This window comes from Actinomadura sp. RB99 (genome assembly GCF_014706005.1).
In the GTDB taxonomy this organism is placed as follows: domain Bacteria; phylum Actinomycetota; class Actinomycetes; order Streptosporangiales; family Streptosporangiaceae; genus Spirillospora.
In genome coordinates this window covers 1-52,155 of sequence record NZ_JABMCA010000067.1, presented here as the reverse complement: position 1 = coordinate 52,155, position 52,155 = coordinate 1, and the positions used below count along the sequence as shown (strand labels likewise).

Genomic DNA, 52,155 nt, shown 5'->3' with positions numbered 1-52,155 from the left:
CGCCGCTCGCAGCAGACGGCGTCCGGCGGGTGCAGGCGACACCGCGGCGGGCGCGGGCGGCTGGACCGGCCCGGGCGTGGCCGCGGGGACGCCGCCGGACGCCGTCTGCTGCGAGCGGCGGACGAGGCGGTCCAGCACGTTCTGCGCGGTCGGGCGCCGCGCCGGGTCCTTGGCGAGGCACTCGGCGAGCAGCCCCCGCAGCGGTTCCTCCACGCCGTCGAGCCGCGGCGGCTCGTGCGCGATCCGGTTCATCACGATCGGGATGGACTCGTTCCCGAACGGCGGGCGGCCCGTCGCGGCGAACACCATCGTCGACGCCCACGCGAACACGTCCACCGCGGGACCCAGCTCGCCCGGCTGGAGCTGCTCGGGCGCCATGTACGCGGGGGTCCCGACGGCGCGGCTCACCACGGTCTGCGCGCCCGACAGCGCCCGCGAGATCCCGAAGTCGATGACCCGGGGGCCGTCCGCGCCGAGCAGCACGTTGTGCGGCTTGAAGTCGCGGTGCACCACCCCGGCGTCGTGCAGCGCGACCAGCGCCGTCGCCGTCGCGATCGCCAGCCGGTCCAGGGCGCTGCCCGACCGCGGGCCGCCCTCCCGGACGACCGCGCTCAGCGGCGGCCCGTCGACGTACTCGCTGACGATGAAGCGGCGGCTGCCGAACGCGCCGGAGTCCAGCACCTGGGCGGTGCAGAACCGCGCGACCTGCTTGGCGGCCTCCAGCTCGCGGGCGAACGTGTCCTGCGCGCCCGGATCGCCCGTCAGCTGCGCGTGGAACAGCTTGATCGCGACCCGGTCGCCGCCGCCGTCGGGGACTGCGGCGTAGACGACGCCCTGCCCGCCCTCCCCGATCCGCCCGGTGATCCGGTAGCCGCCGAGCCGCCGCGGGTCGGTGGGTTCGAGGGGAGGGAGGTCCGGCACACCGGCACTATAACGACGGCGGCGCCGGGTTTTCCGGAGGTCAGTGGTCGCGGTGCGTGAGCAGGTGCGCCACCGACCGCAGCTCCGCGGCCGCCGCCGGGACGGGGGCCGCGGCGTCCAGCTCGGTGAGGGCGCTCGCGACCAGCGCGTCCGCCTCCGCCGCCGCCCACGCGCGGCCGCCCGCCGCCTCGATCAGCGCGGCGGCGCGGGCCGGCTCGTCGCCCGCGAGCGCCCCCCGCCGCAGGTACAGCGCCGCCAGCTCCTCCCCCGCCGGCGTCCCCGACGTCAGCGCCGCCACCACCGGCAGCGACTTCTTCCGGTTGCGCAGGTCGGAGTGGACGGGCTTGCCGGTGACCTCCGGGTCGCCCCAGATGCCGAGCAGGTCGTCGACCAGCTGGAACGCCAGCCCGAGCCGCTCGCCGAACGTCCGGTACCGGGACGCGCGCCCGGCGCCGCCCCCGTACAGGGCGCCGAGCGCGCACGCGCCGCCGAGCAGCGCGCCGGTCTTCCCGCCCGCCATCGCCAGGCACTCGGCCAGCGTGACGTCGGCGCGGTCCTCGAACGCGGTGTCGGCGCTCTGCCCCTCCACCAGTTCGAGGACCGCGCGGCTGAGCGTCCGGACCGCGGCCGCCGGGTCCGGGGACGGCGCGTCCGCGAGCGCCTCGTAGGCGCCCGCGAGCAGCCCGTCCCCGGCGAGGATGGCGGCGCTGACCCCGAACACCGTCCACGCGGTGGGCCGGTGCCGGCGGGTGCGGTCGCCGTCCATGACGTCGTCGTGCAGCAGCGAGAAGTTGTGCGTCAGCTCGACCGCGACGGCGGCCGGGACGGCGGCGGCCGCCGTCCCGCCGGCCGCCTCGGCCGCCAGCAGCGTCAGCGCCGGGCGGACGGACTTGCCGCTCGCCCCCGCCGCGGGGCGGCCCGCCTCGTCCCGCCAGCCGAAGTGGAACTCGGCGATGCCGCGCATCGAGCCGGGCATCGCCTCGATCACGGACCGCAGCGCGGGCTCCACCAGGCCCCGGCTCCACGCCAGGACCTCGGCGGCGGATCGGGCGGGGGTCTCCACCGACATGTCCCGTCCTCCCGTCAGCGGCCGATCTCGACGTTCTCCAGCACGCCGAGCGCGTCGGGCACCAGCACGGCGGCCGAGTAGTAGGCGCTGACCAGGTACGACAGGATCGCCCTGTCGTCGATGCCGGTGAAGCGGACCGACAGGCCGGGCTGCACCTCGTCGGGGATGCCGGTGCGGTGCAGGCCGATGACGCCCTGGTCGTCCTCGCCCGTCCGCATCGCGATGATCGACGTGGTGCCGGTCGAGGTGATCGGGATCTTGTCGCACGGGTAGATCGGGACGCCGCGCCACGCCTGGACGCGCCGCCCGCCGTCGACCTCGGCGGTCCCCGGGTACACGCCGCGGCGGGTGCACTCGCGGCCGAACGCGGCGATCGCCTTCGGGTGGGCGAGGTAGAAGCGGGTCTTGCGGCGGCGGGCGAGCAGCTCGTCCATGTCGTCGGGGGTGGGCGGGCCGCCGCGGGTCTGGATGCGGTGCCGCAGGTCGGCGTTGTGCAGCAGGCCGAAGTCGCGGTTGTTGACCAGCTCGTGCTCCTGCCGCTCCCGGATCTCCTCGATGGTGAGGCGGAGCTGCTGCTCGATCTGGTTCATCGGCTTGTTGTAGATGTCGGCGACGCGGGTGTGGACGCGCAGCAGCGTCTGCGTCACGGCCATCTCGTACTCGCGGGGCGAGGTCTCGTAGTCGACGAACGTGCCGGGCAGCACGGGCTCGCCGTCGTGCCCGGACGACAGGTCGATGGCGGCCTCGCCGTGCCGGGTCTGGGGCGGCTTCGGGGTGTTGCGGTACTCCTCCAGGCGCGCGCGCAGCGTCTCCGACCGTTCGGTGAGCTCGACGATCGCGGTCGGGGACAGGGTCAGCACGATGGCCGGGGTGAGGGCCCGGAACGTGTGCGGCCATTCGCCCGCGTCGCCGAGGAGGGCCTCGTCGCCGAAGAAGTCGCCGCCGTCGCGGATCGCGATCTGCGTCTCGCCGCCGTACTCGCCGGTCCCGACCTCGGCGACCTTGCCGTGCGCGATCAGGTGGACGCGGTCGCGCGGGTCGCCGGCCGCCGCGATCGTGTCGCCGGGCTGGTACTCGGTCTGCGTGAACCTCCCGGCCACCGCGTCCAGGACCATCGCGTCGAGCCCGCTGAGCTGCGGCAGCTCCGCGAGCTCGCCGGGGATGACGCGGACGTGGGCGCCGTCGTTGACGAACGTCACCCGCCCGTCGCCGAGCTCGTAGGTGAGCCGCCGGTTCACCCGGTAGGTGCCGGCGTCCGCCCGCACCCACGGCAGCAGCGACAGCAGCCACCGGGGGGTGATGCCCTGCATCTGCGGCACGGACTTGGTGGTGGTCGCGAGATTGCGCGCTGCCCGCGTGCTCAGGGCCAGCTGCGGGTCGGTCATGTGCCGCTACCTCCGGGGGATCGCTGGTTGGGTCTCGCTGGGCCGCACCGGTGCGGGACGCGCCGGGCGGAACGGTGTGCGGGCCGCCGAGGTGCCGAGCCCGGACGGCCCGGACGGCACGCGGAGCCGCGCACCCCCGGTCGGCGGGGCGGCGGGCGGCGCGGTGTCGCGGACGGGCGGCGCGGTGCCGCGGACGGGCGGCGCGGTGCCGCGGACGGGCGGCGCGTACCGGCCGGTCGTCGTGGACCAGCGCAGGTCGCCGGCCGTCCAGCGGCGCATCGCCCGGACATGGCGGGCGAGGCCGTCGCGGGCGGCGGCGTCCAGGCCGGACTCGGCGGCGAGGATCGGCAGCTCGGCCGCGGCGGTCCGCTCGAACTGCCGGACGCGCGCCTCGACCAGGTCGGCGACGATGTCGGCGGCGCGCTGCGTCCCGCAGCCGAGGAACCGCTCGACGGCCGCGACCGCGTTGTTGAGCCCGTCCTCCCCGACCTCCTTGGGGTAGGAGAGCAGGTCGTTGCGGAGCCCGGCGACGTCGGCGAACGTGTCGTGCAGCGCCTGCATCGGGGTGGACGCGAGGACGTCCGGCGGCAGCCCGCCGGCGTGGGCGTGCCGCAGCAGCGCGGCGGTGAACGCGGCGCCGCTCGTCCGGCGGCGCATCTCGATGTAGTCGACGGGGTCGGGGACGCGGTTGTGGACGAGCCCCGCCAGCTCCCACAGCCAGCTGTCGGCGAGCTGCCGCAGCGCCTCGTCGAGCCCGGCGCGCTCGTCGTCGGACATGGCGGCGGCGGTGCGGGCCCGCAGGTCCGCGAGCCCCCGCTCCACCGGATCAGGCGATGCGCCCGAACCCGACGGCAAGCACGAGCCGGACGGCACGCCCGGACCGGACGGCACGCATGGGCCGGGCGGCGCGCACGGCTCCGGATCGGCCGCCGCGCTCGGGGCGGGCGGCGCGAGCAGGCGCGCCATGTACGCCTTGGCGCCGAGCAGGTCGCGGGGCCGCTTGAAGCGCTCGGCGAAGAGGTCGTCGAAGAAGAACCGCCACAGGTGCCAGTCGGCGATGAGCTCCAGCTCGGGGCCGGGCGCGTCGGGATGGGTGAGCGCCGCGAACATCGCGTAGTCGGCCGCGTCGAACGCCTCGGGCGTCCAGGTGCCGGGCACGCCGGCGTCCAGCATGCCCATGTCCCGCGCCCACTCCGCCGTGTGCGCGCGGAGCCCGGCGATCCGGGGGTTGACCAGCGGCTCGTACGGGAGGGAGAACTCGGGCATCCGGAACCCCGCGCCGCCGTCCGGTGCGCCCGGGGGCGGGCCCGGCGGGCCGGCCAGCGACCGGATCCGCACCGCCGACGTCCCGAGCCCGAGCAGCCGGGCGATCTCCGGCAGCCCAGGCGGCCCGGACGGCCCGCCCCCCCGCACCGCGCCCTCGTTCATGTAGCGGCTGGACCGCAGGTGCCACTCGTGCCCGCCGGACTGCCAGTCCTGCAGGCCCCGCGCGTAGCGCAGCACGTCGCGGCGCTCCGCCGGGCTCAGCCCGTGCTCCTCGAACAGGACCGGCAGCTCGGTGACGGCGGTGTGCTCGAACTGCTGCATCCGGGACGTGAGCAGGTCGTTGGTGATCTCGGCGGCGCGCTGCGGCCCGGTCCCGAAGAACCGCTCCATCACCAGGACGCCGTTGTTGACCTCGCCCTCGCTCTCGGTCTCCCGCTGGTAGGAGAAGATGTCGTTGCGCAGGTGGACGGCGTCGGAGAACGCGTCCTTCAGCACCCGGAGCGGGCGCGTCCCGGCGACCCGGGCGGGCACCTCCGCGCCCGCCGCGACCTCGACCAGGTCCGCCGACCAGGGCGCGCCGCCGACCTTGCGGCGCATCTGGACGTAGTCGATCGGGTTCGGGACGCGGGACTCGTCGATGTTCGCCAGCTCCCACGCCGACTCCTGCAGCAGGTTGCGGGTGCTCTCGGCGAACCGGGCCCGCCAGTCCTCCGACATGAGCGGGACGGTCCGCTCCCACAGGTCGGCGAGCCCCCGCTCGACCGGGTTCGCCGGCTCGGGGGGCGGCGGACCCCCCGCCTTCACCGGCATGAAGGCGGGGAGCCGCGCGAGGTACTCCTTGGCGCCCGCGAGGTCGCGGGGCCGCTTGTACCGTTCGAGGAAGTGGTCGTCGAAGTAGAACACCCACACGTACCAGTCGTTCACCAGGTCCAGGACGGGACCGGGCGCGTCCGGGTGCGTGTACGCGGTCAGGAGCGCGTAGTCGTGCGCGTCGTACTCGGCCTCGTCCCAGACCTCGGGCCCGGTCGCGTCGGGCCCGAGGATCCCCATCTCGTACGCCCAGCGGCGGGAGTGCTCGCGGGCCGCGTCGACCCGGGGGTTCAGCCGCGCGGGATGCGGCACGTAGAACTCGGGGAGTTCGAACGGCTGCACTACGCCGCACCGCCGTGCGCGACCTCGACGGACTCCAGCATGCCGAGCGCGTCCGGGACCAGGACGGCCGCCGAGTAGTAGCAGCTGACCAGGTAGTTGATGAGCGCCTTGTCGTCGATGCCCATGTACCGGACGGACAGGCCCGGCTGGTACTCGTCCGGCAGCCCGGTCTGGTGCAGGCCGATGACGCCCTGCGTCGCCTCGCCGGTGCGCATCAGCAGGACCGAGCTGGTCCCGGTCGTGCTGACCGGGATCTTGTTGCAGGGGAAGATCGGGACGCCGCGCCAGCCGGGCACCTTGTGGCCGCCGACGTCGACGCTGTCGGGGTAGACGCCGCGGGCGTTGCACTCGCGGCCGAACGCCGCGATCGCCTTCGGGTGGGCGAGGAAGAACGCGGGGTCCTTCCAGACGAGCGTGAGCAGCTCGTCCATGTCGTCGGGGGTGGGCGGCCCGGACCGGGTGTGGACCCGCTGCGTGAGGTCGGTGTTGTGCAGCAGGCCGAAGTCCCGGTTGTTGACCAGTTCGTGCTCCTGCCGCTCGCGCAGCGCCTCGATGGTCAGCCGGAGCTGCTGCTCGACCTGGTCCATCGGCTCGTTGTAGAGGTCGGCGACGCGGGTGTGGACGCGCAGGACCGTCTGCGCAACGCTCAGCTCGTACTCGCGCGGGGAGCCCTCGTAGTCGACGAACGTGCCGGGCAGCACCGGCTCGCCCTCGTGCCCGGACGCCAGGTCGATGGCGGCCTCGCCGTGCTCGTTGCTCGCCCGCTCCGGACTCTCCCGGTAGGCGTCCAGGTGCTCGCGCAGCGACGCGGACTGGCCGAGCGTCTCCTGGAAGTCGGACTCGCTCATGCTGAGGACCGTCACCGCGGTGAGCGCCTTGACGGTGTGCTCCCAGGTCGCCGGCTCCGCCCCCTCGTCGGAGCCGACGAGCGCCCGCTCGCCGAAGAAGTCGCCGTCGGCGAGGGTCCCGTGCACGGCCTCCGCGCCGTACTCGCCCGTCCCGACCTTGCTGAGCTTGCCGTGCACGACCAGGACGACCCGGTCGATCGGGCGGCCCTGCTCGACGATGACGTCGCCCGGCTCGTACTCCTGCTGGGTGAACCGGCCGGCCAGCGCGTCCAGGGCCAGGTCGTCCTCGTAGCCGCGCAGCGGGGGCAGCTCCCCCAGCTCGCGGGGGATGACCCGGACGTCCGCGCCGGTCGTCACGAACGTCACCCGCCCGTCGCCGACCGTGTAGGTGAGCCGCCGGTTGACGCGGTAGGCGCCACCCGACGCCTCCACCCACGGCAGCAGCTTCAGCAGCCACCGGGAGGTGATCCCCTGCATCTGGGGGACGGACTTGGTCGTGGTCGCCAGGTTCCGTGCCGCAGAGGTACTGAGGCTCAACTGCTCTTCCGTCACGTCCGCACCGCCGATTCGTCGAGGGTCTGCCATGGGTGAACCAACGGAGACGCTACCGACGGTAATCGGACGGGCGCAACGAGCTATATGTTCCCCTTCGCGCCACAGAAGTGACACCGTCCGGCGATAGCCGGGCGCGCATCACATCGTCGGGCGGCGGGGGTCAGTGCCGCGCCCCGGAGCCCACCGGTTCCGGGGCGTTCGCCATCCCGACCCGCTCGATCGGCACGTTCGCCGTCTCCTTGATCATCAGGATCGGGACCAGCGCCACCGCCGCCGCGAGCATGATGTAGTACGCCGGGATGTAATTGCTGCCGGTCACGTCGATCAGCGAGCCGACGAGCACCGCGGCGGTGCCGCCGAACAGCGACGTCGAGATGTTGTAGCCGATCGCGAACGCCCCGTACCGCACCTTCGTCGGGAACATCGCCGGGAACGTCGCGCCGATCACCGCGAGCATCAGCACCAGCAGCCCGCCGATGATCGCGTACCCCAGCACGATGCCGAACCAGTTGTTGGTCTGCATCAGCGCGAACGCCGGCCAGCTCAGCAGGAGGAACCCGACCGCCGCCATCAGCAGCACCGGCTTGCGGCCGATCCGGTCCGACAGGTGGCCGGTCGGCAGGATCACCGCCATCATCGCGGCCTCCACCCCGATCGTGACCAGCTGCGACTTCACGCTGCCCATGTGCAGGAAGTCGACCAGGTACGACGGCATGAAGGTGAGCAGCGTGTAGTCCGCGACGTTCAGCAGGAAGACGATCCCGATCAGCATCAGGATGACCTTCCAGTAGTGCGCGAAGGTCTCCTTCAGCGGCGAGCGCGCCTTCTTGCCGGACTCCTCCATCCGCTGGAAGGTCGGGGTGTCCTCGATCCGGGTGCGCACGTAGAGCCCGACGACCCCGAGCGGCAGCGCGAGCAGGAACGGGATCCGCCAGCCCCAGGCGTGCATGGCCGCGTCCCCGACCGCCACGTTCACCAGCAGGACGAGCCCGGCGCCCAGGATGTAGCCGGTCAGCGTGCCGAACTCCAGGAAGCTGCCGAAGTAGCCGCGGCGGTTCGTCGGCGCGTACTCGGCGATCATCGTGGCGGCGCCGCCGTACTCGCCGCCCGTGGAGAACCCCTGCGTGAGGCGCACCGCCAGCAGCAGCAGCGGCGCCGCGATCCCGATGGCGCCGTACCCGGGCAGGATGCCGATCACGAAGGTGGAGCCCGACATCAGGATGATCGTGGTGGCGAGCACCCGCTTGCGGCCGAGCTTGTCGCCCATCGGGCCGAAGAACAGCCCGCCGAACGGGCGGGCCAGGAAGGCCGCGGCGATCAGCGCGAACGAGCGCAGCGTCGCGCTGCCGGAGATGTGCTCGGGGAAGAACTTGGTGCCGATGATCGAGGTCATCACCCCGGCGCTGAAGACGCCGAAGTCGAACCACTCGATGCAGTTGCCCATCGCGGACGCTATGACGGCCTTGTGCACCGCGCCGAGGTCCACGTCCTCGGTCGCGACGTGGTCGCCACCGTCGGCCGTCCCCGTTCCCCGCGTGGCCGCGGGATCCGGACCGGACTCTGCGTTCATCCGCACCTCCCGGCAGTCCCCTGCCCGAAGATCGGCGGAGTTAACGCACGGTCTTGGCGGTCCGATGACTCGGCGGGAGGCGCGCGCTCACGCCCTCCGGACGTTCTTGGCGGTGTCCTCTTCGTCCTCTTCATCCCCGGCGGGTTCATCCCCGGCGGGCTCCCCCGCGCCGGCTTCGGCCGGAGGAACGTCGGACGGAGGAACGTCGACCGGGGGGACTTCGGCCGTGGCCTCGGCACCGCTCACGGCGCCGTCGCCGAGGGTGTCGCCCGGGTCGCCGCCGAGCAGCTCGTCGGTCAGCTCCGGGAGCGCCGCGGTGCGGGTCGGGTCGTCCTCGACGAGGTCCTCGTCGTCCTCCGGGATGGCCACCAGCGCCTGCGTCTCCTGCGCGCCCCGGGTGATCACGCCGCTGGCGAGGATCGTGTTGCGGTGCCGCAGCGCGCCGTTCTCGCGGAGCAGGTCGTCGACCTCCGCGCGGGCCCGCGCGATCCGCCGGCTCAGCCGCACGTGCACGAGGAACCCGCCGACGGCGAGCCCGATGACGAAGCCGGCGACGGGAAGCCCGACCAGCGGCGGCGCGAGCGTGGCGACCACGGCCACGACGATCAGCGCGACGACCACCGCAAGTGCGCCAAAGTGCTGCTCCATCCAGTCCAGGACGGCGTTGACGCGCTTGGGAATCCTCACTCGGCTTCTCCTCCACTCGGCTCGGGACGGGTCGCCGCACCCGGGGACAGGGGCATCTGAGGGCAACGATCGGCCGGTGCCGCCGTGTTCCAGCGGTCCGTGTCCCAGCGGTCCGCGCCACCGGCCCGCGGGGGCTGCCCCGGAGATGCGGCGGCGGGGCCTCCGGCGGCTCGGGCCTCCGGCCGGTGCGGGGCCCGCCCGGAGTGCCGGGTCCATCGCGCGAGCGCGGCGTCCGACCGGGAGGCGGTGCCGGAGGCGGGCCTCCCGGGGAGGCCCGTGGAGCGAGCGCGCACTCGCCCGAGCACGGTCAGGGGCCGAGCCGCCGGGCGAGGTCCCCGGGCCGTGATCGCAACGCACAAAGCCTAACAGCATGTGACGACGGAGCCGTAACGGAGCCCGTTCGTCACGCCGCGTGATCGATTTCGGACGGCGGCGCGCATGCCGGTGCGACCTGCGCCGCAGCGGCGCCGTCCGGGATGCGAGCACTGCCCCGCGCCGAATATCGTCAATGAATATGAGCGAACACTTTGACGTCGTGGTCCTGGGCGCGGGCCCGGGTGGATATGTCGCCGCGATCCGGTCGGCACAGCTCGGGCTGAAGACCGCGATCATCGAGGAGAAGTACTGGGGCGGCGTGTGCCTCAACGTCGGCTGCATCCCCTCGAAGGCGCTGCTGCGCAACGCCGAGCTGGCGCACATCTTCACCCAGGAGCAGAAGACCTACGGGATCAACGTCGAGGGCACCGTCGCCTTCGACTACGGCGTCGCCTTCCAGCGCAGCCGCCAGGTATCGGACAAGCTCGTCAAGGGCGTCCAGTTCCTGATGAAGAAGAACAAGATCACCTCCTATGACGGGCGCGGGACGTTCACCGACCCGAACACCCTCGAGGTCGCCAAGGCCGACGGCTCGACCGAGACCGTGACCTTCGGCAACTGCATCATCGCGGCGGGCGCGCACACCAAGCTGCTGCCCGGCACGTCGCTGTCGGAGCGGGTCGTCACCTACGAGGAGCAGATCCTCAGCTCCGAGCTGCCGGGGAGCATCGTCATCGCCGGCGCGGGCGCCATCGGCGTCGAGTTCGCCTACGTCCTGCACAACTACGGCGTCAAGGTCACGATCGTCGAGTTCCTCGACCGGATGGTCCCGAACGAGGACGCGGACGTGTCCAAGGAGCTGGCCAAGCGGTACCGCAAGCTCGGCATCGACGTGCTGACCTCCACCCGGGTCGACGGCATCGACGACTCCGGCGAGAAGGTCAAGGTCACCGTCACCGGCAAGGACGGCGCCCAGCAGGTCATCGAGACCGACAAGGTGCTGCAGGCGATCGGCTTCCAGCCGAACGTGGACGGCTACGGCCTCGACAAGACCGGCGTGCAGCTCACCGAGCGCGGCGCGATCGACGTGGACGGCCGCTGCCGCACGTCCGTCCCGCACATCTACGCGATCGGCGACGTCACCGCCAAGCTGATGCTCGCGCACGCCGCCGAGTCCATGGGCATCGTCGCCGCCGAGACCATCGCGGGCGCCGAGACGATGGAGCTCGACTACGTGATGATCCCGCGCGCCACCTACTGCCAGCCGCAGGTCGCCTCGTTCGGCTGGACGGAGGCGCAGGCGCGGGAGCAGGGCTTCGACGTCAAGGTCGCGAAGTTCCCCTACAGCGCCAACGGCAAGGCGCTCGGCATGGGCGAGGGCGACGGCTTCGCGAAGGTGATCAGCGACGCCAAGTACGGCGAGATCCTCGGCGCGCACCTGATCGGTCCCGAGGTGACCGAGCTGCTGCCCGAGCTGACCCTCGCGCAGCAGTGGGACCTGACCGTCCACGAGGTCGCCCGCAACGTGCACGCCCACCCGACCCTGGGCGAGGCCATCAAGGAGGCCGTGCACGGCCTCGCCGGCCACATGATCAACCTCTGATCCGCTCCGGCGTGCCCGCCCCGCCGCGGACGGGCACGCCGCGGACGGGCACGCCGCGGACGGGCACGCCGCGGACGGGCACGCCGCGCCGCGTCCCTCCCCGCCGCGTCCCGCCGCCCGGTCACCGCAGCACGGACCGGGCGAGCCGGACGCTCCCCTCCCTGACGCGCTCCTCGCCCAGTTCCGGCAGGAGCGCCGCCACGTGCTCGGCGGACAGCGCCGCGAGCAGGGCGTGCGCGGCGTACTCGGGGTCCGGCGCGCCGTGCGCGAGGATCGCGACGTGGCGGTGCCAGAACCGGTACGCGCCGATCCGGTACCGCGCGCCCGGTGACGCGGTCTCCGACATCCGCACGAGAGCCAGGTGCTCCAGCAGGTAGTCGAGGTACGCCCCGGTGAACGCGACCAGGCGCTCCTCCTCCCCCGCCCCCGGCCCGAGCGGCGGCGGTCCGTGCAGGACCGCCTCCTGGAGCACGCGCTCCCGCGCGTCCAGCAGCGCGGCGGCCAGCCCCGCCTTGTCGCCGAAGCGCCGGAACAGCGTCCCCTTGCCGACGCCGGCCTCCGCCGCCACCTGGTCCATCGACACCGCCTCGACGCCCCGCTCGGCGAACAGCCGGCCGGCCGCCTCCAGCACGGCCGCGCGGTTGCGCGCGGCGTCCGCGCGCTCCTTGGGCGGCGGGGTGCGCAGCAGTTCCAGGGGCGTTGCAGAAGCGGACTGCGGTCCGGTATCGTCTCGAGGCATAACCGGACTATAGTCCGTCTCATCGGGAGGCACTGCCATGACCGCACTCATCGGCCGGGACGAGCTCAAGGCCGCGATCGACGCCGGCACCGTCACCGTGGTCGACGCGCTGGGCGGCGAGTACCACGCCAAGCAGCACCTGCCCGGCGCCGTGCCGCTCGTCGCCGCGGACGTGGACGCGCAGGCGCCCGCCCTGCTGCCCGACCGCGCCGCCGCGATCGTCACCTACTGCTCCAACCCGGCCTGCCCCAACAGCGGGCAGGTCGCCGACCGGCTCACCGCGCTCGGCTACACCAACGTCCGCAAGTACCGCGAGGGAATCGAGGACTGGGTGGCCGCCGGGCTCCCCACCGAATCCGCCTGACCCTGCGGCGGAGCGGGCGCGCGCACCGCGTGCCCTCTCCGCGCGCCTGCTCCGCACGACGGCACCCGCGACCGTCACGAGCCCGTCACTTAGAGTGATTTCATGGAGGGAACCGAAGAGGACCGGCTGACCGAGACCGCGACGCGGATCTTCGCGGAGCTCGGGTACGACGGGACGTCGCTGCAGATGATCGCCGACGCGGCGGGCATCGACCTCGACACCGTCCACCGCGTCGCCGCGACCAAGGCGGACCTGTACCGCATCGTGATGCGCCACGCCGACGAGGCCGAGGAGACGGCGCTGCGGGAGGCGCTGGCCGGCTTCACCCCCGACCGGCGCGGCATCATGCTCCTCGCGGACGCCTACCTGGACTTCTACGCCTCCCATCCGCAGGTCCTGGCGCTCTGGCAGCACCGGTGGATGGGGGACGCCGCCGACCTGCCCGACCTCGAAGAGGTCTACACCAAGCCCCTGTCCCGCGACATCGCCGACACGGTGCGCGGCCTCGTCCCGCCCGACGTCGATCCGGACTACCTCATCTGGAGCGTGGTCTGGTGCGTCTACGGCTTCCTCACCGGCGGCGTCGTCCACAGCGGCCCGGACGAGCCGCCCCGCCGCCACACCCCGAGCACCGCCCCCTGCCCCCACGACGACGTGGCGGGGTTCCGGGCCTTCCTGCACACGATGCTCGACCACATGTTCACCCCGCTCCCCCGGCCGCCCGCCTGACACTCCCGCCTCCTGCCGGGGCACCGCAACGATTCGCCGTGCGCAGGGCGCAACACGCAACGAATCCGCAGGTCAGCGCAAGGACGACGCATTGGAATGCGGCGCGTTCGTTTCTAGGCTTTCGCTTAGTCGAGTCGTTTTGGCAGCCCCAGGAGACAGCATGACCGTGATGCCGGCGACGGAGCCGACCACCCCGCGGCGGACCGCGCTGCGGCGGCACTACCTGATGTGCCGCCCCGAGCACTTCGCCGTGACCTACGCCATCAACCCGTGGATGGACCCGGCCGCCGGCGCGGACGCGGGGCGGGCCGTCGCGCAGTGGGAGGCGCTGCGCGCCGCCTACCTGTCGCTCGGCCACGAGGTCAGCCTCATCGACCCGATCGAGGGCCTCCCGGACATGGTCTTCGCCGCGAACGGCGCCCTCGTCGTCGGCGGGCGGGCCTACGGCGCGCGGTTCACCTTCCCCGAGCGGGCCGCCGAAGGCCCCGCCTACGCCGACTGGCTCCGCAAGAACGGCTTCCCGGACGTCCTCCTGCCGGAGCACACCAACGAGGGCGAGGGCGACTTCCTCACGCTGGACCACGTCATCCTGGCCGGGACGGGCTTTCGCACCGACATCGCCGCCCACCAGGAGGCGCAGGAGTTCCTCGGCCGCCCGGTGGTGACGCTGCGGCTGATCGACCCGCGCTTCTACCACCTGGACACCGCGCTGTTCCCGCTCGGCGGCGCGAACGTCGCCTACTTCCCGGGCGCCTTCTCGCCCGGCAGCCGCGCGGTGCTCGAACGGCTCTTCCCGGAGGCCGTGATCGCGGACGAGGCGGACGCGGCCGTCCTCGGCCTCAACGCGGTCTGCGACGGCCGCAACGTCGTCATCAACGCCGAGGCCGCCGGCCTGATCGGCACGCTGCGCGAGCACGGGTACGAGCCCGTCCCGGTGGATCTGTCGGAGCTCCGCAAGGCCGGCGGCGGCCCCAAGTGCTGCACGCTGGAGCTGCGGCCCTGACCCGTCCGCCCGGCGGCGGCGTCCGCCGCCGGGCCTCGCCCCGCCCCGGTCCGTGCGAGCCGGCGGCCGGTCAGGAGGCGTCCCCCTCCACCTGGCTGAAGTCGACGTCCCAGAGGACGACGTCGGCCCCGGCGAGTTCGGCGAGCTCCTCGATGCCCTCGGGGGCGCGGACCTGGACGGCCACCCAGGGCTGGTCCTCGCCGCAGCCGGCGACGAGGAGTTCGAGGGAGGAGTACATGGGCAGGACGCTGCGGCCGTCCTCGAACCGGCTCAGGACGAACTCGGCGATGCCGTCGCCCTGGTGGAAGCGGCGGGAGGGGACGTAGACGACCTGTGTCCAGGCGGCCGCGCCGCCGTCCTGCCCGTCCGCCACCCGGTGCCCCTCGTGCAGTTGTCGGTCGAAAACAGATCAACTCTACACATCGATGTCCACCGAGCGTCAAGATGGATCTGACCCGAGCCGGTGACACATTACGGCCGGCCGGAGAATGGCTTTTCCTGCGCCTTTACCGGTCCTCGGAGAGGGCGAGGTGGCGGCGGGTGAGGTGGCGTGTCCGCAGCACGCCCGCGACGCCGATCGTCCAGATGAGGACCTGGACGGTCCAGGCGGCGCGGAAGGCGGACGGGGTGAAGTCCTTGCCGGGCGACAGGGCGTCCAGCACGAACCCGATCAGCAGGATGGTGACGAGGGCGGCGGCGAAGCCGCCGACGTTGACGATCCCGGTGGCGGTGCCCTGCCGGGCGGGCGGGTTGAAGGTGCGGGCGTAGTCGAAGCCGATCATGGCGCCGGGCCCGCCGAGCGCGACGCAGACCACCAGCACGACCAGCAGCCAGGCCGGCGCGGGCGGCGGCCAGGCGAGGACGGCGGCCCAGGCGGCGGCGTTGGTCCCGACGATGCCGAGGACGAGCCGGGAGCGGCGCAGCGGGTACCGGGCGACGAGCCGCCCGACGAACGGCCCGGAGACGACGTTGGCCAGCACGAACAGGGTGAGCAGCGTCGACGCGGCGGAGGGGCGCATCCCCTGGCCGGACACCAGGTACGGGTAGCCCCACATGAGCGCGAAGGTGTTGGACGAGAACTGGGTGACGAAGTGCGTCCAGAGGCCGAGGCGGGTGCCGGGGTGCCGGAAGGCGGCGCGCAGGTCGCGGCCGACCTGGCGCAGCGGCGGGGGCGCGGTGCGGACGGCGCCGGGCGCCGAGTCGCGCAGGACGGCGACGGACAGCACGCCGACGAGCACGCCGAGGGCGGCGGCGGAGCCGAACGCGGCCGTCCAGCCGGGGCCGTGCAGCAGCGCGACGAGCGGGACGGCGCTGAGCACCTGGCCGAGCTGGCCGAGCAGGCCGGTGAGCTGGGTGACGACGGGCGCCTGCCGGCCGGGGAACCAGGTCGCGACGATGGACAGCACGCTGATGAAGGTCATCGCGTCGCCGGCGCCGACCATGACGCGGGCGGCGACGGCGGTGCCGACGGAGGTGGAGACGGCCATCAGCGCCTGCCCGGCGGCCATCAGCAGCGCGCCGCCGGCGATCATCCACCGGGGGCCGACGCGGTCCAGCAGCAGCCCGACGGGGATCTGGAGGCCCGCGTAGACCAGGAGCTGGAGGACGGTGAAGGAGGCCAGCATCCCGGCGGACGCGCCGAAGCGGTGGACCGCGTCGATGCCGGCGACGCCGAAGGACGTCCGGTGCAGGACCGCCACCACGTAGGCGAGGACGCCCACGCCCCACAGCGCCCAGGCGAGGGGCGCCGCGCTCCGCTTCTCCAGGGGTTCCAGGGGGTTTTCTACGCTTTGGGCGGTCTGCACGTATCGCTACTTTAGGTCACGTTCTCCGGTGATCCGGACCCGGATCGGGTCGCGCCGGCGCGGCCCCCATGGCCTACGGTCGGCGTGGTGAACGCTGACGAGGAACGGTGGCGGGCCGAGCGCGCGCTGCTGAACGCCGGCCGCGACCGCCTCGGGCGGCTCGCGAGCGACCTCTACCCCGGCGTCCCGCGCGTCGCGGGGACACGGCTGATGTGCCGCGAGGAATGGATCCCGGACGCCCCCGTCCCCCTGGAGGACGTCCGGCTGGAATGGGACCCGGCACCTGAACCGCCCGCCGTCGCCGACCCGTCCGACGGGCTCCCGGACGGGTACCGCACCTACGCGGGCGCCCTGGCCGCGCTCGCCCCGCCGAGGATCTTCGACGACCGGCCGAGCTACCGCCTGCTCGCCGCCGCCCCGCCCATCCTGCGGTTCGGCCCCGGCCGGTACTTCGACGGCGTGAACGTCGGCGAGGCCGCCGCGCACGAGCTGGCCGCCGGCCGAGACGGCCTGCGCCGCCGCGTCGGCGACCCCTGCGACCTGCGCCGCCGGACGGCGCTGTGCGCGATCACGACGCTGACCGTCACGGTGTCCGGCGCGTACGTGCTGCACTGGCGGGACCCGGCGAAGGTCGCGCACGCGGGCGGCCTCCACCAGGTGATGCCGGTCGGCGTCTTCCAGCCGCTGGCGGACGAGCGCGACGACCTCGACCTGTGGCGCTGCATGGTCCGCGAATACGCCGAGGAACTGCTCGGAATGGACGAGGACTACGGCGACCATTTCGTCCAGGAGGAATGGCCGTTCCACCGGGCGATGACGCAAGCGCGGAAGGAGCGCCGCGTCCGCGCCCATTTCCTCGGGCTCGGCGTCGATCCGCTGACGTTCGCGCTCGACATCCTGACCGCCGTCGTGATGGACGACGCGGCGTTCGCGGACCTGTTCGGCGGGCTCGTCGAGGTCAACGACGAGGGCCGCGTGTCCATGGCGGACCTCGGCGGGCCGGTCCCGGGGCCGATGCAGCCGGCCGGAGCCGCCGCGCTCGCGCTGGCCCGGCGGCACCGCGCCGCCCTCGGCATCGGCGGCTGAGCGCCGTCAGCCCTCGCCGAGGACCTGCCGGCTGAGCGCCCGCAGCTCGTCCAGCGCGTCGTCGAGGTGGTCGATGAGCTCCGACGGGTCGGGCACCAGGTCGCGGCAGGCGACGATGCCGACGTCCACCTTGCCGTCGTAGGAGAAGACCGTGATGTTCATGCCGCCGCTGACGTCGGTGACCACGGAGATCGGGTAGTAGCCGAGCACCCGCGCGCCGCACAGGTACAGCGGGAACTGCGGCCCCGGCACGTTCGACACGACGAGGTTCACCGGGCGCAGCGACACCGCCGACGCCGCCTGCAGCGCGAACCGGGTGACGGCGCCCGCGACCGGCGCGGGCAGCAGCCCGCTCATCTCCCGCACCCAGCCGCCCGACGACGCGGTGAACCGCCGCTTGACCAGGTCCATGTCGCGCCGGACGGCGGCGTACCGCTCGGCCGGGTCGGGGATGTGGGTGGCCAGCGGCGTGCTCATGATCGACACCTGGTTGCCGCCGGGACCGGCGCCGCCCGCCAGCCGCAGCGACACCGGCACGCCCGCGACCAGCGGGCCGTCCGGCAGGTCGCCGCGCTTGTCCAGCCACTGCCGCAGCGCGGTCGCGCACAGCGCCATGACCACGTCGTTGACGCTGCCGCCGAGGCCCCGCCGGATCTCCTTGACGTCCGCGAGCGGCAGCTCGCCGCAGGCGACGGCGCGGCGCCGGCCCACCGGCCGGTTGAACGGGGTGGGCGGCGCGGCGGCCCGCGGCACCGGCGGCGCCTCCGGCCGCCCCAGCGCGCCCTGCACCAGCGACGACACGAACCCGATGCCGGGGATCGACGCGAGGCCGGGGATCTCGTCCAGGTACGGGGCGGTGCGCGCGACCGACAGCACCGACCGGACGGGGTGCGCCGCCGCCCGCAGCAGGCCCGTCCCGACCATGGCCGCCGGGCTCGGCGCGCGCGTGGGAGCGGCGTCGTCCGGCGGCAGCTCGCGGGGCTCGGGCGACAGGTCGAGCAGCGCGGCGAGCGTCTCGGCCGCCAGCACGCCGTCGATCGCCGCGTGGTGCACCTTCAGGTACACGGCGACGCGGCCGCCCCGCAGCCCCTGGATCAGCGCGATCTCCCACAGCGGGCGGGACCGGTCGAGCGGCTGCTCGTGCAGCATCGCGACCGCGTCGGCGAGCTGCCGGTCGTCACCGGGCGCGGGCAGCCCGATCTCGACGATGTGCTTCTCCGGCGCGAAGTCCGGGTCGTCCTCCCAGTACGGGAAGTCCAGGCCGAGCGGCACCCGGACGAGGCGCCGCCGCAGCGGCGGCGCCAGGTGGGCGCGGTCGCGCACCAGGCCGGCCACCTGCTCGACGGTGAGCCGCCCGCCCGGGCACGACGCGGGATCGAGCACCCCGAGCCCCGCGATGTGGGCGTGCACGTTGCCCATCTCGGCGTTCAGGAATGTGGCGTCCACGCTGGTCAGCTGGTTCATCCGATCGTCCCGTCCGCTCGTCCGGCACTTGCCTGCCCTCCCAGGTTTCGGCGGCGGACGCGGAACGTCAACGCTCCACGGCGGGAAGTAACGCCGACTTAACGGGACGTTTCACCCGGTTCATCTGCCGATTGGGGCAACAGGAAACCTTTTCCCGATCGGCCACCCTGTTCTGGTCAGGGAACGTCACAGGCCTGATCAAGAAACGGTTCGCCCTCCGCCCCGTTGATCATCGCACTAGGCTGATGCGCCATGACGGCACGCCCCCTCACCGAGATCGTCGAAGCCGGCTGGGCGCAGGCCCTCGCCCCCGTCGCCGGGACGATCGCCGCCGCCGGCGACTGGCTGCGCGCCGAGGTCGCCGCCGGACGCCGCTACCTGCCCGCCGGGAACCTCATCCTGCGCGCCTTCACCCAGCCGTTCGACGACGTCCGGGTGCTGATCGTCGGCCAGGACCCGTACCCGACGCCCGGCCACCCGGTCGGCCTCAGCTTCTCCGTCGCCCCCGACGTCCGGCCGCTGCCCGCCAGCCTCGTCAACATCTTCCGCGAGTACTGCGACGACCTCGGCCACCCCGAGCCGTCCAACGGCGACCTCACGCCCTGGGCCGAGCGCGGCGTCCTGCTGCTGAACAGGTCCCTCACCGTCATGCCGCGCAAGCCCGGCTCGCACCGCGACAAGGGCTGGGAGCAGGTCACCGAGCAGGCCATCCGCGCCCTCGCCGCCCGCGACCGCCCGCTCGTCGCGATCCTGTGGGGCCGCGACGCCCGCAACCTCAAGCCGATGCTCGGCAACGTCCCCTGCATCGAGTCGCCGCACCCGAGCCCCTACTCCGCCAACAGCGGCTTCTTCGGCTCCCGCCCCTTCACCCGCGCCAACCAACTCCTGGAACAGCAAGGCGCCCAACCCATCGACTGGAAACTCCCGTAAAAGCCGGCCCGGAAGACCCGGCTGAACACCCATACGAAAGACCAGACCCCAGCCACCGCACGGGCAGGCACGCGGAGCGAGCGCCAGCGAGCGCAGCGGGCATGCCCGACGACGGGGGACGCGTTTCGCGCGGAGCGCCAGCGGAGCGGGAAACGCGTCCCCCGTCGTGACGGGGGTTCCAGGGGGTCGCCCCCCTGGGAAAACACAGTCCCCCTGGGTCAACCGGGCAGTCTTCGGAGGAGGGTGGCGAACTCGCCGGTGCCCTCGTGGGGGGCGTCGGGGGGCAGGGGGGTCAGGCGGCGCTCGCCGTGGCTCCAGTAGACGCCGGGGGCGCAGGGGTCGTCGGCGGCCGCGTGCATCTCGCGGACGACGTCGGCGAAGACGGGGAGCACCTCGCGGACGGCCGTGGACGTGATCGGGTACAGCAGCAGCGTGCTGTGGCACGGGACGCCGACCAGCGCGCCGTGCTCGTTCGGCACCGGGAGGAACTGGTCGACCTCGCTGAGCAGCGCCGACACGTACCGGCTGCCCGGTTTCGCGACCACCCGGACGTTGCGTCCGGGCAGCAGGGGCTGGTCGTGCACCGACACGTCCGACAGCTCGCGGTCATGGGTGTTCGTCATCACGTAGCCGAGCTTGTGCAGGCCCAGCAGGCCGGCCCGCGCCTTCGTCAGCGGCCCGCCGTAGCGCGGATGCTCGATCATCACCATCGCGTCGAAGTGGTCGCCGGCCGGGACGACGACGAGGCCCTCCCGGTCGCGCGGCGCGAGCTTCGGCACGATCCGCAGCCGCAGCAGCTCGCGGACGTCGCCGAACAGCTCCATCTCGCCCACGGCGAGGAACGCGCGGTCGCCGACCTCGCGGACCCACTCGTCCACCACCTGCGGCCACGCCGAGCGCGGCTCGCGGGCGCAGCGCTCCAGCACCGTCCAGCTGGAGGCGCGCGCCTCGGACCGGCCGAGCGGCAGCACCACCTCGGACGTTCCGGAGTCGAACCAGGCGCTGGGCGCCAGCGCCGGGAGCACGTCGCGGATGAGCGCGTGCACGTCCGCCGCCGCGTCCAACGGTTCCATGCTCATCCCCCTTCACCATCGGCGGATCACGTCACACCCCCCACCTTCTCAGAGTTCCGGCCGCTTGTGGGATCCATCGCGATCCCGGCGCCGCACTCGCTGATCATGGCGTGCCTCAAGTACGGTGCTGACATGTCCGAACGCGTGTACCCGCCAGTGATCAAGACGGCTCTTGGCGTGTTCAAGGCCCTGAACATCAAGTTCCGTCTGGAGGGGACCGAACACATTCCCGCCGAGGGCGGTGCCGTGCTCGTCAGCAACCACGTCAGCTACCTCGACTTCATCTTCGCGGGGCTGGCCGCGCACCCGGCGGGCCGGCTGGTGCGGTTCATGGCGAAGAAGGAGATCTTCGACAACCGGGTCGGCGGGCCGCTGATGCGCGGGATGAAGCACATCCCGGTCGACCGGGAGGCGGGCGCCTCCTCGTACGCGGCGGCGCTGAAGGCGCTGCGCGGCGGGGAGATCGTCGGGGTGTTCGCGGAGGCGACGATCAGCCGGTCGTTCACCGTGAAGGAGATCAAGAGCGGCGCGGTGCGGATGGCGGTGGCGTCCAAGACCCCGCTGATCCCGGTCGCGATCTGGGGCCCGCAGCGGCTGTGGACGAAGGGCCGCAAGCGCCGGCTGCTGCAGCGCAACGTGCCGGTGACGATCCTCGTCGGCGAGCCCATGTACCCCAAGCGCGGCGACGACTACGACCAGGTCACCGAGGACCTGCGGGTCCGCATGTCCGAGCTGCTGGAGAAGGCGCAGCGCGAGTACCCCGACGTCCCGAAGGCGGGCGAGAAGTGGTGGCAGCCCGCCTACCTCGGCGGCACGGCGCCGACGCCGGAGGAGGCCGAGAAGCTCGACTTCCAGGAGGCGGAGGCGCGCCGGGCCGCCCGGCAGGAGCGCGAGGGCGGCGCCGCCTGAGCCGCTCCGGTGTCCCTAATTCGGTGGACGCGCCCGCCCGCGACGCCTGATGATCAGTGACATGACCATGTCGCGGGAGAGCGCGCAGGACGTCCTGCATCTCGTCGGCCCCGGGGAGAACGCGAGCGACCCCGGGCCCGACGCGACGCTGCCCGTGGTCTTCAACCTCAGCGACAACAACTCCCCCGCCGACGTGATGGACGTGCTGTCGCTGCGCCCGTTCGCGTCGGGCGAGCAGCCGTGGTCGCGGTCGACGCGGCTGGACCACGTCCGCCCGGAGGCGCCGCTGCGCCCGGACGGGGCGCGGCTCGTGCGGGTGGCCCGCGAGAAGGGCAAGGAGTCGGTGCTGGCCGAGGGCGACGGCTGGACGCTGCTGACGAACCGGTGGAAGAACGGCAGCGCGTACCTCGCGGTGTCGGCGGTGTCGGACGCGCTGGCGGAGTCGGTCCTGGACGCGTCGGTGAAGGACGCGACGGATCCGCCGAAGACCGACGAGACCAGTGTCGAGATGGGCTTCTGGCACATGGGGATGCACGGGCCGTCCCGGGACGAGCGGGCGATCTCCGCCGACGCGTGGGAGGACATCCGCGGCAACTACACCGCCGCGGTCGCCGACGCGCTCGACCGGGTGATGAAGCTGACCCGCGACGAGGTGGCGGGCCGGCTCCTGCTGCTGCACGGCCCGCCCGGCACCGGCAAGACCACGGCGCTGCGCGCGCTCGCGCGGGCGTGGGGCAAGTGGTGCCAGGCCGACTGCGTGCTCGATCCGGAGGCGCTGTTCGGTACGCCGAGCTACCTCATGGAGGTGGCGGTCGGCGACGACGAGGACGAGAACCGCCGCTGGCGGCTGCTCATCCTGGAGGACTGCGACGAGCTGATCCGCGGCGAGGCGAAGCAGTCGACGGGCCAGGGCCTGTCGCGGCTGCTGAACCTCACCGACGGGATGCTCGGGCAGGGCCGGGACGTGCTGGTGGCGATCACCACCAACGAGGACCTGGCGATGCTGCATCCGGCGGTGGTGCGGCCGGGGCGCTGCCTCGCGCAGATCGAGGTGGGCCGGCTGTCCCGCGAGGAGTCGGTGGCGTGGCTGGACGGCTCGGACGCCGCGTCCGAGATCGGCCCGGACGGCGCCACCCTCGCGGAGCTGGCCGCGCTCCGCAAGGGCGAGCACCGTCCCGAGACGCACGCGGCCCCCTCCACCGCCACCGGCTTCTACCTCTAGCCTCCGGGTTCGGTCAGGTGGCCTTGGCGAGGGCCTGCTCGATGTCCTGCCAGAGGTCGTCGGGGTCTTCCAGGCCGACGGCGAGGCGGACGGTGCCCTCGCCGATGCCGGCGGCGGCGAGGGACGCGGCGTCCATCTGGCGGTGCGACGTGCTCGCGGGGTGCATGACGAGCGTGCCGGTGTCGCCGAGCGACGGGCTGAGCGACACCAGCCGCACCGACTCGCTGAACACCTGCCCGGCCTCGCGCCCGCCGGCCAGCTCGAACGACAGGACGCCGCCGGCGCCGTCCGGCAGCAGCCGGCGCGCGATCTCGTGCTGCGGGTGGTCGGCGAGCCCGGGGTAGTGGACGCGGTCGACGGACGCGTGCCCGGCGAGGCGGCGGGCGAGGTCGAGGGCGTTCGCGCTGTGCCGGGCGACGCGCATCGGCGCGGTCGCGAGCCCGCGGAGGGTCAGCCAGGCGGCGAACGGGTCGGCGGTGGAGCCGAGTTCGACGGCGTGGTCCCAGACGCGGCGGTGCAGGTCCGGGTCGGCGAACACGGCGGCGCCGCCCATGACGTCGCCGTGCCCGCTGAGGAACTTGGTGACGGAGTGGACGACGATGTCCGCGCCGTGCTCCAGCGGCCGGAACAGCAGCGGCGCGAACGTGTTGTCGACGACGGTGAGCACGCCCGTCCCCCGGACGGCCTCGGCGAACGCGGGGATGTCGGTGACGTGGGTGGTCGGGTTCGCGACCGTCTCCAGGTAGAGCATGCGCGTGTTCGGGCGCAGCGCGGCCCGGACCTCGCCGGGGTCGTCGCCGGGGATGTGCGTCAGCTCGACGCCCCACCGGTCGGCGAGGTCGTGCAGCAGCGCGTACGTGCCGCCGTACAGCGACGACTGCGCGATGACGTGGTCGCCGGATTTCAGCAGCGCCATCAGGACGCCGTTGACCGCGCCCATGCCGGCGGCGGTGGCGAGGGCCCCGGCGCCGCCCTCGATCTCGGCGAGGGCCTCTTCCAGGGAGCGGACGGTCGGGTTGCTCATCCGCCCGTACAGGAACGCCTGCCCCGGGCCGTGGAACGCGGCGGCGAGGTCGTCGGCGGCGTCGAAGGCGAACAGGTGCCCCTGGTAGATCGGCTGGCCGAGCGGGCGGCTGCCGGACGGCGTGATCACGGGCGGGTGGACGGCTCGGGTCTGCGGATGGTGTCCGGTCATGTTCCCAGCCTGCGGTGCGGCGGCGGGCGAGCGGCAGAGCCAATCGCGGGCAGTGGCCTGGAGAGGTTCGACCAGTGGCCCGGACCACGCCCCCGGCTTCCGCTCCGCGGCGCCGGACCACCGGCCCGGCCGGGGCCGCCGCCGTCCCGCCGCCCGGTACGGTTCCCGTCCGCCTGCTCACCCACCCCGCGAGGGCGAGCCGGCGGCCGGGGCGTCCCGGGCGGGCGGCGGGCGGCGTCCCGCGGCCGGAGACCCGAGCATGTCCCGAAGGGGACGGTCCGCGCCATCCGTGAGATCACGGCCATATGGACGGATATTTCGGTGTTCGTCCCGTACGGACTACGGGGTCGCGTGCGCGAACAGGTGCCGGTACACCCGGCGCAGGCCGTGGAGATCACTGACCGGCTCGCCGAACGTCAACCGCAGGTCGAACGTCCCGCCCGTGTCCGGCGACGGAGCGGAGCAGCGCAGCCACATCCCGTACCGGTCCAGCCCGAGCGGCCGGACCTCCGGCAACCCGTCCGGGTCGCCGGACGGGGACGCCGACACCGGCAGCAGGCCCTTCAGCTCGTCGCGGTGGCAGGAGTCCAGGTGCGCCAGGATGCCCGCGCCGATCGCCGCGAACGGGTCCGGCCCGGCGGCCGCGTACTCCTCGGGTTCGAGGGTCGCGCCGCCCCAGGCGTCCTCGATCTCGACCTGCGCGACGTCCATCGTGAGCACCGTCCACTCCCCGTCGCTCGGCGGCTCCTCGGCGGCCAGGTCGAGCAGTTCGGGACGCGGGTGCGGGCGGGACAGCCGCAGCGCGGCGGCCCGCAGCCCGGCCGGCGGCAACTCCGTCAGCCATCCGTGCAGCCACGCCCGGCCCCGCACCCGGTCGGCGAGCGGCACCGGCGCGACGTCGCAGATCCGCAGCGTGGCGGGCAGGTCGTCCTCCCCGTCCAGCGCCCTGACCAGCGGCGAGTCCTTCGGCAGGAGCAGCAGCGGCCGCCCGTCGAGGTCCGTCGTGTACGCCGGGACGGGCGTGTGCGGGACGCCCGGCGCCGCGAGGACGCCGTCCCCCATGCCGTAGGCGAGCGTCCGCGCCCGTTCCGCCGCTGTCGGCCCGCCCACCCGCGTCCCCGTCGTGTCCGCTCGCCCCACCATGGCCTCCTTGACGTACTGAGTTAGGCTTGCCTAACTAAGGCTTACCTAACCACTGAGGAGCGCGATGAACAACCCCCGGCCCAAGGTCCGCCTCTCCCGGGCCCTCGGCATCCCGCTGACCCCGAAGTCCGTCACGTACTTCGAGGCCCGCCCCTACCCGCCCGGCGTGCACGGCCGCGCCCGCAAGCAGGAGAGCGACTACAAGGTCCGGCTCCGCGAGAAGCAGCGGCTCCGCGCGCAGTACAACATCCGCGAGGCCCAGCTCAGCAACGCCTTCGCCAAGGCCGCCAAGGCCGGCGGCAAGACCGGCGAGGCCCTCCTCGTCGACCTCGAACGCCGGCTGGACGCGCTCGTCCTGCGCGCCGGCCTCGCCCGCACGATCTACCAGGCCCGCCAGTTCGTCGTGCACCGCCACATCCTCGTGAACGGCCGCCGCGTCGACCGCCCCTCCTTCCGCCTCCGCCCCGGCGACGTCATCACCGTCGCCGAACGCAGCCGCGGCATGGACGCCTTCCAGATCGCCGCCGCCGGCGGCCACACCGACACCGTCCCGCCCTACCTCGACGTCCGCCACGACGCCCTCGCCGCCCGGCTCACCCGCCTCCCCGAACGCCGCGAGATCCCCGTCATCTGCGACGAGCAACTCGTCGTCGAGCACTACTCGAGATGATTCCCAGGGGGGCGACCCCCTGGAACCCCCGTCACGACGCAGTCGATCCTCACGCCACCGCTCGGGTCCCTCTGACCGTGCGGCGTGCGGCTCGTGGCGCTGCGGCATGCGGTTATCTCAGGGTGCCGAGTTCCTTGCGGGCGGTGGTGCTCAGGGTGCGGAGGGCCGAGACGAGGGCGTGGCGCTGCTCGTCGGTGAGGGGGCCCGCGAAGTGCTCGCGGAGCGTCTCGGCGTGCACCCGCATCGCCTCGTCGAGCTTGGCGCGGCCCGCGTCGGTGAGCTCGACCAGGTGGCGGCGGCGGTCGCCCTCGTGCGGCCGGCGGCGGACGAGCCCCGCCTCCTGCATCCGGTCGACCAGCCGGGTCATGCCGCCGCTGGTGAGGATCAGCTCGCCGGCCAGCCCGCCCATGTCGGGGCAGTCCGCGCCCGCGGACGACAGCCGGAGCAGCACCTCGAACACCGCGTGCCGGATGCCGCAGCGGCGCTCCAGCTCGCGGCCCGCGATGCGCTCCAGCAGGGCCGCGGCGCCGAGCAGCGCGCCGAACTCGTGGATCACCTCGTCCGGCACCCGGGTGCCGCCGTCTGAGACCGAACGCTCCGTCACCATCGACATTCTGCCCGCCCCCTACGACACGTTCCCCTGCACAACGCGCCGCGCCCCGCACGGCTTCCACCGTGCGGGGCGCGGGACGCCGCGTGCGTCAGTTCTTGGGCTTGCCGCTCCCGGTCGTGCTCGGGGACGGCGACGCGGCGCTGCTCCCCGGCACCAGGCCGCCGCTCCCGGCGTTCTGGTTGCTGTCGTTCACGCCGGACGGGTACTGCTTGGTGACCTTCCACTTGCCGTCGACCTTCGCCAGCGCGAGGCGCAGCAGCGTGGCCGGCTGGCTCACCTTGCCGTCCTTGGTCTGCAGGCCGATGTCGACCATGACGACCACGGTGGCGAACTTGCCGTTGACGCTGCCGACGAACACGTCGGTGCTCTTGGACGACATCCCGACCTGGGAGTCGCTCTTGAACGCCGCGGTCAGGCCCGGCAGCGTGGACTGCTTGAACTGGTCGAGCAGGTCCCCGGCCATCAGCTTCTCGGCCTTGGCCGCCTGCGACTGGTAGTTGGACGCGTTGTAGTTGAACGCCACGTCCCCGTACTGCAGGGCCACCTTGGAGACCTCGCCGCGGGCGTCCTTGTCGGACGCCAGGCCGCTCGCCCTCGTCCACTGCCAGATCGCGAGGCTCGCCAGCACCGCGACCACGACGACCGTCGCGATGACGCGGACCAGCGACGACGAGTCGGCGTGCTCCTTCGGCGGGCGGGGCGGCGTGTAGGAGAACGGGCCGACCTTGCGCGCCGGACGCGCCGCCGCCGCGTCCGCCCGCTCCTCGGCCTCCTCCTCCGGGGGCTCGAGCCGCTCCGGACGGGGCTTCGCCGCGGCGGGCCGTGCGGGAGACGCCTTGGCGGCGGGCTTCGCCGCGGGCCGGGCCGCCTTCGCGGGCCGGGCCGGGCGCTCGTCCTCCTCGTCCTCGGCCTCGATCGCCTCCAGGACGTCCTCGAGGTCGTCATCGTCGTCGATGACCTCGATGACCCGGACCCGCCGCTTGCGCTTCGGCCGCGCGGCGGCGGGCCGCTCGGCGGCGGGCCGCTCGGCGGCGGGCCGCTCGGCGGCCTCCGCAGCGCCGTCCTCCTGCTCCGACGCCCCGGCCTGCGCGGCCTCCGCGTCCTCGACCGCCTCGTCCTGCTCGGACGCGACCGCCTCGACCTCGTCGGCCTCGCCGTCCGGGTGGCTCTCCCGGGCGGCGTCCGCGGCTTCCTTGGTGGTCTTGGCTGTCACTTCGGTACTCCTACGGGGATTGGGGTCAGTCCTTGTGCCGGCGGCGAAGCCGGGACAGGCGGGACACCACGGGCACCGAGCCCATCATGACCCTGATCAGCACCATCAGTGCCAGAACCGGGGGAATGTAGATTAGCCAAACGGGTGGCCCACCAGAAGGGTCCTTGCCGTTGTTCGCGGCGTTCTGCGCCTTCAGCGGCTTGTCGAGCGCGGGATCGTGGGTGGGGATCACGTCGCCCGGGTTCTTCGCCCGGTAGGTGTTCTGCTTGACGTCCAGGTCCGGCGTCCGGCCCCCGGCGCACGTCGGCACGGTGGCCAGCTGCGGCTGCGGCAGCGGGTACTTGTACTCCAGCGCCGCCTGGTGCTTCAGCGTGATCTCGAAGATGACGTTCAGCACGGGCTTGCCCTGGTCCAGCCCGATGACGTTGTCGAGGACGGTCTTGAGCTGCGGCGCGACGGCGAGGGTCGTCTTCAGGTCCGACAGGTAGTTCGGGTTGTAGGCGGAGATCCCCCAGGTGCCGAGCATGTCGACCGTGCAGTCGAAGTTCGGGCCGGTCTCGTCCAGCAGCTGGTTCACCGTGGACAGCAGGCCGGGGCCGCGGTCGCGCAGCTCGGCGAGCTGGCCGCGCATCTGCGCGAGCGCCGAGGTGAGGGCGGCGACGTTGTCGATGCCCGCCCCGAGCGCCCCCCGGTTCCGGTTCAGCACGCTGGTGATCTTGCCGAGGTCCCGGGTCAGCCCGTCCAGCAGCTCGGTGTTCTGCGCGAACGTCTGGGTGAGCTGGTCGCCGCCGTTGACGATCTGGCGGATCGAGTCCTCGCGGCCCGCCAGCCCCTCCGCCAGCTCGTGGGTGAGCACCTTCGCGTCGTCGGGGTTGATGGCGTCCAGGGACTTGATGACCGCGCCGAACAGGTCGCTGTACTTCGGCGGGACCTTCGTCTGCGACACCGGGATGACGGTGCCGGGCCTCATCGGCGGCGCGCCCGCCTGCCCGGGGGCCGGGGTCAGCTCGACCACCGGCTCGCCGACCGCGGACTTGCGGGCCGCCGCCGCGGTGACGCCGCGCGGGATCTTCACCCCGCGCTCCATGTCGAGCCGGACGACGACCTTGTTCCCCTGCAGCTTCACCGAGTCGATCTTGCCGACCCGCAGGCCGAGGTAGTCGACCTCGAAGTTCGGGTGCAGGCCCGGCGACGACTCGAACTCGGCCGTGATGTGGTACGGCCGCTCGATGAAGTCGAAGTGCACCACGTTCCGGAACGCCCACACGATCATGATCACGGCGAGTGCGCCGAACACCGCCAGGTTGATCGTCACTCGCCTGGTCATTGCCGCCCCTGCAGGATCTTGTCGAGGTCGGGGAACGCGGTCCGGAACTGCTTCGGCAGCTCGGTGTCCCCCGCGCCGCCGCCGCTGCCGCCGCCCGTCGCCTTGCTCTTCTTCTTCGCGGGCTTGTCGCCGCCGAGCACCGGCGTCCCGTCCGGCCAGAGGATGTTCAGCAGCGGGTACAGCAGCAGCTGCCCGTCGTAGCTGGCCCTCGGGAGCTTGTCGGTGAAGGTCACCAGCCCGTTGACCAGGTTCGTCAGCCGGGTACGGTTGTTGCCGAGCTGCGCGAGGACGGGGTCGAGGTCGTCCAGCAGCTTGCGGAACCGGGCGACCCGCCCTTCGAGCACCTTGTCGTTCAGCTGCCGGGCCGCCTCGGTGAGCTTGGCGACCGTGCCGAGGATCTTCCGCTTGTCCTGGTCCAGCAGCCGGGTGGTGCGCTCGATCTGGACGGGCGCCTCGTTCAGCGCGCCGTCCCCGGCGGCCAGCGACCGGCCCAGCTTGGCGAGGTGGTCGACCGACTCGCCGAGCTGCTCGCGCTGGTCCGCGACGAGCTTCAGCAGGCTCGTCGCCTTGGCGATCGAGGTGTTGAGCCGCGTGCCGTTGCCGTCCAGCGCGGTGGCGCCGGCGTTGACGACCGTCGCCACGTCGTTGCCGGCCAGCGCCTGCACCAGCGGGCCCGCCTGCCCGACGACCTGCTCGAACGCCGGCTGCACGCTGGTCTGCGTGATCGCCGCGTGGTTCGCCAGGAACGGGCCGCGGTCCATGCTGGCGCCCGGCGGCATCTGCAGGTCGACGAAGTTCTCACCGAGCAGCGACGTCACCTTGATCTCGGCGCGGGTGCCCTGCGGGATCTTGACCCCGTCCTTGATGGACAGCGTCGCCTTGGCGCGGTAGCCGTCCAGCTCCACCTTGGTGACGCTGCCGATCGTGATGTCGGACATCTTCACGCTGTGCCCGGCGACCAGCCCCTGCACGTCGCTGAACTCGGCGGTCAGGGTCAGGTGCCCCTTCGGCGCCCCGACCGTCTTGTAGTTGCAGCCCGAGAGCGCGAGGACCGTGGCGAGGACGAGCAAGACGACCTTCCTGCCCATCAGTTGCCTCCGTTCTGCCAGGGACAGTTGGAGTTGGGCGCGGGAAGCGGGCAGTCGACCTCGTCGGTGTCCATCAGGCCCTTCAGCCACGTCCGCACGAACGCGTCGGTGGCGAACCGGATGTGCAGCGACTTGTCCTTCTTGCCGTAGCCGCCGATGAGGGCGTCGCTGACGCCCGGCAGCACGTTCAGCAGCTGCGCGATCTGCTTGGTGTTGCCCTTCAGCACCAACGCGACCCGGGTGAGGACGGCGAGGTCGTAGGGCAGCTGCCCCTTGTACCTCTTGAGCAGCTTGTCGCCGTTCTTGGACAGGTCCAGCACCGCGCCGATCAGCTCCTGCAGGTCGCCGCGCTCGGAGGCGAGCACCTGCGTCGCCTGCCCGAAGTCCTGGATCATGGTGCCGAGCACCTGCTCGCGGCCCCGGACCACCCCGGCCATCCGGCTGAGGTTCTGCGCGACCTCGATCAGGTCCTTGTCCTGCCCGGCGACGTTCTCCACCAGCCGGGCGCTCTGCTCCAGCGTGGCGTTGAACTCCTTGCCGTTGCCGTTCACGGAGTCGGCGGCCTTGCCGAGCGCCGTCTGCATCTTCGTCGGGTCGAGCGCGTTCGCCAGGTTGGTGAAGGAGTTCAGCGCGTCGTCCACCTCGACCGGCACGGTCGTCCGCTCGATCGGGATGACGTTGGAGGTCTCCTTCGGCTCGCCCGGCTTCCACGCCGGGTGCAGCACCAGGTTCCGCTCGCCCACCAGGTTCAGCGGGACGATCGAGGCCTGCACGCCCTGCGGCAGCGGGACGTCCCGGCCGATGTGGAACGTCACCTTGATCTTGTCGTCCAGCTGCTTCACCGTGTCGACCCGCCCGACGTCGACGCCCATCACCAGGACCTTCGACTGCGGGTAGAACGAGCGCGCCTTCGGCACGTAGACGGTCATCGTCCGCTCGCCGCCGGACGAGCCGATCGAGCAGCCGCCGAGCGCGGCGGCCAGCGCCAGCGCGAGCGCCGCCGCGACGGCCCGCGCCGGACGGGCCCGTCCGGCCGGCCTCGCCCGCCAGGGGACGCCCCGCGCCCCCCGGGCCGGCTTCGTCGGAATGAGGCGGCCCATCAGTTGCCTCCCTGCCCGGCTGGGGAACGCCGCGTGGAGATCGGTCCCGGCGGCTGGATCGGCCCGAGCCCGGTGAGCACGCCCTCGATCCAGGGGCCGTTCCCCTTCAGGTTCGCGACCTGCTGGAACGTCGGGCCGAGCAGCGAGAAGTCGGTGTTCAGCGCGTCCATGTTCGGCGCCAGCCGGGTGGTCAGCAGGTGCAGGTTGTCCAGCAGCGCGTCCAGCTTCTTCTGGTTCCTGGAGATGACGTTGTCGAGGGTGCGGACCGTCCGGCTGCCCTGCCCGATCGTCGCGGCGAGCTCGTTGCGCCGGTTCACCAGCGACTGCAGCAGCACCTGGCTGGAGTCGATGATCTCCCGGAGCTTGTCGTCCTTGCTCGCCAGCGTGCCGGTGATGGTCTTGCTGGCCTCGATCAGGTTCTGGATCTGCGGGTAGGAGTCGTTGAGCGTGCGCGACAGGTCCTGGATGTTCGCCAGGATCCGGTGCAGCTTCGCCGCGCCCGGCGACTTGATCGCCGCGACCTCCGACAGCAGCTTCGTCATGCTCTTCTCGTCGAGCTTGCCGACGATGTTCTGGGTGTTCTCCAGCGCCTGCGGCACGGTGAACGGGACGCCGGTGTGGTCCAGCGGGATCCGCCGCCGGGACTCCGGCAGGCTCGCCAGGTAGGGCCTGGCGACCGGGCCGGACAGTTTCAGGTAGCGGCCGCCGAGGAGCGTCGTGGTCTCGATCTCCGCGCGGGTGTCGCGGCCGAGGTCGATGCCGGCGTTGACGTGCCAGGTGATGAGGACCCGGCCGTGCGCGAAGTCCGGCTCCACCGCGGTGACCCGGCCGGACTTCACGCCGGCGACGCGCACGTCGTCGCCCTTCTTGATGCCGGCCTGGTCGGAGAAGTAGCCGCTCATCGTGTAGCCCTGGTCGAACAGGTGCAGCTGGCCGATCGCGAACGCGAAGATCAGCGCGGCGGCGAGCACCGCGAGCGTCACGATCGCGACGAGCCGCTGGTTGACGTCCCGCAGGGACTTGAGCGCCATCAGCCGCCACTCCCCGTCAGCATCGCCTTCAGCTTGGTCAGGTCCTGCTTGGACGGCTGCTTGGTGCCGGGCGCCTTCGGCAGCTGCATCGGGAAGGGGCACGGCCCCTGCACGACGTTCAGGCACAGCGCGTTGGTGCGCAGGAAGTGCCCGCCGTTGGCGGCGGCGAACAGCTCGCGGAGGGTCAGCGGAAGCTGCTGCACCATCTTCTCCAGCTGGTCGACGTTCAGCCGGAACGTGTTGCTGAACTTGCCGAGGTTGTCGATGATGCGGGCGAGCTGCGCGTCGTTGCCGCCGAGCACCGCGTTCAGGTTGGTGGTGACGCCCGAGATCTGCACGACCGCGTTCTCCAGCAGCTTGCGGTTGTCGGCGAACACGCCGGTCAGCGACGCCAGGTTGTCGACGCTGGCGGCGATCTGGGTGTCCCGCTTGGCGATCGCGTCGCTGACCGTCTCGTAGTTGTCGATCATCCCCTTGATCGTGTCGCGGCGGGCCTCGAAGGTCTGCAGCAGCGCGTCGAGGTTGTCGGTCAGCAGCGCGATGTTCTGCTCGTTGCCGTCCAGCGCCTGCGAGAAGGAGAAGAGGATCTTGTTGAGCTGGTTCGGGTCGAGGCTCTGGGTGAGCGGGCCGAGGCTGTTGAGGATCTCGCCGAGGTCCACCACCGACCGGGTGTGCGGCACCCTGTCGCCGTTGCCGAGCCTCGCGGGGCTGCTGCCCGGCTCCAGGTAGATGACCCGCTGGCCCATCACGTTGCGCCAGCGGACGGCGGCGGTGGAGTCGGCGGGCAGCCGGACGTCCTTGTCGACCGCCATCCCGACCACGGCCTTGCCGCGCACCACCTTGATGCTCTTCACCTGGCCGACCGGCGTCCCCGCCACCTTCACCTCGTCGCCGGTGAGCAGGCCCGTGACGTCGTCGAACGTCGCGGTCAGCTTGTAGCGGGAGTTGAAGCTGGCGCCGAGGATCTGCTGCCCGATGTAGAAGGTCAGCAGGAGGGTCACCACGAGGAAGACCAGGAACTTCAGGATCGTGGTGTACTCCGGCCCGCGCGCGGCCTTGCCGCGTACCGGGCTCATGGCCGCCCTCCCGCCGTGCTCGCCGTCTTGCCCTTGGGCTGGAACGGGTCGGTGGTGCACACGTCGATGAAGACCTGGCACAGGTCGAGGCTGAGCGCCTCCTTGGCCTGCGCGATCGTGGTGCCCGACGGCCCGGGGATCCGGATGATGCGCGCCAGCAGGGCGAAGAAGCCGTTCAGGCTGTCCATCAGCACCGGCAGCTTGTCGTTCTCGGAGTGCACCGTCGCGGCGACCCCGCCGACGTCGTCGATGAGCTTCCCGAGGTTCGCGCCGTGCCCGCGCATCGTGGTGCCGACGGTGTCGCCGAGCCGCCCCGCCTGCGTGAGCAGCTGGTCGATCTTGTCCGGCTTGGCGTTGATCACCTGCGACAGCGTGTTGAAGTCGCCGGTGAACCGGGTGATGTTGTCACCGTGCGCGGCGAGCGTGCCCGACAGCCCGTTGATGTCGTTGAGGAGCGCCTGGATGTACGCGCGGTCCGCGTACGTGGCGTCCACCACCGTCGACCCGTTCTGGATCAGCCGCCGCGCGGCGGGCCCCTCACCGGACAGCCCGGCGCCGAGGGTGTGCAGGATCGTCGCCACCTCGTCCGGGTTGATCGCCTTGGTGAGGTTGTAGGCGGGCCACGCCGTCTGCGACAGGTCCTGCGGATCGGCGGTCTTCACGACCCGCCCGCCGTCCTTGAGGAACGGGCCGGACAGCTCGTGCGCGCCGGGGTCCAGCACCAGGTCCTTCGGACCGAACACCGAGACCGGCTCGATCGTCGCGGTGGCCGTGTCGGGGACCCGGACCCCCTTGTCGACGCGGATCTTCACGGTCACCCGGCCGTCGCGGCCGAGCTTGATCGTGTCGACGGAGCCGACCGCGATGCCGCGGATCTTCACGTCCGACTTGCCGGGGTCCAGGCCCTGGCCGGCGGTGCCGAACGTCGCGTCGTAGTAGGTGGAGCCCGCGTACGAGGGGGTGGTGGAGATCCCGACGGCGACCGCGGCGACCGCGATCACGCCGGCCCCGACCAGGCCGAAGATCGTCCGGGACCGGGAGGAGAGGCTCTCGTCGCTCATCCGGTCAGCCTCACCGTGCTGCCGTGGCCCCAGAAGATGTACGACAGGAGCAGGTTCATCAGGATCATCAGGATGGTGGACTCCCTGATCGCGCGGCCCGCGGCGACGCCGACGCCGACCGGGCCGCCCGCGGCGTAGTAGCCGCGGTAGCAGTGGATGAACATCACGATGAACGCGAAGACGGCGACCTTGATGACGCTGTAGAACACGTCGATCGGCGGCAGGTACAGGTGGAAGTAGTAGTCGTAGATGCCGGGCGACAGGCCGAAGTACTGGATCGTGATGAACCGGGTGGCGAAGAACGCCATGAACAGCGACACCAGGTAGAGCGGGACGAGCGCGATGACGCCGGCCGCGACCCTGGTGCACACCAGGTAGGCCAGCGAGTTGATGCCCATGACCTCCAGCGCGTCGATCTCCTCGGAGATGCGCATCGCGCCGATCTCCGCGGTGAAGCCGGTGCCGACCTGCGCGACCAGCGCCACGCCCGCGATGATCGGGGTGACCTCGCGGACGTTGGAGTAGCTGGCGACGAGCCCGGTGAACGCCTCCGCGCCGATGCGTTCGAGCCCGGGGTAGCCCTGCAGGCCGACCATCGCGCCGGTGGCCAGCGACATCGTCGCGATGACGAAGATCATGCCGCCGCCGATCACCAGCGCGCCGACGCCGACGGTGATGTCGCTGACCTGCTTGGCCAGCGTCTTGCCGTACTTGCGCCGGATGATGATGTCGAAGAGGAGGTGGTACAGCACCCGGCCGAGGAAGATCGGCAGGTTGGCCGAGGCCGACAGCCCGGCGGTGCGGCCCTTGACGGCCCGGCCCAGCTTGCGTACGGGGGAAATGGCGACCATCAGAACCTCGGGGGGAACAGGACCTGGTAGATCATGGTGAGGATGTAGTTGGTGGCGAACACCACGATCGAGGTGACCACCACCGCCTTGTTCACCGCCCGGCCGACGCCGACCGGTCCGAGGTCGCAGTTCATGCCCATGTAGCAGGCGACCGCGGCGGCGATGAACCCGAAGATCCACGCCTTGAACAGGGTGATGACCAGGTCCGAGAACTGCAGCAGGGTCGTCGCGCCGTCGAAGAACGCGCCCGGGCTGACGCCCTGCTGGATGACGTTGAAGTAGTAGCCGCCGAGCACGCCCGCCAGGATCACGACGGAGCAGAGCAGGCCGGACACCATGCTCGCCGCCCACAGCCGGGGGGTGACCAGGCGGTGGATCGGGTTGATGCCCATGACTTCCATGGCCGCGAGTTCGTCGCGGATGTTGCGGGCGCCCATGTCCGCGGTGATGGCCGAGCCGCCGACGCCGGAGACCAGCAGCGCGGCGGCCAGCGGGGCCACCTGCTGGATCATCGCGGCGGTCAGCAGCGCGCCGGTGCCCGACTGGGCGCCGAGCTGCCGGGCGATGTCGCCGACCTGCAGCGAGATGGTGGCGCCGAGCGGCACCGCGATCAGCATCACCGGCACGCTGGTCACCCGGGCGAGGAACCAGCACTGCTCGACGAACTCGCCCCACCACTGCCGCAGGTCCCAGGTGCGGCGCAGCCCCTCCAGGAGGGTCACGCACAGCAGCCCGGTCTCGTCGAGCGCGCGCTCGACCCGTCTGCGTGCCAGGTCCGGGGCCTTCGTCAGGCTCAGGGCCATCAGCCGGTGCCCTCCCCCGCGGGGGGTGCGTGAAGGGTCATCCCAGCCTCCTTCGTTCTCGGACGTCGGCGCCCATCCGATACTCCGGTTCCCTGCTCTACCACGGGGGCGCCGCTGTGTCCTAGGGGTGTTCCGCGCCACCTGTGGCCTCGGTCGAGACCGGTACCACTCACGGGACCACCAGGGTCACACGGACACTCTCGTCCCGCTTGTGATCTGGAGCACTCTATTGGAAGAAGTTCTAAGAAGCGAGTACTTACATCATGATTTGTCCGAAGCTACGATCTCGGGCGTGCGTATCGAGGCGCGGCGAGGCGCGGAACGAGCCCGGGAGGACGGCGTGGACCCGCTGGTCACCGGCATCAGGGACCGCTGGTCGGGACAGGGCATGGCCGGCGGGCCGTGGCCGTTCATGGCGATCAGCTCGGTCGAACGGCTCCACCAGATGCTCAAGAAGGCGCTGGACACCGAGCTGAAACGGTTCGGGCTGAGCCGGACCGGCTACTTCCTGCTGACCACGCTGGCGCTCATCGGGCACGGCAACGCCCGGCTCAGCACCCTCGGCCGGATCCTGATGATGCATCCGACGACCGTGAAGCTGACCGTGGACCAGCTGGAGGCCGCCGGGCTCGTCGAGCGCGCCCGGCACCCCCGCGACCGGCGCGCCACCCTCGTGCAGATCACCGCGGCGGGACGCGAGCAGGTCAACGCCGCGAACCTCGCGCTGGAGGACCCGGAAGGCGCGCTCGCGCCGTTCGATGGGATGCACCGCGACCTGTTCGAGGCGCTCCAGCCGGCCCGGCTCGCGGCCGGCGACCTGGAGCTCTGAGCGGGCCGAGCCCGCCGCGAGGCGCGGTGAACCGGCTGTGACATCGCCTGCGTACATCGTCATCGACAACACAAGACCCGGGCGATAAGGCAGTCTTCTCCTATGCCACAGAGTCACGGCACGCGCAGACGCACCGGTTCCGCCTCCGGCCGCACCCGCTCCGAGCAGCGGCGCGGCGGCCGGCGGCGGGCCCGGGAGCGGGGCGCCGGCGGCCGCCGGGACGACGCCCGGGTCCCCGCGCCCCGGCCGTCCCCCGAGGCGCTCGACACGCTCGCCCCGCCGGAAGCCTCCGGCCCGTACGGCCCGTCCGGGGACGCGCGGGAGCTGTCCGCGCAGTACGGCCCGGGAAAGCGGCGGCGCGCCTGGAAGCTGCTCACCCACAACGTCACCATCACCGTGGCGGGCATCGCGGTGCTCGCCGGCGGGGTGGCGTTCGTGGACTGGGACAAGGTCCTCGGCGAGGCCGAGCCGCCGAAGGCCGCGTCGAGCGGCCTGTCGACCAACGACATGCTCGCCCACCTCCAGGGCTTCGACATGGACTCCATCACCGCCGACTCCATCGCGGCCGCCAAGGAGCGCGCCTACAAGGAGCACCAGGCGTACATGAAGAAGCTCAAGGAGCAGGCCAAGAAGGACGCGGCGGCGCGCGCGAAGCTGAAGGCCGAGAAGGAGAAGGAGCGGCTCGCCAAGTCCAACCCGAGCGCCGCGGAGAACAAGGCGTACGGCAAGAAGATGAACGCGGCCAAGGGCTGGGGCAATTGCTGGTCGTCGCTGCTGACGCTCTGGAACCACGAGAGCGGCTGGAACGAGCGGGCCGTCAATCCCGGCAGCGGCGCGTACGGCATCCCGCAGGCGCTGCCCGGCTCCAAACTCGCGAGCGCGGGCGCCGACTGGCGCACCAGCTCCCCCACGCAGATCGCCTGGGGCCTCGGCTACATCAAGGCCCGCTACCACGACCCGTGCGGCGCGTGGTCCTGGTGGTCGGCGCACCACTGGTACTGAGCCGCGGCCGATAGGCGACGCGGACGGCGCGTGCTGGTGGCCGGGCCCCGATCCGGGCACGATGTGGGGATGACCACGAGCAGGGCGCGCCAGGCGGGCGGCGCGGGCGAGGCCGGCACCGACCGGCGGCAGTGGGCGCGCGCGGACGCCACGCGGCAGGCGCTGCTGACCGCGGCGCAGCGGGTGTTCGCCGACCGCGGCTACGCCGACGCCGGCATCGCCGAGATCGTCGAACGGTCCGGCATCAGTGTCGGCAGCCTGTACCACCACTACGGCGGCAAGGCCGGGCTGTACGTGGCGCTGTGGGAGGAGCTCACCGACGAGCAGGAGCGGAGCGCCGCGCGGGCCGTGTCCGCCGCCCGCAAGGCCGGCGAGGACGACCCGATCGCGCTGTTCATCGCGGGCGCCCGCGCCTACCTGCGGGTGTGCTGGGAGCGGCGGGAGGCGGCGCGGCTGTTCCACGGCGGCGAGGGGCCGTCCGGCTCGTCGCTGATGCGCCGCAGCCGGGCGCAGCACTGGATCGCGCAGAACACCAAGCTGCTGCACGGCACGGCCGGCACCCCGGCGGGCCGCGCCGGGGAGGTGCTGAGCCTGGTGCTGACCACCGTGATCGGCGAGGCCGGAAGGGAGATCGCGACGGCCGAGGGCGAGGCGGACGCCGCCGAGATCATCGACGAGGTGTGCCGCATCCTCATCCGCCTGGCCCGCTGACGCGGCGTCCCCGCCCCGGGCCTCCGGGACGGGGAGCGCCGCGTCGCGGACGCCCGGCACGGCGGTTCAGCGGGCCCTGGCCGGGAGGAGCGCGAGGCGCGGGCCGCGGCGGGCGTGCCTGCTCCGGCGCCGGCGCGGTTCGGGCTCTCGCCGCGGTTCCGGTTCCCGCCAGTCCAGCTTCGGTGCCGCCTCCGCGCGCAGCGCCGCCCGGGCCTCCGGGGTCGTCCATGACGCGACCGTCCACACCGCCGCGGGCGGCGCGGCGGCGGGTCTCGGCCGGGGCCGCACCGGCCGCGCCGGGACGGGCCGCACCGGCGGCCCGTCGAGGCGGGGACGGGCACGGCGGAGGTGGAGGTGGAGGCGGCCGGGCCGCCGGGGCGAGACGCCCTCCCGGCGGGCCAGCCGCAGTCTGAGCAGCAGCAGCGTCACCGAGGACGCCATCGCGGCGAGCACGCCGGCCTGCAGGGCGGTCAGGTCGTCGAGGTTCGAGGAGTCCCGGGGCAGCGCGCGCAGGTTCGCGACCGGCACCGGCGCGATCGGCGCGGGCGCGGTCTGCGGGCCGACGACCGGGGGCAGCACGACGTCCGGGCCGGTCAGCCCGCCCGGCACGCCCTCGGGGGTGACCGGCGGGACGCCGGGCGGCAGCGCGCCCGGGCTGATGCCCGGCGGCAGCGCGCCGGACGGTTCGGTGACGACGAGCGTGTAGGTCCGCGTCCTGGCGGCCGCGTGCGCCGCCGACGCGCGCACGGTGAGCCGGATCGTCCCCGGCTTCGCGCCGGACGGGACCCGGACGGTCACCGTCGCGGACGTCCCGCCCGCGCCGACGCCGCCGAGGCCCTGCTCGGACGGGGTCGCCGTGGCGCCGCCCGTCGCCGACGCCCGCAGCACGGTCCCGGACGCGGTGGCACCGGACGCCGACACCCGGACGGTGGCGGTGATCGAGCCGCCGGGGCGGACCGTCGCCGACGACACGGTGGCCGCGACCGACAGCACCGGCTTCGCCGGCGCGCCCGGATCGTGCGGGTCGCCCGGGGCGTGCGTCGGCGTGTGCGACGGCGTCGGCGAGGAGCCGTGCGGCGGCGTGGGGGTGGGCGAGCCGGTGTCCGGCGGCGGCGTGGTCGGGTCGTCCGTCGGCGAGTCCGTCGGGGTCGGCGTGGGGGTGTCGGTCGGCGACGGGCTGTCGGTCGGCGCCGGCGACTCCCCGGACGGGGTGGTGGACGGCGCGGGCTCGGCGATCACCGGGGACGCGCCCGACACGGCGAGCACCGCCGCCACCCCGAGCCCCGCGAACAGCGCGCCGCCGGCCGACCGTGAACGCATCCGCACCCGCCCCACCTCCACCCGTCGAGACCCGGTCAACGGGACGACTGAATCAGGCGGCGAATGACCTTTCAAGGCGCGGGGAAAAGGTTGTCAGCGAGCGACGAATTACCGCCCTCGGCCGCCGGCCCGGATTATCAACCGGCGCGCACCGGCGGGTCAGGAAGGGGCGAGCCGCTCGATCCGGTCGAGGCGCCCGGCGAGGAGGTCGTCGTGGGCGATCGCGAAGTCGCCGTTCGGCGCGGCGCCCGACAAGTACGTCCCCGCCACCGCGTCCGGGAGGTATTCGCGCAGGCTGTAGCGCATTTCGCCGGGATAGGCGACGGGCTCCCAGCCGTCGCCGGACGCGCCGTCGGCGCCGAGGACGACCCAGTGGTCGGTGCGGACGGGCTCGTCGAGGCGCGGCGCGCCGCCGGTGTGGCAGTCGAGCGCGGGCACGACGACGCGGTCCGGGTCGTCCGGCTGATACCACATCAGCAGCGGTTTCGCCCGGCGCGCGTCGGCATTGTCGAAGCAGCAGAGAATGATCACGTGCCGGGGGAAATGCGCCGCGTAGAAATCCATGAGTTCGGGATCGGGACGCGGCCTCCGGTGCGGCGGGACGCGGTCCAGCGCCGCCGGGATCAGCGTCGGGTCCTCGGCCAGCAGGACCGTGTAGACGTCGTGGTCGAACACCCGCACGCCGGGTCCGTCGGCCTCCATCCAGTCCATCGTCGCGGCCGGCACCGGTGTCAGGGCGTCCACCATCAGGTTGAGCACGTCCGCCTCGTCCTGCCGAAGCGCGAGGAAGTTCTCCGGCGTCAGGGCGCGCGCGGGCACGTGCAGCAGCATCGCGTTCGGGCCGCCCGCGAGGTTCACGGCCGTGTTCTGGTACCCGAGCACCTCGATGAGGCCGTGCTCGGGATGGTGCCGCCGCCCCGCGTAGAGCGTCGTCCCGGAGAACGCGGCCTGGTCCATGGACACGCACATACGACCAACCTAAGCGCACCGGAACAGCCGCCCTGCAACGGTGCGAACCGTCATGCGAGCGCGCCATCCGACCGGTGGGGCGAAGCCGAAGGCGAGCCCCTTGGGGCGGCATTGCATCGACACTGCAACACTGCTGACCATGACGTTGGGAAGAATCGTGCTGACGGGGGCGGCGGGCCGGGTCGGATCCGCCGTGCGGGGGCCGCTGCGCGAGGCGGCGGGCACGCTGGTGCTCGCCGACCGGGTGCCACTGGAGGCGGAGGCGCCGAACGAGGTGGTGCACCGCACCGACCTGTCGGACGCGGCGGAGATCGTCGCGGGCGCGGACGCGATCGTCCACCTCGCCGGGGTGCGGGACGAGGCGCCGTTCCCCGAGCTGGTCGAGGGCAACATCCTCGGCACGCAGCGGATGCTGGAGGCGGCTCGGGTGACCGGTGTCCGGCGGGTGGTGCTGGCGAGCAGCAACAGGCTGACCGGCCTGTACCCCTCCACCGAGACGGTGTCGGCGGAGATGCCGCCGCGCCCGGACGGCCTGTACGGGGTGAGCAAGGTCGCGGTGGAGGCGCTCGCGCGGCTGTACGTCGACAAGTTCGGGCTGGACGTGGTGTGCCTGCGCATCGGCAGCCTCGACGCGGTGCCGAACGAGCCGCGGCACCTGGCGACCTGGCTGAGCCACCGCGACTGCGCCGGCTTCGTGCTGGCGGCGCTGACCGTCCCGGCGCCGGGGTTCCTCGCGGCGTACGCGGTGTCGGCGAACGCGCGGCGGTTCTGGGAACTGGACGAGCGGCTCGGCTACCGGCCCCTGGACGACGCCGCCGAACACGGCATTCCGGACACGTTCGTCGGGCCGGGCACCCCGCAGGGCGGCGACTTCGCGTCCGCCGAGTTCACGCTGCGGTACCTGGAGCCGGCGGCGGGCGCGGAACCCGACGCGCGAGAGTGACATTTGGTTCACACGAGATGCGATGGACGGTTATCCTGACCTCAGGGTTACCGGTTCCTGACGGAAAGTCGAAGGGGTCCATGCCAACGTCCACGTGGTTCCGCCTCAACGTCGCCAAGCGGGAACGGGTGCTCGAGGTGGCGATGCGCGAGTTCGGAGAGCACGGGTACTCCACCGGCAGCCTCAACACCATCGCCCGCGAGGCCGGCATCGCCAAGGGCTCGCTGTTCCAGTACTTCAGCGACAAGCTGGAGTTCTTCGCGTTCGTCTGCGACGAGGCGTCCCGCCGGATCCGCGAGGAGATGGAGCGGCGGATCGCCCGCGTCGACTTCGACCAGTCCTTCGACGAGTGGCTGTTCGACGTGCTGTGCGACTGGACCGAGTACATGGCCGACCACCCGCTGGAGCGCGCGGTCACCGCCGCGACGAACTTCGAGCTGGACAACAGCGTCCGGTCGGTGGTGCGCGACACCGCGAACCAGCACTACCTGCAGGTCATCCATCCGACGCTGGACCTGTGGAAGGCGCAGGGCGGCATCCGCGAGGACGCCGACCTGCAGGTCCTCGCCACGATGATCCTGACGCTGCTGCCGTTCCTGGCGCTCGCGCCCTACTACGACGGCCTCGACCCGATCCACGACCTGCGCGGCCGCACGCCCGACGAGCAGCGGCCGGTGGTCCGGCAGCTCGTCGCGGGCTTCCGGCCGATGTTCGCACCGGAGAAGTAGCCGTCCGGGCCTGCCGTCCGGGCCGGGTCAGTCCTCCAGGTCGGCGACCAGCACGTCCATGTAGCGCGCGACGGCCCGCGCGGCCGGCGGCAGCTCGGCGGCGTCGGCGGCGGTGAGCACGCGCGGGCGGGCGATCCGCCGGACGCGGCCGAGCCGCTCCACCCCGCCGCGCCCCTCGGCGAGCAGGTTGCGCACCCAGTCGGTGTCGGCCCCGTACGGCAGGCCGACGATGAGCCGGTCGCCGCTGCGGAACGCGGTGACGGGCGTCCGGTACTCGCGTCCGGACGTCCGCCCCTTGTGGACGATGACCGCGAGCGGCGGCAGGTAGGGCGCGTAGACGCCCTGCACCCGGTTCGTGACGGCCTTGTTGATGCGGCGCAGGCGCCGCGGCATCAGTGGCTTGGGCATGCCCCTGCCTAACACGTCCCCGGCGCCCGCGCATCCGGCCGGGCCGCTTAGCGCGTGAGGATGTACTCCTCCGGCTTGGCCTTGCGGTTGCCGGCCCAGAACTCGAAGGTGTGGCCGGGCCACAGCGTCCGGTTGACGCCCTGGTCGTCGAGGTACCAGCTGTTGCAGCCGCCCTCGTTCCAGACGGCGCGGCGCAGCCGCCGCTGCATCCGGTCGTTGAAGCGGCGGGACGCCTCGGGCTTCGGCTCGATCGCGACGGCGCCGGACTCCTGCAGCAGCCGCAGGCAGCTGAGCACCTGCTGGATCTGCACCTCGATCATGAAGACGACGGAGTTGTGGCCGAGGCCGGTATTCGGGCCGAGCAGCATGAAGAAGTTCGGCATGCCGGGGACCGTGGTGCCGCGGTGGGCCTCGATGCCGTCCGCCCAGATCTCCTGGAGCTTGACGCCGCCGCGGCCGGTGACGCGCAGCTCGTTGAGCGCGTCGACGACCTTGAACCCGGTGCCGTAGACGATGCAGTCGACCTCGTACTCCTCGCCGTCCTCCGTGACGACGGACCGCTCCCGCACCTCGGCGATGCCGGACGTCTCGACGGTCACGTTCGGGCGGGTGAGGGCCGGATAGTAGTCGTTGGACAGCAGGACGCGCTTGCAGCCGATGGTGTAGTCCGGCGTCACCTTGGCGCGCAGCTCCGGGTCGGGGATCTGCTTCTCCAGGTGCCGGCGGGCGAGCTTCTCCTGCGGGAACGACAGCCGCGGGTCGATGGTGAAGCCGATCGCGCGGGCCTCCAGGGCCCAGTAGATGCCGTTGCGGAACGCGCGGGCGGCGCCGGGCACCTTGTCGAACGCGGTGCGGACGGGCTTGGGGAAGGTGAAGTCGGGCTTGGGCTGGATCCACGGCGGCGTCCGCTGGAACAGCACCAGCTCCCCGGCCTTCTTCGCGATCCGCGGGACGAACTGGATCGCGGAGGCGCCCGTCCCGATGACGGCGACGCGCTTCCCGGTGAGGTCGTAGGAGTGGTCCCACTCGGCCGAGTGGAAGGTGGTGCCCTCGAACCTCTCGATGCCCGGCAGGTCGGGGAACGAGGGGATGTGCAGGGCGCCGATGCCGGAGACGATGGCCCGGGGCGTGAGGACGGTCCCGTCGGTGAGGGCGACGTTCCACCTGCGCTCGTCGTCCTGGTACTCCATGCTGTCGACGTGGCTGCCGAAGCGGATGTGCTCGCGGACGCGGTACTTGTCGGCGGTGCGCTCCATGTAGGAGCGGATCTCGGGCTGCGGGGCGAACATCCGCGACCAGCCCGGGTTGAGCTCGAAGGAGAAGGAGTACATGTGCGACGGGACGTCGCAGGCGCAGCCGGGATAGGTGTTGTCGTGCCAGGTCCCGCCGAGGGCCTCGCTCTTCTCCAGGATGACGAAGTCGTGGAAGCCGGACTGCTTCAGCCGGATGGCCATGCCGAGCCCGGCGAAGCCGGAGCCGATGATGACGATCGCCGGGGCGCGCTCGCTCATATCCCGTCCTCTCGCGGTAACCTACTCGGAGTAAGTTACTAGGAGTAGCTTACTGACGGTAGGTCCAACAGATAGGATTCCGCTGTGAGTGCCGCCACACCGCACCGCCAGCAGCGCCGCCGCCGGATGTCGCGCGCGGAGCGCGAGCGCCAGATGCTGGACGTGGCGGAGGAGGTGTTCGGCGAGCGCGGCTACCAGGGCACCTCGATGGACGAGATCGCCGAGCGCTGCGGCGTCTCCAAGCCGATGCTCTACGAGTACTTCGGCTCCAAGGACGGGCTGCTCGTCGCGTGCGTGAGCCGCTCCAAGGCCGAGCTGCTGGACGTCACGCAGAAGGCCATGGCGGGCGCCACCGACCCCAAGGACATCCTGTGGCGCGGGATGGCCGCCTACTTCGGGTTCATCGACGCGCACAGCAAGTCGTTCGCGATGCTGCTGCGCGAGCCGGCCGCCGGGTCGCAGGAGACCGTCGAGGCGGTGGAGGCGACCCGCCGGCAGCAGAGCGAGCTGATCTCCGGGGTGCTCGCCGCCTTCGCCCCGCACGCGGGCGAGCCGGCGATCGCCGCGTTCACCGAGATCATCATCGGCGCGTGCGAGCGGCTCGCCCAGTGGCGGACCTGGCATCCCGAGGTGACCGCCGAGGACGCCGCGCGCTACATGACCGACTTCTGCTGGCAGGGCCTCAGCCCCTACCTCGCCTGACCGGCGCCCGGAGCGGAGCGCCGGCGGAGCGGAAGGCGCCGGTCAAGCCTGCTGACCCCGTCCGCGAGGGAGGGCGTCGAGGGCGCTGATGAGCAGGTCGAGGCCGAACTCGAAGTCGGTCTCGGGGTCGTGGCTGGCCAGCTCCTCGGAGAGCGCGACCACGTGCGGGAACTCGGCGGCGTCGAGCTTCGCCCACGACTCGGCCTGGGTCTCGACGAGGTTGTCCAGCGTCTTCACCACGCCGGTCTCGCGGAGCTGCGCGCCGAGCGCGTAGGCCATCAGCGCCCGCATGATCCGCACCGAGGTGGGGCCGTCGAAGCCGGCGGCGTCGGCGAGCGCGAGGGCCCGCTCGGCGGGGCGCAGCCCGAGCTGGGTGTCGATCTTGTGGGTGAGGACGATCGTCATGCAGCGCGGGTAGTCGTGCGCGACCTTCCGGAACGCCCGGACGAGGGCGCGCGCCCTCGTCTGCCACGGCTCGTCGGGCTCGTCCTCCAGCTCCAGGCCGGCGATGACGTGCTCGGCGACGCCTTCGAGCAGCGCGTCCTTGTTCGGCACGTGGTTGTAGAGCGACATCACCGCGACGCCCAGCTCGCCCGCCACGCGGCGCATGGACAGCGCGCCCGCGCCCTCCCGCTCGATCAGCCCGACCGCCGCCTGCACGATCCGCGCCCTGGTCAGGACGGGTCGCGGCGCCGGCGTGTCGGACGTCACGTCGCCGTTCATCGGTCCCGCCCCTTCCCGCCGTTGACACCCGTAAGTGCACCGTGACACGGTACGTACATCGTACGTCTTACGTACATCGTACGTGTCGCGCCCTCGGGGAGGAACGCCGTGTCGACCCATGACCTTTACACCGAGCCCGTCGGCAAGTCCACCTGGAACGTGCCGCTCGCCGGCGACGCCCGCTTCACGTGGGAGTACGACGACGGCCGCGACCGCCTCCTCGCCCTGTACCAGAAGGGCAAGGACAAGCAGTGGGACTCGGTCAAGCGGATCGACTGGGACCTGGAGGTCGACCCGCACGACGTCCTCGGCGTCCCCGACCAGTCCCTCGCCATCTACGGCACCAAGTACTGGGACAAGCTCACCGACAAGCAGCGCGGCGAGCTGCGGCAGCACTCCACGTCCTGGCAGTTCTCCCAGTTCGTGCACGGCGAGCAGGGCGCGATGGTCACCGCCGCCCGGATCGTCGAGTCGGTGCCCGACCTGGACGCCAAGTTCTACTCCGCCACGCAGACCATGGACGAGGCCCGGCACGTCGAGCTGTTCACGCGGTTCCTGCACGAGAAGGTCGGGATGGTCTACCCGATCAACACCAAGCTGCAGGACCTGCTGAACGAGACCCTCACCGACTCCCGCTGGGACATGCCCTACCTCGGCATGCAGGTGCTCATCGAGGGCCTCGCGCTCGCCGCGTTCGGCGTCATCCGCGACATCACCACCAAGCCGCTGCCCAAGCAGCTCCTCGCCTACGTCATGCAGGACGAGGCCCGGCACGTCGCGTTCGGGCGGCTCGCCCTGCGCGACTACTACAAGCAGCTGTCCGCGGCCGAGCTGAGGGAGCGCGAGGACTTCGTCATCGAGGGCTGCTACCTCATGCGCGACCGCATCCGCGGCCGGGAGATCTGGACCAACTTCGGCATCGACCCCAAGGAGGTCGACGAGATGGTGGAGAACTCCCCCTACATGCAGATGTTCCAGAGCCTGCTGTTCAGCCGCATCGTCCCGTGCGTCAAGGACATCGGCCTGTGGAGCGAGCGCATCCAGCGGACCTACGACGACATGGGCGTCCTCGACATGTCCAAGGCCGACCTGGAGGCGCTGATGAACCAGGACGAGGACATCGCCGAGAAGCTCGACGCCGAGCGGTTCGCCGCCGAGGAGGCCGAGCGCAAGGCGGAGGTCGACGCGGTCATCGCGGACGCCGCCGCGGGCTGAGTACGGTTGGGGATCATTCCGCTCGGGACATCTCGGAGGTCTGCATGCCACTCGCGCACTTCGACGGGGCGCTCGCCGTCGTCACCGGAGCCGGCAGCGGGTTCGGCCGCGCCATCGCGCTGGCCCTCGCCGAACGCGGCGCGACCGTCCTGGCGGCCGACATCGACCTCCCGTCCGCCGAGCGGACCGTGACCCTCGCCAAGACCCTCGGCCCGGGCGGCAGCGCCTACGAGGTGGACGTGGCGGACGCCGCCGCCATGGAGGCGTTCGCCGCCGAGGTGCGCGAGGCCCACCGCGTCCCCGACATCGTCGTCAACAACGCCGGGATCGCCGTCAGCGGCCCGTTCCTCGACCACGGCGTCGAGGACTGGAACCGCATCCTCGGCGTGAACCTGTGGGGCGTCATCCACGGGTCGCGGCTGTTCGGCAAGCAGATGGTCGAGCGCGTCAACGCGCTGCCGAACAAGCCCGACAAGCCCAACTTCGGCGGCCACATCGTCAACATCGCGTCCGCCGCCGCGTTCGCGCCGACCCGGTCGCTGCCCGCCTACTGCACCACCAAGGCCGGCGTGCTGATGCTCAGCGAGTGCCTGCGCGCCGAGCTGGCGTCCTCGCGCATCGGCGTCACCGCCGTCTGCCCCGGCTTCGCCGGCACCAACATCGTCAAGAACGCCACGTTCGTCGGCGGCGACGCGGCGCACCGCGAGCGGGTCCGCGTCCGCGGCCAGAAGGCGCTCAAGCTGCGCAACTACCCGCCGGAGAAGGTCGCCGAGCGGGTCGTCGACGCCATCATCAAGAACAAGGCCGTGGTCCCGGTGAACTTCGAGGGCCACCTGCTGCACGCGCTCTCCCGCATCTCGCCGGCGTCCACCCGCCTGCTCGCACGAATCCCCGTGCAATAGGGCCGGCCCCGCCGTGCGGCGCACGGCCTCGCGCGGCCCTCCTCGGCCTCCCCCCAGGAGAGGAGAAGGATCGATGCCCCCCGAACTGCTGACCGACCGCCCCGCCACCTGGACCGCGCGGATCCGCTGCAAGGACGGCGACCACACGCTGGAGCTCACCGACCGGGAGGTGGTCGCCGAGCGGCTGCTGCGGACCTCCCGCAAGCACTCCTTCGATCCGGACGCCGACGTCGACTGGGACGCGCCGCAGGACCCCGACGTCTGGTACGCGCCGCCGCAGCTGGTGTCGATCTACGAGACGCCGCTGTGGGACGGCCTGACGCACCGGCAGCGGGTGGAGCTGACCAAGCGGGAGATGTGCAGCATCGCCTCGTTCGGCATCTGGTCGGAGATGCTGCTGATGCAGGCGCTCGTCCAGCACGCCTACCGGAGCCGCTACGACAGCGAGCACGTCGCCTACGCGCTGACGGAGATCGCCGACGAGTGCCGGCACTCGAAGATGTTCGGCCGGATGGTGCGCACCTGCGGGCTGCGCACCCACCGGCCGCGCGCGGCGGAGTACCACTTCGCGAAGCTGTTCGGGGCCGTGTACGACCCGATGCCGATGTTCGCGGGGACGCTGGTGGTGGAGGAGTTCACCGACGCGTTCCAGCGGCTGACGTTCCCGGACGAGGGCGTGCAGCCGATGATCCGGCAGGTCACCCGGATCCACGTGATCGAGGAGGCGCGGCACATCCGGTACGCGCGGGAGGAGCTGAAGCGGCTCGTCGCGCGCGCGTCGCCGGTGCGGCGGCGGGCGGCGGCGTACGCGCTGGCGCAGGGCACCCGGCTGATGGCGACGCAGGTGATCCACCCGTCGTGCTACACGGCGGTCGGGCTGGACCCGAAGCTGGCCCGCCGGGTCGCGGCGCGCAGCGAGCACCGCCGGGAGACGATGGCGTGGGCGTTCCGCAAGTGCACCGCGTTCTTCGACGAGGTCGGATTCCTGGACGGCCGGGCTCGCGACGTGTGGGTTCGTGCGGGACTCGCAAAATAGTAACCGGTTCTACCGCGCGGCCATTTCCCTCGAAACCGAAACGAATTCGGTGACGGAATGGCAGCGGCCGAATACCGCACGGTTTTTCAATGGTCCGGAATCGGGAACGCCGAGGGCCGCGGAGCGGGGTCCACTCCGCGGCCCGGTCGGCGAGAACGGGTAGCTGACCTGGAGATCACCTCACCCAGGACACTCCAACCGCGGAAACGGTCACGTCGTCGACCTCCTCCTCCCCATGCGCCGCAAAGCGCGCCGGCCGCCGGACGTGAGTGGGAGCACGGCCGCCGCACTTCCTCCCCTTTACCGGAATCACCTTAGAAGGTTCTGACAGAAAATAAGCCATGATCGGCCGATTCAGGTCAGAAATGCGCCAAGGTGGCCAGCACTTCCCGCGCGACGCCCTCCGCCGTGCCGAGGCACGCCCCCTCCCGGGCGTCCGCACGGCCCTTCGCCGCCTGCTCGCTGTAGCTGACCGTCACGAGCACGTTCCGGAACCGCGTCGTCACCTCGCCGACCACCGTCGGCTGCCCCTCGTCCGCCTTGAACCACCGGTACGCCTCGTCACCGATCCCCTGCTGCCGCCGCAGGCTGATCGTGCGGACGAGCGGCGCGCTGTGCGCCTCCGTCCACGACGCCCGGTAGTCGCCCTCCGCGTCCTGCACGGGCGTCGGCGTCTTCGCGGGCGCGTGCAGGTTCACCTCGACCCGCAGCCACCGGAACGCCGGCCCCTGCGCCGTGTACGTGCACGTCGTGAAGGTCGAGTTCGCGCTCTCGGCCCGCCTGGGCTTCGGGATCGTCCGGCCGACCGTCCGGTCCGAGACCATCGCGCACGGCTTCGGCAGCGACGCCACCGGCTGCTCCTGCATCGGCGTCTCGGACGGGCGCGGCGGCTCCGCCGTCCCGCCGGTCGCGCCGCCGGTCCCGCGGCCGGTCGCGCCGCCGGTCGCGCCGGTGCCGGAGGACGATGTCCGCGGCGCCGCCGCGTCGTTCCCGTGCCCCGGCAGGAACAGGAACACCGCCGCGGCGGCCCCGCCGAACGCCACCAGCGCGACCAGCAGCGCCAGCAGCCGCGGCCGCCGCTTCGGCGACGGCGGCTCCGGCGCCGAGTAGACCCGGTGGAACGGCTCGCGCTGCAGCCCCACGCCCCGCTCCTCACTCCCCCGCGCGTCATCGACCCCGCCACTGGTCAACGTAGTCAGGACCGCCTCGGCTGACCAGGGGTCCCGCCCGGGTCAATTGTCAGACGCCGTGGTCACAATGGGGAGGTGCTGATAGCGGAGATCGCGCGGACGTCGCGGGAGGTGGCCGGCACCTCCGGCCGCAAGGCCAAGATCACGGCGCTCGCGGAGTGCCTGCGCGACGCCGAGCCCGGCGAGGCCGCCACCGTCGTCGCCTACCTGTCCGGCGAGCTGCCGCAGCGCCAGATCGGCGTCGGCTACGCCGCGCTGCGCGACGTCCCGCCGCCCGCCGCCGAGCCGTCCCTCACCGTCCCCGAGGTCGACGCCGCGTTCACCGAGATCGGCGCCGTCTCCGGAGCCGGGTCCGTCGCCCGGCGCCGCGAGCTGGTCGCCGCGCTGCTCGGCCGCGCCACCCGCGACGAGCAGGGCTTCCTCATCCGGCTGCTGGCCGGCGAGCTGCGCCAGGGCGCCCTCGACGGGGTGATGGCCGAGGCGATCGCGGCGGCGGCCGGCGTGCCGTCCGCCGAGGTCCGCCGCGCCGTCATGCTGCGCGGGTCCCTCGGCCCCGTCGCCACCGCCGCGCTCGCCGACGGCACCGCCGGGCTGCACGCGTTCACCCTGGAGGTCGGGCGCCCGGTCAAGCCGATGCTCGCCGCGTCCGCCCCGTCGGTCGAGGAGGCGTTCGCCAAGCTCAAGGCGGACGCCGCCGTGGAGTGGAAGCTCGACGGCATCCGCGCCCAGATCCACGTCCGCGACGGCGACGTCCGCGTGTTCACCCGGACCCTCGACGACATCACCGCCCGGCTCCCCGAGGTCGTCGCCGCCGTCCGCGAACTGCCCGTCCGCGACGCCGTCTTCGACGGCGAGGTCATCGCGCTGCGCCCGGACGGCGCCCCGTACCCGTTCCAGGTCACCGCCGCCCGCACCGCGACCCGCACCGCCAAGGACACCGAGCCCGTCCCCCTCACGGTGTTCCTCTTCGACGTCGTCCACCTCGACGGCGACGACCTGCTCGACGCGCCCGGCGCCGACCGCAACGCGGCGCTCGTCCGGGCCGTCCCCGAGCACCTGCGGATCCCGCGGATCGTCACCGCCGACCCGGCCGCCGCCAAGGACTTCTTCGACGACGCCGTCGCCCGCGGCCACGAGGGCGTCCTCGTCAAGTCCCTCGACACCCTCTACACCGCCGGCCGCCGCGGCGCCGGGTGGATCAAGGTCAAGCCCCGCCACACCCTCGACCTCGTCGTCCTCGCCGTCGAATGGGGCCACGGCCGCCGCCAGGGCCTGCTGTCCAACCTGCACCTCGGCGCCCGCGACCCCGAGACCGGCGGCTTCGTCATGCTGGGCAAGACGTTCAAGGGCCTCACCGACGAGCTCCTCGCCTGGCAGACCGAGAAGCTCCGCGAGCTCGCCGTCCGCGAGGACGGCTGGACCGTCCACGTCCGGCCCGAGCTCGTCGTCGAGATCGCCTTCGACGGCGTCCAGCAGAGCCCCCGCTACCCCGGCGGCATCGCCCTCCGCTTCGCCCGCGTCCTCCGCTACCGCCCCGACAAGACCGCCACCGAAGCCGACACCATCGAAACCGTCCGCGCAGTAGCGCCTGTTTACTAGCAGCGCCCTTGGCGTCAGGCCCTAGGGGGCCTTCCTTCAACGGGCGCTGCGTGCGATCGCTGCATCGCTTCGACTCGCCCTGGGGGCTCGCTGCGCGATCGGATTCTTGCTTCGCTCGAATCCGGCTTCGCTCGCGATCGCGACGGTCTAGGTCGCCGCGTGGCCGGGCACGAGCACTACCGGGTTACGGTGAGCGACTCGGGTGCGGGCCCGAAAAGCGCTTCGCCAGCCAGGCGTGTACGTCTCATCGGCTCGCGATCGCGATGGTCCGGGTCACCGCGTGGCCGGGCACGAACGCTGCCGCTAGGTGCGGGCCTGGAAACCGGCTTCGCTGGCGAACGGCCGGGGCGGGGTACGGGTCAGCGGCGGGTGGGGAGTTTGCGGCGGGGGTGGGGCGGCCGGGGCGGCTGCGGCGGGTCGTCGGCGCCCAGGCGGCGGGTCAGGCGGCGGGCGGTGGCACTCGTGCGGCCGCGCGCGAAGGCGCGGCGCTGGAGGCGGTCG

Annotated in this window: 49 protein-coding genes; 19 read left to right on the top strand and 30 right to left on the bottom strand. The window is 72.4% G+C overall.

Annotated features, from left to right (window positions below):
- The 7 genes from amrb99_RS39040 to amrb99_RS39010 form a co-directional block, all read right to left on the bottom strand.
- Positions 1 to 921: protein kinase (locus amrb99_RS39040; RefSeq protein ID WP_190865977.1), on the bottom strand; the 921-nt coding region annotated here is incomplete at its 3' end.
- Between the two features lie 40 nt (positions 922 to 961).
- The gene (locus amrb99_RS39035) at positions 962 to 1,990 is read right to left on the bottom strand and encodes a family 2 encapsulin nanocompartment cargo protein polyprenyl transferase (RefSeq protein ID WP_190865975.1); all 1,029 of its coding nucleotides are present in this window, start codon (positions 1,988 to 1,990) and stop codon (positions 962 to 964) included.
- Positions 1,991 to 2,004: 14 nt separating this feature from the next.
- Entirely contained in the window at positions 2,005 to 3,375 is a 1,371-nt protein-coding gene (locus amrb99_RS39030) for a family 2B encapsulin nanocompartment shell protein (RefSeq protein WP_190865972.1), read from the bottom strand.
- Positions 3,376 to 3,381: 6 nt separating this feature from the next.
- Complete coding sequence (locus amrb99_RS39025; protein ID WP_190865970.1) at positions 3,382 to 5,793, bottom strand: germacradienol/geosmin synthase; 2,412 nt, start codon at positions 5,791 to 5,793, stop codon at positions 3,382 to 3,384.
- Positions 5,793 to 7,226 carry a family 2B encapsulin nanocompartment shell protein gene (locus amrb99_RS39020; RefSeq protein WP_190865968.1) on the bottom strand — a complete coding sequence of 478 codons (1,434 nt, stop codon included), beginning with the start codon at positions 7,224 to 7,226 and terminating at the stop codon, positions 5,793 to 5,795. The genes amrb99_RS39025 and amrb99_RS39020 overlap by 1 nt, the downstream gene beginning before the upstream one ends.
- A 130-nt stretch (positions 7,227 to 7,356) precedes the next feature.
- On the bottom strand, positions 7,357 to 8,766 hold the full coding sequence (locus amrb99_RS39015) for an MFS transporter (protein WP_190865965.1): 1,410 nt from the start codon (positions 8,764 to 8,766) through the stop codon (positions 7,357 to 7,359).
- A gap of 87 nt (positions 8,767 to 8,853) precedes the next feature.
- Positions 8,854 to 9,453, bottom strand: a complete 600-nt coding sequence (locus amrb99_RS39010) for a hypothetical protein (RefSeq protein ID WP_190865963.1) — start codon at positions 9,451 to 9,453, stop codon at positions 8,854 to 8,856.
- A 514-nt stretch (positions 9,454 to 9,967) separates the two neighbouring features.
- Here amrb99_RS39010 and lpdA point away from each other — a divergent pair.
- Entirely contained in the window at positions 9,968 to 11,371 is a 1,404-nt protein-coding gene (gene lpdA / locus amrb99_RS39005; protein WP_190865961.1) for a dihydrolipoyl dehydrogenase, read from the top strand.
- Positions 11,372 to 11,492: 121 nt separating this feature from the next.
- Here the strand turns inward: lpdA and amrb99_RS39000 are convergent, their stop codons facing one another.
- Positions 11,493 to 12,110, bottom strand: coding sequence for a TetR/AcrR family transcriptional regulator (locus amrb99_RS39000; RefSeq protein WP_190865959.1), 618 nt, complete (start codon positions 12,108 to 12,110; stop codon positions 11,493 to 11,495).
- A 37-nt stretch (positions 12,111 to 12,147) separates the two neighbouring features.
- On the opposite strand from amrb99_RS39000, the gene amrb99_RS38995 reads away from it, so the two are divergent.
- From amrb99_RS38995 to ddaH, 3 genes are all read left to right on the top strand, one after another.
- Positions 12,148 to 12,474: a rhodanese-like domain-containing protein gene (locus amrb99_RS38995; protein WP_190865957.1), complete on the top strand. Its 327-nt coding sequence runs from the start codon at positions 12,148 to 12,150 to the stop codon at positions 12,472 to 12,474.
- Positions 12,475 to 12,576: 102 nt separating this feature from the next.
- Complete coding sequence (locus amrb99_RS52795; RefSeq protein WP_190865955.1) at positions 12,577 to 13,203, top strand: TetR/AcrR family transcriptional regulator; 627 nt, start codon at positions 12,577 to 12,579, stop codon at positions 13,201 to 13,203.
- Between the two features lie 160 nt (positions 13,204 to 13,363).
- Positions 13,364 to 14,206, top strand: coding sequence for a dimethylargininase (ddaH, locus tag amrb99_RS38985; RefSeq protein WP_190865953.1), 843 nt, complete (start codon positions 13,364 to 13,366; stop codon positions 14,204 to 14,206).
- 70 nt (positions 14,207 to 14,276) lie between these two features.
- On the opposite strand, the gene amrb99_RS38980 is transcribed toward ddaH, so the two are convergent.
- Complete coding sequence (locus amrb99_RS38980) at positions 14,277 to 14,579, bottom strand: SAV_915 family protein (RefSeq protein ID WP_190865951.1); 303 nt, start codon at positions 14,577 to 14,579, stop codon at positions 14,277 to 14,279.
- Between the two features lie 133 nt (positions 14,580 to 14,712).
- Positions 14,713 to 16,011 (bottom strand): MFS transporter, encoded by a 1,299-nt coding sequence (locus amrb99_RS38975; protein ID WP_347257042.1) that lies wholly within the window; start codon positions 16,009 to 16,011, stop codon positions 14,713 to 14,715.
- Positions 16,012 to 16,098: 87 nt separating this feature from the next.
- On the opposite strand from amrb99_RS38975, the gene amrb99_RS38970 reads away from it, so the two are divergent.
- Positions 16,099 to 17,097, top strand: coding sequence for a transcriptional regulator (locus amrb99_RS38970; protein ID WP_190865949.1), 999 nt, complete (start codon positions 16,099 to 16,101; stop codon positions 17,095 to 17,097).
- Positions 17,098 to 17,103: 6 nt separating this feature from the next.
- Here amrb99_RS38970 and amrb99_RS38965 read toward each other — a convergent pair whose 3' ends face one another.
- Entirely contained in the window at positions 17,104 to 18,561 is a 1,458-nt protein-coding gene (locus tag amrb99_RS38965; protein WP_190865947.1) for a wax ester/triacylglycerol synthase family O-acyltransferase, read from the bottom strand.
- A gap of 252 nt (positions 18,562 to 18,813) precedes the next feature.
- On the opposite strand from amrb99_RS38965, the gene amrb99_RS38960 reads away from it, so the two are divergent.
- Positions 18,814 to 19,491: a uracil-DNA glycosylase gene (locus amrb99_RS38960; protein ID WP_190865945.1), complete on the top strand. Its 678-nt coding sequence runs from the start codon at positions 18,814 to 18,816 to the stop codon at positions 19,489 to 19,491.
- A 218-nt stretch (positions 19,492 to 19,709) separates the two neighbouring features.
- On the opposite strand, the gene amrb99_RS38955 is transcribed toward amrb99_RS38960, so the two are convergent.
- Positions 19,710 to 20,564, bottom strand: a complete 855-nt coding sequence (locus tag amrb99_RS38955; RefSeq protein ID WP_241756343.1) for a hypothetical protein — start codon at positions 20,562 to 20,564, stop codon at positions 19,710 to 19,712.
- 132 nt (positions 20,565 to 20,696) lie between these two features.
- On the opposite strand from amrb99_RS38955, the gene amrb99_RS38950 reads away from it, so the two are divergent.
- Together amrb99_RS38950 and amrb99_RS38945 are read left to right on the top strand one after the other, a co-directional pair.
- Entirely contained in the window at positions 20,697 to 21,473 is a 777-nt protein-coding gene (locus amrb99_RS38950) for a lysophospholipid acyltransferase family protein (RefSeq protein ID WP_190865941.1), read from the top strand.
- A 61-nt stretch (positions 21,474 to 21,534) separates the two neighbouring features.
- Entirely contained in the window at positions 21,535 to 22,695 is a 1,161-nt protein-coding gene (locus amrb99_RS38945) for a DUF5925 domain-containing protein (protein ID WP_241756342.1), read from the top strand.
- A 13-nt stretch (positions 22,696 to 22,708) separates the two neighbouring features.
- On the opposite strand, the gene amrb99_RS38940 is transcribed toward amrb99_RS38945, so the two are convergent.
- Together amrb99_RS38940 and amrb99_RS38935 are read right to left on the bottom strand one after the other, a co-directional pair.
- Positions 22,709 to 23,890 carry an aminotransferase class I/II-fold pyridoxal phosphate-dependent enzyme gene (locus amrb99_RS38940; protein ID WP_190865939.1) on the bottom strand — a complete coding sequence of 394 codons (1,182 nt, stop codon included), beginning with the start codon at positions 23,888 to 23,890 and terminating at the stop codon, positions 22,709 to 22,711.
- A 339-nt stretch (positions 23,891 to 24,229) separates the two neighbouring features.
- On the bottom strand, positions 24,230 to 25,033 hold the full coding sequence (locus tag amrb99_RS38935; protein ID WP_190865937.1) for a DUF2470 domain-containing protein: 804 nt from the start codon (positions 25,031 to 25,033) through the stop codon (positions 24,230 to 24,232).
- Positions 25,034 to 25,097: 64 nt separating this feature from the next.
- Here amrb99_RS38935 and rpsD point away from each other — a divergent pair, with 64 nt between their 5' ends.
- Entirely contained in the window at positions 25,098 to 25,703 is a 606-nt protein-coding gene (gene rpsD / locus amrb99_RS38930) for a 30S ribosomal protein S4 (protein WP_190865935.1), read from the top strand.
- 112 nt (positions 25,704 to 25,815) lie between these two features.
- On the opposite strand, the gene amrb99_RS38925 is transcribed toward rpsD, so the two are convergent.
- From amrb99_RS38925 to amrb99_RS38880, 10 genes are all read right to left on the bottom strand, one after another.
- Positions 25,816 to 26,307 (bottom strand): MarR family transcriptional regulator, encoded by a 492-nt coding sequence (locus tag amrb99_RS38925; protein WP_347257041.1) that lies wholly within the window; start codon positions 26,305 to 26,307, stop codon positions 25,816 to 25,818.
- Between the two features lie 97 nt (positions 26,308 to 26,404).
- On the bottom strand, positions 26,405 to 27,529 hold the full coding sequence (locus amrb99_RS38920) for a hypothetical protein (RefSeq protein ID WP_190865933.1): 1,125 nt from the start codon (positions 27,527 to 27,529) through the stop codon (positions 26,405 to 26,407).
- Positions 27,530 to 27,554: 25 nt separating this feature from the next.
- The gene (locus amrb99_RS38915; protein WP_190865931.1) at positions 27,555 to 28,856 is read right to left on the bottom strand and encodes an MCE family protein; all 1,302 of its coding nucleotides are present in this window, start codon (positions 28,854 to 28,856) and stop codon (positions 27,555 to 27,557) included.
- Positions 28,853 to 29,944, bottom strand: a complete 1,092-nt coding sequence (locus tag amrb99_RS38910) for an MCE family protein (RefSeq protein WP_190865929.1) — start codon at positions 29,942 to 29,944, stop codon at positions 28,853 to 28,855. Before amrb99_RS38910 ends, amrb99_RS38915 begins: the two co-directional genes overlap by 4 nt.
- Positions 29,944 to 31,044 carry an MCE family protein gene (locus tag amrb99_RS38905; protein ID WP_190865928.1) on the bottom strand — a complete coding sequence of 367 codons (1,101 nt, stop codon included), beginning with the start codon at positions 31,042 to 31,044 and terminating at the stop codon, positions 29,944 to 29,946. Before amrb99_RS38905 ends, amrb99_RS38910 begins: the two co-directional genes overlap by 1 nt.
- Positions 31,044 to 32,075 carry an MlaD family protein gene (locus amrb99_RS38900; protein WP_190865926.1) on the bottom strand — a complete coding sequence of 344 codons (1,032 nt, stop codon included), beginning with the start codon at positions 32,073 to 32,075 and terminating at the stop codon, positions 31,044 to 31,046. Before amrb99_RS38900 ends, amrb99_RS38905 begins: the two co-directional genes overlap by 1 nt.
- Positions 32,075 to 33,151 (bottom strand): MlaD family protein, encoded by a 1,077-nt coding sequence (locus tag amrb99_RS38895; RefSeq protein ID WP_190865924.1) that lies wholly within the window; start codon positions 33,149 to 33,151, stop codon positions 32,075 to 32,077. Before amrb99_RS38895 ends, amrb99_RS38900 begins: the two co-directional genes overlap by 1 nt.
- Positions 33,148 to 34,212: an MCE family protein gene (locus tag amrb99_RS38890; protein ID WP_190865922.1), complete on the bottom strand. Its 1,065-nt coding sequence runs from the start codon at positions 34,210 to 34,212 to the stop codon at positions 33,148 to 33,150. Before amrb99_RS38890 ends, amrb99_RS38895 begins: the two co-directional genes overlap by 4 nt.
- Positions 34,209 to 35,063 (bottom strand): ABC transporter permease, encoded by an 855-nt coding sequence (locus amrb99_RS38885; protein WP_190865920.1) that lies wholly within the window; start codon positions 35,061 to 35,063, stop codon positions 34,209 to 34,211. Before amrb99_RS38885 ends, amrb99_RS38890 begins: the two co-directional genes overlap by 4 nt.
- Positions 35,063 to 35,866, bottom strand: a complete 804-nt coding sequence (locus tag amrb99_RS38880; protein ID WP_151543100.1) for an ABC transporter permease — start codon at positions 35,864 to 35,866, stop codon at positions 35,063 to 35,065. Before amrb99_RS38880 ends, amrb99_RS38885 begins: the two co-directional genes overlap by 1 nt.
- A 292-nt stretch (positions 35,867 to 36,158) precedes the next feature.
- Between amrb99_RS38880 and amrb99_RS38875 the strand changes: the two genes are divergently transcribed.
- The 3 genes from amrb99_RS38875 to amrb99_RS38865 all read left to right on the top strand — a co-directional run bounded on the left by amrb99_RS38875 (position 36,159) and on the right by amrb99_RS38865 (position 38,408).
- Positions 36,159 to 36,695: a MarR family transcriptional regulator gene (locus amrb99_RS38875; protein ID WP_347257040.1), complete on the top strand. Its 537-nt coding sequence runs from the start codon at positions 36,159 to 36,161 to the stop codon at positions 36,693 to 36,695.
- 102 nt (positions 36,696 to 36,797) lie between these two features.
- Complete coding sequence (locus tag amrb99_RS38870; RefSeq protein ID WP_190865917.1) at positions 36,798 to 37,697, top strand: lytic transglycosylase domain-containing protein; 900 nt, start codon at positions 36,798 to 36,800, stop codon at positions 37,695 to 37,697.
- 69 nt (positions 37,698 to 37,766) lie between these two features.
- The gene (locus amrb99_RS38865; protein ID WP_190865915.1) at positions 37,767 to 38,408 is read left to right on the top strand and encodes a TetR/AcrR family transcriptional regulator; all 642 of its coding nucleotides are present in this window, start codon (positions 37,767 to 37,769) and stop codon (positions 38,406 to 38,408) included.
- Positions 38,409 to 38,474: 66 nt separating this feature from the next.
- Here amrb99_RS38865 and amrb99_RS38860 read toward each other — a convergent pair whose 3' ends face one another.
- Together amrb99_RS38860 and amrb99_RS38855 are read right to left on the bottom strand one after the other, a co-directional pair.
- Positions 38,475 to 39,728 carry a hypothetical protein gene (locus tag amrb99_RS38860; protein WP_190865913.1) on the bottom strand — a complete coding sequence of 418 codons (1,254 nt, stop codon included), beginning with the start codon at positions 39,726 to 39,728 and terminating at the stop codon, positions 38,475 to 38,477.
- Positions 39,729 to 39,887: 159 nt separating this feature from the next.
- Positions 39,888 to 40,697: a hypothetical protein gene (locus amrb99_RS38855; protein WP_190865910.1), complete on the bottom strand. Its 810-nt coding sequence runs from the start codon at positions 40,695 to 40,697 to the stop codon at positions 39,888 to 39,890.
- Between the two features lie 139 nt (positions 40,698 to 40,836).
- Between amrb99_RS38855 and amrb99_RS38850 the strand changes: the two genes are divergently transcribed.
- Together amrb99_RS38850 and amrb99_RS38845 are read left to right on the top strand one after the other, a co-directional pair.
- Positions 40,837 to 41,640 carry an NAD(P)-dependent oxidoreductase gene (locus amrb99_RS38850; protein WP_190865908.1) on the top strand — a complete coding sequence of 268 codons (804 nt, stop codon included), beginning with the start codon at positions 40,837 to 40,839 and terminating at the stop codon, positions 41,638 to 41,640.
- A gap of 80 nt (positions 41,641 to 41,720) precedes the next feature.
- Positions 41,721 to 42,368: a TetR/AcrR family transcriptional regulator gene (locus tag amrb99_RS38845; protein ID WP_190865906.1), complete on the top strand. Its 648-nt coding sequence runs from the start codon at positions 41,721 to 41,723 to the stop codon at positions 42,366 to 42,368.
- A gap of 27 nt (positions 42,369 to 42,395) precedes the next feature.
- Here the strand turns inward: amrb99_RS38845 and amrb99_RS38840 are convergent, their stop codons facing one another.
- Positions 42,396 to 42,776 carry a nitroreductase family deazaflavin-dependent oxidoreductase gene (locus tag amrb99_RS38840; protein WP_206700274.1) on the bottom strand — a complete coding sequence of 127 codons (381 nt, stop codon included), beginning with the start codon at positions 42,774 to 42,776 and terminating at the stop codon, positions 42,396 to 42,398.
- A gap of 47 nt (positions 42,777 to 42,823) precedes the next feature.
- Complete coding sequence (locus amrb99_RS38835) at positions 42,824 to 44,287, bottom strand: NAD(P)/FAD-dependent oxidoreductase (protein ID WP_190865905.1); 1,464 nt, start codon at positions 44,285 to 44,287, stop codon at positions 42,824 to 42,826.
- An 84-nt stretch (positions 44,288 to 44,371) separates the two neighbouring features.
- On the opposite strand from amrb99_RS38835, the gene amrb99_RS38830 reads away from it, so the two are divergent.
- Positions 44,372 to 44,989, top strand: coding sequence for a TetR/AcrR family transcriptional regulator (locus tag amrb99_RS38830; RefSeq protein WP_347257039.1), 618 nt, complete (start codon positions 44,372 to 44,374; stop codon positions 44,987 to 44,989).
- Positions 44,990 to 45,031: 42 nt separating this feature from the next.
- On the opposite strand, the gene amrb99_RS38825 is transcribed toward amrb99_RS38830, so the two are convergent.
- The gene (locus amrb99_RS38825; protein ID WP_190865903.1) at positions 45,032 to 45,712 is read right to left on the bottom strand and encodes a TetR/AcrR family transcriptional regulator C-terminal domain-containing protein; all 681 of its coding nucleotides are present in this window, start codon (positions 45,710 to 45,712) and stop codon (positions 45,032 to 45,034) included.
- Between the two features lie 108 nt (positions 45,713 to 45,820).
- On the opposite strand from amrb99_RS38825, the gene amrb99_RS38820 reads away from it, so the two are divergent.
- The 3 genes from amrb99_RS38820 (at position 45,821) to amrb99_RS38810 (ending at position 48,865) form a co-directional block, all read left to right on the top strand.
- On the top strand, positions 45,821 to 46,927 hold the full coding sequence (locus amrb99_RS38820) for a diiron oxygenase (RefSeq protein ID WP_190865901.1): 1,107 nt from the start codon (positions 45,821 to 45,823) through the stop codon (positions 46,925 to 46,927).
- 44 nt (positions 46,928 to 46,971) lie between these two features.
- Positions 46,972 to 47,829 (top strand): SDR family NAD(P)-dependent oxidoreductase, encoded by an 858-nt coding sequence (locus amrb99_RS38815; protein WP_190865899.1) that lies wholly within the window; start codon positions 46,972 to 46,974, stop codon positions 47,827 to 47,829.
- Positions 47,830 to 47,902: 73 nt separating this feature from the next.
- Positions 47,903 to 48,865: a diiron oxygenase gene (locus tag amrb99_RS38810; RefSeq protein ID WP_190865898.1), complete on the top strand. Its 963-nt coding sequence runs from the start codon at positions 47,903 to 47,905 to the stop codon at positions 48,863 to 48,865.
- A 359-nt stretch (positions 48,866 to 49,224) separates the two neighbouring features.
- On the opposite strand, the gene amrb99_RS38805 is transcribed toward amrb99_RS38810, so the two are convergent.
- Positions 49,225 to 50,007, bottom strand: coding sequence for a hypothetical protein (locus amrb99_RS38805; protein WP_190865896.1), 783 nt, complete (start codon positions 50,005 to 50,007; stop codon positions 49,225 to 49,227).
- Between the two features lie 123 nt (positions 50,008 to 50,130).
- On the opposite strand from amrb99_RS38805, the gene amrb99_RS38800 reads away from it, so the two are divergent.
- Positions 50,131 to 51,654 carry an ATP-dependent DNA ligase gene (locus tag amrb99_RS38800; protein ID WP_190865893.1) on the top strand — a complete coding sequence of 508 codons (1,524 nt, stop codon included), beginning with the start codon at positions 50,131 to 50,133 and terminating at the stop codon, positions 51,652 to 51,654.
- Positions 51,655 to 52,155 lie beyond the last annotated feature (501 nt).

Bases quoted from the DNA above. Each gene is read 5' to 3' on its own strand.
- amrb99_RS39020 (WP_190865968.1), bottom strand. From the start codon at position 7,226: ATGGCAGACCCTCGACGAATCGGCGGTGCGGACGTGACGGAAGAGCAG.
- amrb99_RS38960 (WP_190865945.1), top strand. From the start codon at position 18,814: ATGACGGCACGCCCCCTCACCGAGATCGTCGAAGCCGGCTGGGCGCAG.
- amrb99_RS38835 (WP_190865905.1), bottom strand. From the start codon at position 44,287: ATGAGCGAGCGCGCCCCGGCGATCGTCATCATCGGCTCCGGCTTCGCC.
- amrb99_RS38840 (WP_206700274.1), bottom strand. From the start codon at position 42,776: ATGCCCAAGCCACTGATGCCGCGGCGCCTGCGCCGCATCAACAAGGCC.
- amrb99_RS38905 (WP_190865928.1), bottom strand. From the start codon at position 31,044: ATGGGCCGCCTCATTCCGACGAAGCCGGCCCGGGGGGCGCGGGGCGTC.
- amrb99_RS39000 (WP_190865959.1), bottom strand. From the start codon at position 12,110: ATGCCTCGAGACGATACCGGACCGCAGTCCGCTTCTGCAACGCCCCTG.
- amrb99_RS38940 (WP_190865939.1), bottom strand. From the start codon at position 23,890: ATGACCGGACACCATCCGCAGACCCGAGCCGTCCACCCGCCCGTGATC.
- amrb99_RS38995 (WP_190865957.1), top strand. From the start codon at position 12,148: ATGACCGCACTCATCGGCCGGGACGAGCTCAAGGCCGCGATCGACGCC.
- amrb99_RS38910 (WP_190865929.1), bottom strand. From the start codon at position 29,944: ATGGGCAGGAAGGTCGTCTTGCTCGTCCTCGCCACGGTCCTCGCGCTC.
- amrb99_RS38885 (WP_190865920.1), bottom strand. From the start codon at position 35,063: ATGGTCGCCATTTCCCCCGTACGCAAGCTGGGCCGGGCCGTCAAGGGC.
- amrb99_RS38860 (WP_190865913.1), bottom strand. From the start codon at position 39,728: ATGCGTTCACGGTCGGCCGGCGGCGCGCTGTTCGCGGGGCTCGGGGTG.
- amrb99_RS38850 (WP_190865908.1), top strand. From the start codon at position 40,837: ATGACGTTGGGAAGAATCGTGCTGACGGGGGCGGCGGGCCGGGTCGGA.
- ddaH (WP_190865953.1), top strand. From the start codon at position 13,364: ATGACCGTGATGCCGGCGACGGAGCCGACCACCCCGCGGCGGACCGCG.
- amrb99_RS39030 (WP_190865972.1), bottom strand. From the start codon at position 3,375: ATGACCGACCCGCAGCTGGCCCTGAGCACGCGGGCAGCGCGCAATCTC.
- amrb99_RS38845 (WP_190865906.1), top strand. From the start codon at position 41,721: ATGCCAACGTCCACGTGGTTCCGCCTCAACGTCGCCAAGCGGGAACGG.
- amrb99_RS38810 (WP_190865898.1), top strand. From the start codon at position 47,903: ATGCCCCCCGAACTGCTGACCGACCGCCCCGCCACCTGGACCGCGCGG.
- amrb99_RS38945 (WP_241756342.1), top strand. From the start codon at position 21,535: ATGACCATGTCGCGGGAGAGCGCGCAGGACGTCCTGCATCTCGTCGGC.
- amrb99_RS38855 (WP_190865910.1), bottom strand. From the start codon at position 40,697: ATGTGCGTGTCCATGGACCAGGCCGCGTTCTCCGGGACGACGCTCTAC.
- amrb99_RS38825 (WP_190865903.1), bottom strand. From the start codon at position 45,712: ATGAACGGCGACGTGACGTCCGACACGCCGGCGCCGCGACCCGTCCTG.
- amrb99_RS38895 (WP_190865924.1), bottom strand. From the start codon at position 33,151: ATGAGCCCGGTACGCGGCAAGGCCGCGCGCGGGCCGGAGTACACCACG.
- amrb99_RS38955 (WP_241756343.1), bottom strand. From the start codon at position 20,564: ATGGAACCGTTGGACGCGGCGGCGGACGTGCACGCGCTCATCCGCGAC.
- rpsD (WP_190865935.1), top strand. From the start codon at position 25,098: ATGAACAACCCCCGGCCCAAGGTCCGCCTCTCCCGGGCCCTCGGCATC.
- amrb99_RS38915 (WP_190865931.1), bottom strand. From the start codon at position 28,856: ATGACCAGGCGAGTGACGATCAACCTGGCGGTGTTCGGCGCACTCGCC.
- amrb99_RS38900 (WP_190865926.1), bottom strand. From the start codon at position 32,075: ATGGCGCTCAAGTCCCTGCGGGACGTCAACCAGCGGCTCGTCGCGATC.
- amrb99_RS39035 (WP_190865975.1), bottom strand. From the start codon at position 1,990: ATGTCGGTGGAGACCCCCGCCCGATCCGCCGCCGAGGTCCTGGCGTGG.
- amrb99_RS38965 (WP_190865947.1), bottom strand. From the start codon at position 18,561: ATGAACCAGCTGACCAGCGTGGACGCCACATTCCTGAACGCCGAGATG.
- amrb99_RS38890 (WP_190865922.1), bottom strand. From the start codon at position 34,212: ATGAGCGACGAGAGCCTCTCCTCCCGGTCCCGGACGATCTTCGGCCTG.
- lpdA (WP_190865961.1), top strand. From the start codon at position 9,968: ATGAGCGAACACTTTGACGTCGTGGTCCTGGGCGCGGGCCCGGGTGGA.
- amrb99_RS52795 (WP_190865955.1), top strand. From the start codon at position 12,577: ATGGAGGGAACCGAAGAGGACCGGCTGACCGAGACCGCGACGCGGATC.
- amrb99_RS38865 (WP_190865915.1), top strand. From the start codon at position 37,767: ATGACCACGAGCAGGGCGCGCCAGGCGGGCGGCGCGGGCGAGGCCGGC.
- amrb99_RS38950 (WP_190865941.1), top strand. From the start codon at position 20,697: ATGTCCGAACGCGTGTACCCGCCAGTGATCAAGACGGCTCTTGGCGTG.
- amrb99_RS38870 (WP_190865917.1), top strand. From the start codon at position 36,798: ATGCCACAGAGTCACGGCACGCGCAGACGCACCGGTTCCGCCTCCGGC.
- amrb99_RS38815 (WP_190865899.1), top strand. From the start codon at position 46,972: ATGCCACTCGCGCACTTCGACGGGGCGCTCGCCGTCGTCACCGGAGCC.
- amrb99_RS39015 (WP_190865965.1), bottom strand. From the start codon at position 8,766: ATGAACGCAGAGTCCGGTCCGGATCCCGCGGCCACGCGGGGAACGGGG.
- amrb99_RS38880 (WP_151543100.1), bottom strand. From the start codon at position 35,866: ATGGCCCTGAGCCTGACGAAGGCCCCGGACCTGGCACGCAGACGGGTC.
- amrb99_RS38935 (WP_190865937.1), bottom strand. From the start codon at position 25,033: ATGGTGGGGCGAGCGGACACGACGGGGACGCGGGTGGGCGGGCCGACA.